A 57671-nucleotide genomic window follows, 5' to 3' on the forward strand; every position below is an offset into this window, starting at 1 on the left:
ACTGTTGTTTGTTCTTCAAAACTTAACTTCTTTCAATAATGTTTAAGGTTAAAGGCTGAAAGGTCGAAGGCTTAGGGTGAAAACCTTATACCTTTATACCCTCCACCCTATACCTTTATAAAATATTTAGGTGCCTATATCGGCGGTGTCCACCTCTTCCCATTCCGAACAGAGAAGTTAAGCCCGCCAGAGCCGATGGTACTGCAGTAACATGTGGGAGAGTAGGTCGGTGCCAAATCTTAAAACCCCAAAGAGGGATTTAACAAGAGACCCTTCAGTAAATACTGGAGGGTTTTCTTCGTTTATAACAGTTTTTTTGCCAAACGCCGGGCCAGACCCAAATGCCCGCGTGGCATGTTCGCGCACTGTTTGGCATAATGCCGAGACCTGAGTTTCCTCCCGCAGCATTACATTCATAAACCTGATGGAAACGTAAATCCTTTTTGGTCAAAAATAAATCTGGTTCCGAAACAAAATCCCAAAAAGAATGGAAGTTCACTATCTGTGGTCTCATCTTTTTATGTCTACCTCTTCCCTCCCGATATGCATCGGGACCGGACAGAGAAGTCAACCCCACCAGGGCCTGTGGCACTGTCCCGATCAATCGGGATGGGAAAGTAGGTCGGTGCCAAATCTTAAAACCCCAAAGAGGGATTTAACAAGAGACTCATCAGTAACACTGGAGGTTTTTCTTCGTTTATAACAGCTTTTCCAAAACGCCGGGGCAAACCCAAATGTCTGCTTTCCATGTTTGGCATACTGAACAACCTAAGTTTCCTCCCACAGCACTATATTCATAAACCTGATGGAAACGGAAATCCTTTTTTATAAAAAGAAACCCGATTTCAAAACAAAGTCCCAAAAAGATTGCAGTGGACAGCAGGAAGAAACCTTTATTTGAAAAACTGCAATTGCTTTTCTAATTTTTTAGTCTGATATCTACTATGCGAAAAGAAACTTATTCACTCTTGCTGACGTTATTGTAAAATAATTGCTCGCACAGTTGTTAAAAAGTCTTAAATTTTGTTCCGACAATCAATAAAACTGTATTATTGTAACAATACGTATATACTATTATGATGAATATGAGTCGCTTAAAAACCTCCTTAATAATTTGCTTTTTAATGTTATCTAGCCTTACTTATGCGCAAGATAAAAATGTAAAACTTCCACCAAATTGGTTTAATCTAGATTTGGTGACAAGTGGATTTTACGGCATTAGTACGCAGAAAGCTTACGATTTGCTTTTGAAGGATAAAAAACCAAAACAGAAAGTAATTGTAGCTGTGATTGATGGTGGTGTTGATCCGACGCATGAAGATTTGAAGTCTGTTTTGTGGACCAACAAAAAGGAAATTGCTGGAAACGGTATTGACGATGACGGTAATGGTTACGTTGATGACATCCACGGGTGGAATTTTATTGGCTCTAAAAAGGGGAATTTGCAGTATGATAATTTGGAATTAGTGAGACTATTGAGGATATATAAACCAAAATATCAATCTACCACCAACCTCACGCCTTTAGATAGTACACAAAAGGAAGAGTTTAGGCTTTATAAAAAGATGGTTGGCGATTTTGGGAAAAAATACGAAGATGCCAGCAACCAGTTCGCGGTAATTTTTGCAATAAAAAAGGTGTTAGATTCTGTAGCGACGATTCACAAGAAGCAAATCCCATCTTTAGAAGATGTTAACGGTTATAAGCCAGATGACGAACTTGAGGAGCAAGTAGTTTCTATTATTAGAAAAGGTTCTCGTGAGGATGGAAGCTTTGAGAAATTTTATAAAAATATTATGGACGGCTACGAGCAGTATAGCGATATGCTCAAGTATAATTTGAATCCAAAATATGATGAACGGGCGCAATTAGTGGGTGATGATTATGCGAATTCATATGAGAAAAATTATGGTAATAATGATGTAGCAGGGCCTGATGCAAAACACGGAACTCACGTATCGGGTATTATTGGTGCAGACAGAACAAATGGATTGGGGATTATGGGCGTTGCAAATAATGTTAGCATTATGGCCATCCGCGTTGTGCCAACGGGTGATGAGCGTGATAAAGATGTTGCGAACGGAATTAGGTATGCTGTGGATAATGGTGCTAAAGTGATTAATATGAGCTTTGGAAAAGGCTATAAGTGGGATAAAAAAGTTGTCGATGATGCTGTGAAGTACGCAGAGATTAAGGGCGTATTATTGGTGCATGCAGCCGGTAATGATAATAGTAATAACGACACTGGGGAGAACTATCCTAATAAATATTTTGATAGTCCGGAGGCTAAAGCCTACAATGCCGCACATAAAAAAATGGTTAAACCAGATTTTGAGCCGCCAAAACCAAATAGTCAGTACGGTGCGGGCATGCAACAAAGACCTGGAGGTTATTCAAAAACGCCTCTGGATAAGCCTGTAATTTTAGATTCTTTAAAATATAGACTTCCGCACGCAAGTAACTGGATTGAGGTTGGGGCTAGTGCATATAAAGATGATGAAACCTTAAAAGCTGATTTCTCGAACTACGGAAAGTATAATGTGGACGTTTTTGCACCTGGATTTTTAATAACATCTACTGTGCCTGGAGATAAATATGATGCTTTTGATGGAACGAGTATGGCCTCGCCTGTAGTGGCAGGCTTAGCTGCGTTAATTTTGACCTATCATCCCAATTTAAAACCTTTTCAGGTTAGAGAGATCATCATGAAATCAGTTTCAAAAGTGGAGCATAAAGTGAAATATAAGAACGAAAAAGGTGATAATGTGCGAGTACCTTTTTCGGATATTTGTGTGAGTGGTGGTATTGTAAACGCCTATAACGCACTTAAATTAGCAGAAAATTATAAGTAGTTGGCGGTTGCCACTTACTCTCCAAGCGATTAATTTAGCACTGTTTCAAGTTCTGAATAATAGTTGAGAAAACTTAATTGTTGATTGATTTAATGAAATCTTGAAAAGTTCCGAAAGGATAATTTTGAGATTTCATCCATTTTAAAAGATTGTCCATTCTATTAATCATCTGAGTACCCGAGTTTTTTGTTACATATTTAGGGAAACCGAATCTGTCGCGGTCGTCCAAATCTGTAAATTCCCATGGGTGGAAATAAATATTAAGGTAACCATCTTTGTTATAAGTCCATTTCGCCAGTCGCTTATACAGCCATAAAGGTAGGTTGTGGAAAGATAACCAAAAAAGAGGGAAGCGGATGATAGGAGAAACCGATGCTGGAATCTGCAACACTGTTGCTTTGGTAAAATAAGTTCTCGATATATTGAAGTTGTTGTAACGCCCCGGTAAATAAGTTGGGTTTATTGACGTGTTGTATTGGTAACCCGCCTTTCTTATTTCATTTTCATCAACAGGCATCATTCTCGCCATTCGGTAGCCTAATATTTTTTTGCCCGACAGTTCTTCTAATTTTAGTTTCGATTGTAGCAAGTGTTCTGGCTTAAAATCTGAGTGGTAATAGCCGTGCGAAGCCAATTCATGGCCTGTGTTGGTAATCCTTTTAATTAAATCAGGGATGTTTTCTGCAAAAGTTACCGTGCAAAAAAAGGTAGCTTTAACGTTATATTTATCCAATAAATCTAAAATTGAGATTGTACCATCCCGAGAAATGGAAATTTGATCTTTAAAATCAATTTCTTTACCATACTCAAATGGCATGTCAAATTCTTCAATATCAAAACTAAGCAGTACCATTAACTTTTAAATTTGTAGATCTAACGATATAATTTGGCCGATTTTTGCCCTGCATGAACATTTTGCCTACGTAAATACCAATTATACCTAGGATGATTAACTGCAAACCACCAAAAAATACAATTGTCATTATTGTAGATGCCCAGCCAGATACTTCTACGCCATAAATAAAAGCGTATAAAACATAGGGGATATATAAAATTGAGGCTATGGAAAAAATAAATCCTAAATAAACTGCTGTATATAAAGGTTTAATACTAAAAGAAGTAACGCCGTGTAAAGCCAAATGCATCATCTTCTTAACGGTGTACTTGCTCTTGCCAGAGAAGCGCTCTGCCGGCATATATTTGATGGCGTACTGATTAAATCCAAGCCATTTTACCAACCCTCTTAAAAATGGTTCGTTCTCTTGAAAATTCCTAAAAACGTTAACAACCTTTTGATCGAGCAAACGAAAATCTGCTGAACCAGGTTCTAAATCAATATCGGATAGCCAATTTAAGGTTTTATAAAATATATTTGAGGAGCTTCTTTTTGCTTTCGAAAGTGATTTATCTTCTGCTCTAATGGTGTAAACTACTTCAAACCCTTCTTCCCACTTCGCAAGCATTTCCGGAATAAGTTCTGGTGGATGTTGTAAATCGCAATCCATACTAATTACGCAATCGCCAAAAGCATGATCCATACCAGCTTTTACCGCCAACTGATGGCCAAAATTTTTAGAAAATTCTAAAAAGTATATGTTACTGGAGACTTCAACAACCTCTTTCACTCGCTTTAAAGTTGAATCTGAGCTTCCGTCATCCACTAAAATAACTTCAAAATCATAATCGATAGTTTTAAATACCGTTTTAATATTCTCTATAATGACAAAAATATTATCAGCCTCGTTGTAAGCAGGGATAACGATTGAAACTAATTTTCTCATTTTTCTGTCGGCAAATAGTAGCTAAAATCTTCTTTAAGCATTTGGTAGATAATAACAAACCAAATTATAACGCAAGGTAGGGCTTTAAGCGAATTTAGTCTAATAAATTCTTTTACCGAATGCGGAAATATATCTGTTGGTGATAAGCTTGTTAAAATAAGTGCAAAAATTAGTAAACCAATCTTCCAGTTATTTTTATTTGGTTGAACTGTAAACCAAATGGCTACACCAGCAAATGCAATAATGTAGGTTGGCGACTCTGATCCGCTACTGAAAATTACCGTAAATATTAAGGTAGAAGCGAGTAACATTAATTGAAAGCCCGCGTGTTTAAATTGTTTGACTCTTAAATAAGGCAATCCAAATAGTACCACTCCAAAAACCAAAAATGGCAAATTTGGGATGTTTACATCGCCAGAAATACGTCTGGCCATACCCATTATCGATATATCCTGAAAAGAGGTTAACGAAGCATTTGTAGTGTTTTTGTGGACTAAAGAGTTAAACCAATCTGAGTAGGATTGAATGATAAAACTTGGAGATGATATCGCCATCGGCAAAATAAAAAGGATCAGTAAACCAAATATCCCTGCAATGATAAATTTTAATTTCTTTTTGGTAAAAAAGAAAAATGCTAAACCTACAATACCATATAATTTAACGAGTGTGCCCAACGCGATAACGAATGCAGATTGAATTTCTTTCTTTTTAATTAGGCAAGAAAAACTCAAAATAATTAATCCTGTTAAGGCGATATTGAATTGAAAACTAAACAATGCGGTTAAGGTTTCGTGCGCACATAGCCAACCAATTATTGTTCTTTTATTTAACGATATCGGTAAGCTTAATATGCCCCAAAGTAAAATGCTTACGTTCGCAACGTTCCAGAGTACCATTCCCAACCCATCTGGCAATAATGCGAATGGTGCAATTAGTAAAGAAAAAACTGGGCCGTAGTGGTTACTATCTAGATATTCGGGATAATTGTTATAGAGGTTTTGTAAATCTACGGTGTGCCAAAAAGTATATTTAAAAATGAGATAGTTATTGAAACTATGGCTAAAATATTGCTTAGATGCTGTGAATACCGCTAGGAGTATATAGACAAAAATTAAGACTTCCTTTTTTAAGAAGAACGTACCGATTTTGCCCTCCTTAAATGTTTTTATGGAATTCATTTTTGATCTTTCTGCGAATATAGTTAAATAATTATTTAGCGTTGAGGAGTGCAGGATTAAATTTTGATAATTTGTTAGTTTATAGGTATAAGCATAGCATTTTTGAAGATCTTTGTTAAGTTGTTTTAGGTTTCTTTTGATTTCTAATTAATGTAAATCCAAGGATAGCTTCATTAAATTGTCAATAAATTTAACCTAATTGGTATATCGGGAATTATCGATGTATATTTGTGAGGTGGAAAAGATTGAACTATTTAAAGCCCTCTCGAATAAAACCAGGTTGCAGATTTTAACTTGGTTAAAGAATCCTGAAGCCCACTTTGCGGATTACGAATTAACTTCGAAACATATCATGAATGGTATTTGTGTGGGGCATATTCAAAAGAAGGCAGGATTAACACAATCTACCATTTCTGAGTATTTAGCCATTTTGCAAAGAGCGGGTTTGGTTACTGCAACACGAGTGGGGCAATGGACTTACTATAAAAGAAACGAAAGTACTTTTGAAGCGTTAGGAAATCTAATCACAAATGAATTGTAATTTATATGGAAAGAAAAGCATTATCGGCGTTGCCATTTTCGGTATTGGATTTGGCGGGTGTTATAGAAGGGAAAACGGTTGCAGATACATTTAATAACAGTGTTGATTTAGCACAGCATACCGAAAAGTTGGGCTACCTTAGATATTGGCTTGCCGAGCATCACAATATGATTAGCGTAGCAAGTGCCGCTACTTCAGTTTTAATTGGCCACATTGCGGGTAAAACGAAAACAATTAGAGTTGGTTCTGGTGGCATCATGTTGCCCAATCATTCGCCTTTAGTTATTGCCGAGCAGTTTGGAACTTTGGCAACTTTATACCCAAATAGGATAGATTTAGGATTGGGTAGAGCACCTGGTACAGATCAGTTAACAGCGATGGAAATAAGAGGCGAACGTTTTGCGTCGCCCCATAATTTTCCGCAAGATGTGTTAAAACTGCAAAGATTTTTATCGGCGAGTAATAGTGGAGCGCAAGTTCGGGCAATTCCTGGCGAAGGTACTGATGTGCCAATTTGGATTTTAGGATCTAGTACAGACAGCGCACATTTGGCTGCTTCTTATGGTTTACCTTATGCGTTTGCGAGCCATTTTGCTCCAGCTCAGTTTCTAGAGGCAATTAAAATCTATCGTCAGAATTTCAGGCCATCGAAAGTTTTAGCAAAACCTTATGTAATGGCCTGCATAAATGTAGTTGCAGCCGATACAGATGAAGAGGCGAACCGATTATCCACATCATTAAAAAGATTGTTTTTGGGAATTGTAACCGGTAAACGACAGTTGCTGCAACCACCGATAGACAGTATGGATAACGTATGGGATTTTAACGAAGAGGCAGCTGTAAACCAAATGTTGGCTGTCGCTTTCATAGGCGGTCCACAGCATTTGAGTGGTCAATTAAATTCATTTTTAGCACAAACGCAAGTAGATGAATTAATGGTTACTTCACATATTTACGATCATAAAGCAAGGCTTCATTCTTATGAATTATTTGGTGAGATTATGAAGAAGGGATAAATTCGTTTAAAGAAATCTTACAGCTCATGCTTTAAAAAGGAGTTCAATTTTATTTCAGAATTTTTAATGATCTTGTGCTAGAAGTGAAAGTTTTTTGATGATTATAAGATACAAAGTGCAAAACTAGTTGCACTTTGAATCTTTAAAATTTTACTTACTTTAACTTCCAATCTGGTCTTTCGAAATGGCAGGTGTAACCGTAAGGTATTCTTTGTAAATAATTTTGATGATCTTCTTCAGCATTCCAAAAATCGGTTGCAGGTACCACTTCGGTAACCACTTTACCTGGCCAAACTCCCGATTCATTCATTTCTGTAATCAACATTTCAGCAGTTTGTTTCTGCGTTTCATCTAAATAAAAGATTGCCGATCGGTATGAAGTACCGATATCATTTCCTTGTCTGTTTTTTGTTGTTGGATCGTGTATCTGAAAGAAATATTCTAACAGTTTACGATAAGAAAGTTGATCAGGGTTAAAGCTAATTTCAATTGCTTCAGCATGTGTGCCATGATTTTTGTAGGTTGCATTTGCTACGTCGCCTCCGGTGTAGCCAACAATGGTAGAAATTACACCATTTTGATGGCGAAATAGTTCTTCTACACCCCAGAAACAACCTCCAGCGAGAATGGCTTTTTCAGTATTCATAATTTAATTATATTTTTAAAGATACATTGATGAGTTGTAAACAACAAACAAACGGTTTGTTTTGTTCAGCAAAGATTGAAAATATGTCGCAATTTAGACCAAAATTGTTGTTGCCTTATTCCATTAAATAGGCGGAAAATTTACTTTTAATCTATCGAGAAAAAATATTTAACAATCTAATCTTTCTCCGTTTACGTTCATATCTTTGTAAAACTTAATCAGATAAATTTAAATCACTTAATGAACTTGGAGTTTCGGCCTAGAACATGGGTAATATATATGAATACATGAAAGTAATAACGAAGTTTCCTGCCCCTGCCAAAGAAAATTTTTATGCAGAATTGCGGAAGCGTGTAAATAACGATTTTCTAGAGCGTAAGCAAAGCATAAATGCCAATTCTTTAATGTGGGTTAAAACCATCATATTTTTAACGCTATTTACAATTGTGTATTTTACCATTCTTCTTGTTAAACTAAATGGCGTAACATTAGTATCACTTACCGTTTTACTAGGTATAATCTGTGCTTTTATTGGTTTTAATATTTGTCATGATGCCATTCACGGCTCATTTTCATCAAGTAAAAAAGTAAATAAAGCGTTGAGCATGTTATTTCATTTGGTTGGTGCAAATCCTTATGTTTGGAATATTACACACAATGTAGTTCACCATACTTACACCAACATTCCTGGGCATGATGAGGATATTGAAATTGCGCCAGGGTTGATTCGAATTTCGGAAGATGAGGAATTAAGACCGCACCAACGTTTTCAGCAATGGTATGCTTTTCCGATGTATGGCTTAGCGTCTTTATCTTGGGTGTTGAGGAAAGATTACAAAAAGTTTTTTCAAAAACATATTGGTGCTAGAGAAAATATACACCCAAAAATTGAGTATTTTAATCTCTTCTTTTATAAATTTTTGTACTATTTTCTTTTTATTGGTTTACCATTAATTTTTATCGATATACCTTGGTGGCAGGTTGCAATTGGCTTCGTTTTACTTCACTTGGCACAAGGAATTACAATGGGTTTGGTTTTTCAATTGGCACACGTTGTAGAAGGCACAATATTCCCTACGCCTAATGTAGAAGGTAACATGGAAGAAGCTTGGGCAGAACATCAAATGCGAACAACTGCAAATTTTGCCACACAATCTCCGTTGGCAGCATTTTTCTTAGGCGGATTAAATAGACAGATTGAGCATCATTTATTTCCTAAAATTTGTCACGTTCATTATGGCCGCGTTTCGGTAATTGTAAAGCAAACCGCTTTAGAGTTTGGATTGCCTTACCATGAAAATGAAACTTTTACGAAGGCATTAGTTTCACACTTCCGTACTTTGAAGAAAATGGGTCGGCCATTGGTTTTGGTAAACGAATCTATTAAAAATCAAGTAGTGGAAGCTTATTAAGTTTTACTTCAAAGTTTTCGGTCGATTTTTATTGTCGCCGTAAATAGACGTGAAGTTAAATTACTTTTCCATTTTATTCTTCAATCTATTCTCAAAAACCTTAGACTTGTATATCCGTATATATTAAGCTGTTGTTGTGAGAAATTATTATGCTGTATTCATCTTTATAAGTTTTTTTATTTGCACTTTTAATGCTATTGCGCAGGTAAAAACGGTTAATTATAAGGCTTTTTTTGATCAAAAGGTTTTAGCATTTAACAGCCTGCCCAAAAGTTGGGATGAAGCACCATATTTTGGAAATGGGTTTATTGGTTCGATGATTTATCGAGATACAACCGTAAACAATGTTTTAAAAATTCAGCTTTTTAGAACCGATGTACAAGACCATCGCAACGATTCATCGGGTTGGACAGCTTATTCGAGACCTCGATTATTAATCGGTTTTTTAAACATAACGTTTAAAGGTAAAATAATAAACGGCAATTTTAGGCAAAATTTGTACACGGCAGATTTGCGGGGCGAAATTAAAACCACTAAAGGAACTGCCATTTTACATCATTTTTTATCGGCCACAAAGGATTTGATACTGACTAAAATAACTTGTTATGGCAATGAAAATTATGCGATAAGCTTTATCCCAGCGGAGGCTAAAACGACGAGAAATATCAATTTTCCAAATAGTAAATCGAATATTAAAAAGTACGCACTAGCGTATGGAGATAAGTATTTAGAGATGCTAAAAATTTATCAACCCAACCCAAAGCCAATCATTTCGAAAGTTGGAACAATTAATTTAAGTACGCAAAACTTTACAGCCGGTGGGCAATTTACGGTGGGTTGGAAGCGCATGGATAAAACACAAAATAGTGGAGTTATAGGTGTTACAATTCAAAATTCTTTTCCCGAACGGCAGGCAGAGACGAAGGTATTAGAAATTTTAAACCGTTTTGCTTTTTCTATTTACGATGTAGAGTTTAAGGCGCATAAGCTTTGGTGGTATAAATTCTACCATAAAAGTTTTATGACAATTCCTGATAAAAACCTGGAGAAGATGTACTATTTGCAACTGTATAAAGTTGGGAGCGCAACCCGAGCAAATGGGCCAATAATGGATACTTCTGGTCCGTGGTTTCAATCTACACCGTGGCCATACATTACGTGGGATTTGAATGTTCAGCTTTGCTATTGGATGCTAAACACGTCCAATCATTTAGATATTGCCCAATCTTTGCCCAATACCTTATACAATAATCAACAACAATTGGTGGCAAATGTAAAGCCAATTGCTTGGCAAAAAGACGCCGCTTATTTGGCTTTAGCTACGGCTCAAGATTTAAAAGGCGCTGCTGATGACGATAAACGCTATCAAAATTTACACAGTAATTTGCCATGGGCAATGCATAATGTATGGTTAATGTATCGCTATAGCATGGATACATCGTTTTTGCGGACGAAATGTTATCCATTGTTAAAAAAAAGCATGAATTATTATTTGCATCTATTAGAAAAAGAGGCAGATGGTAATTATCATATTCCGTTAGGTTATTCGCCAGAATACCCAAAAGCTAATAAGGGATTGTTAGGCGAAACGAAAGATCCAAATATGGATTTGGCGCTTATTAATTGGGGTTTAAAATCATTAGTAGAAGCCTCCAAAATATTAAAAATTGATGAGCCAGAAAGGAATAAATGGAACGAGATTTTAGCACATTTAGTCGGGTATCAAATTAATGATACAGGTTTGAAAATTGGCGCTGATTTAGCTTATGAAGTTTCACACCGTCATTATTCACACTTATTGATGATTTATCCGCTTTATCTTTTAAATGTGGATGATGAAGAAAATAGGCCTTTAATATCAAAATCTTTAAATCACTGGATTGGCGATCAGAAAGGTTTGTTAGGCTATAGTTATACTGGTGCTTCGTCAATTTCATCCGCCGTTGGCGATGGAAATAATGCCTTAAAATATCTTGAAGATTTGAACAGATTTATTTTGCCAAATGGATTGTACAAAGAATCTGGGCCGGTTTTCGAAACACCTTTATCTGCAGCGCAAGCTTTACAAGATATGTTGCTACAGTCTTGGGGTAATAAGGTGCGCATTTTTCCCGCAATTCCAGATAAATGGAAAGATTTAGAATTTAAAAACTGGTTGGCGGAAGGTGCTTTTGAGGTGAGCGCGAAGTTAGAAAACAGCAAAATAACTCATATAGAGATTAAGAGTTTAGCTGGTACTCCGTTGGTTTTTAAGACTAAACTAAATACCACACAAGCAAGTATCAATAATAAAAAAGTGATACTGAAAAAGATAAGTGCCGATGTTTATAGCGTAAATTTGACTAAGAATGAGACACTCATTATCGAAAATTTTTAATTCACTTCAGTATATCAATACTTAACTATGAAAATTCTAATTGTAGAAGATGAACAATTATTATTGCATAGCATTTTAGATTATTTAAAGGGCGAGGGGAATGTTTGTGAGTCTGCATCCGACTTTAATTCGGCGTTGAATAAAATAAATTTATACAGTTACGATTGCATTCTGCTCGATTTAGGTTTGCCTGGTGGCGAAGGATTAGAAATTTTAACTAAAATTAAAGCATTAAAAAAAGGCGATGGTGTTTTAATCATTTCGGCAAGGCATGCGCTCGACGATAAACTTGCTGGCCTCGATTTAGGTGCCGATGATTATTTAGTAAAACCTTTTCATCTATCAGAATTAAAAGCGCGTTTAACAGCTATTGTTAGAAGAAAAAATTTTAACGGGAATAACATAGTTGTTTTCAATGAAATTAGCATACATCAATCCTCAATGTTCGTTTCTGTAAACGACAATAAACTAACACTTACTAAAAAGGAGTTTAATTTACTGATTTATTTCTTGGCTAACAAAAATAAAGTGGTATCAAAAAATGCCATTGCCGAGCATTTATGGGGTGATGAAATGGATATGAGCGATGATTTTGATTTTATTTACACGCACGTAAAAAACTTGAGAAAGAAACTGCTAGAAGCGGGTTCGAAAGACTATTTACACTCAGTTTACGGGGTGGGCTATAAATTTAGTCAGCAATGAGATTAACTAGCAATTATAACAAAGTAAATATTTTTACTTCATTTGTTATCTTAATTTTAACGGGTATTATCTACTATGTTTTTATACATGCCATATTAACGGATAAACTGGATCGGGATTTAGGTGTGGAAGAAAATGAAATTCGGCAATACACTGCAACTTACCAAAAACTCCCGTTGCCAGCTGGCTTTCTTGATCAGCAGGTTGCTTACAAAGAAATTGAGGGGGAAGACGTTGAACGTACTTTTGCCTATACAAACTATTTTAATTCAAAAGAAAGTGAAGAGGAGCCTGGTAGAAGTTTGGTGACTTCTGTAAAACTTGGGTCGAAAATTTTTCGTGTTACCATTACCAAATCGAGATTAGAATCGGAAGATTTAGTAAGAATAATTCTGTTAATTACGTTGGCCACAACGCTGGTTCTTCTGGCTTCGCTATTGCTGATAAATAGATTTTTTTTCAAACGGATTTGGAAGCCTTTTTATACTATTTTGGAGCAGATAAAATCGTTTGAAGTATCGAAAACTCAGAAAATTGAAATCGAACCAACGAGGATTGATGAATTTATCGAACTCAATACATCTGTAAATGCAATGGCAGAAAGAGTTAAGCAAGATTATCGTGAGCTGAAAAGCTTTACAGATAATGCATCGCACGAAATGATGACGCCATTGGCCGTAATTAATTCAAAGTTAGATTCGCTACTGCAAACCGAGAATTTTACGCAACAGCAAAGTGCATATATTGGAGATATATATTATGCAACAGGTAAACTTTCTCGTTTACATCGCTCGTTGTTGCTGTTGTCTAAAATCGAGAATAATTTGATTTCAGATCGTCAGCTTATCAATATGCAGGAACTCATAAATGGGAAGATTCGACAATTTGAAGAGCTTTTTAAGAAAAATAATTTAAAGGTAAATGCAAATATTGGATCACTCGAACTAAATATGAGCAAATTTTTAGCCGATATTTTACTCAATAATTTATTCAGCAATGCTGTTAGGCATAATATAGATGGTGGAGAAATAGATGTTTTTCTCGATCAGGAAAATCTGAGAATTTCTAATACCGGTAAGGATATTAACATTGATGGAATGTTGTTCGAGCGGTTTTCGAAGTCGGTCGAATCAGAAGGAATGGGACTTGGTTTAGCAATTACGAAACAAATTTGCAATTTGTATAATTTTAATATCAAGCATAATTACCTAAACGGAAGACATGTTTTTTCGATAAAATTTAACGGCGGTAGTTAACTACAGAATTCCTTCATAATTGAGTTTTAGATTTGACTAAAAAATCTATTATGAAAAAGTTATTTGTATTTTTAGTAATTTCAGCTGGTCTTGTAAACATAGCTCAAGCACAAAAATTAAAAGCAGAAAAAGTGCCAATGGCAGTTAGAAATGCTTTTACCAAACTTCACCCAACTGCAAAAGTAAAATGGGAATTAGAGAAAAAAGATTATGAAGCGGGTTTTATATTAGGCGGTAAAGAAACCACCGAAGTTTATTCAATAAACGGCGTTTTAAAAGAAACAGAAGTTACAATTAAGCTTTCGGAATTTCCGATGGCAGTGATGGCAAAGCTTAAAAATTTAAAAATTACCGAAGCTGCAAAAATTACCAGAGCAGATGGTTCAGTTGTTTATGAAGCCGAAGTAAAGGGTAAAGATCTGTTATTTGATAAAGATGGTAAATCCATTAAAAACTAAATTATGCGTATTTTTTTATCAATTTTTATTCTTGTTTTTAGCATTCAAACAAATCTGTTTTCTATGCAGATTGATTCACTTAAATATGCTTCTCCTGATACGTTAGGCAGATGGTATGCAGGTAAAGTTGTGCCAAAAAAGAAATTTAAATTGGTGCCATTTATTGCCCCGGTAGCTTTGGTAAGCTATGGATTTATTGCGGTTTACGATAAAGGCGCTTTAAACAAGTTAGATTTAAGTACAAGAGCCGAACTTCAAGAAGACCATCCGCTTTTTGCCGCGCACGTTGATGATTATTTGCAATTTGCACCTGCAGCAGCAGTGTATGCTTTAAATTTATCGGGAGTTAAGGGCAAGCATAATTTGTTTGATGCTTCTATGCTTTACCTTACATCGGCAGCGATTATGGGGGCTTCTACACATTTTATCAAAAAAGGTGTCGGCAGGTTAAGACCCGATGCCAGTGGTAATAATTCTTTTCCATCTGGCCATACCGCATCGGCTTTTATGGCAGCAGAATTTTTGCATCAAGAGTATAAAGACGTAAATCCATGGATTGGTTATGCGGGATATTTTGTGGCTACCGCTACCGGTACACTGCGCATGTACAACAACAAACACTGGTTTAGTGATGTGGTGGCGGGCGCCGGCTTTGGTATGGCATCAACAAAAATATCGTACCTAATATACCCGTACATTAAGCGCTTATTCATAAATAAAAAAGGTGGTAATTTTACTTTAATGCCTTATTACGGCCAAGGAACCAAGGGATTAGCGCTAGCCGGTAGGTTTTAATTACCAAAAGGAAAGAAAATCTTTTGGCTGAAGGAGAGTTTAAAAATCATTAAATTATAAATATTCATTTCATGAAATTTAACAGTAAGGTATTAAAAGAAGTAATTGGCGCAATACCCTTTTTACTCCTTTTTGGTATTTTAATCATCAGGTTAGCTTCTATTTGGTTAATGGGGCCTATGCCTCAAGACGCATATTATTTTTTCTATGCGCAACATCCAGCACTTTCTTATTTTGATCATCCGCCTGCAATTGCTGTTTTATTAAAAATTTTCACGTCCATTTTAGGCAAGCACGTTTATGCAATAAAATTAGCCGATTCATTACTCACGGTTGCAATTTCTATTTCTTTATATCAATTGGCCATTAAGTTTTTTCCAAATCAGGTATCCAAAAAAATTATTATTTTATTTTTAAGTACCTTAATGGTGAGTGTACTTTCTTTGGTATCTACACCAGATACGCCATTGCTTTTCTTTTGGGCATTAACATTAATCGCGCTTTTTGAAGCTATATTTAACAATAAAAAATCTTACTGGCTTATTGCTGGCGTGTTAATGGGGCTTGCTTTTGATAGCAAGTACACGGCTGTGTTTTTGCCTGCGGGGATGATTCTTTTTTTATTGCTTTCCACCTCCAAAAGAAAATATTTGTTGTCGGTATGGCCTTGGCTTGCTTGTATTATAATGGTTTTTGTAGCTGCGCCAGTTATCATTTGGAATGTGCAAAATCATTTTGCTTCTTTTGCTTTTCAAGGTGCACAGAGAATGCATGCTGCCGCTGCCTTTCAATTACAACCAAAATTTGTAGCAGGTTTAATTGGTCACCAGCTTTTTCTATTAATTCCTATAGGCTTAATTGCTATTTTTTATGCTTTAATACAGATTATAAAAAAGTATAAAAACAGTTGGAAGTTAATGCCCGCAGAAACCGTCTTTTTACTTTGCTTCTTCTTACCGTTATTTTCTGTTTTTTTAATACTTTCTCCAATATATTGGATCAAAATAAACTGGATGATGCCTGCGTACATTACAGGGATTATTTTGGCTGGCAATGTGATTAGCAAGAAGTGGCTAAATGTGCAAGTAGTTATTTCTTTTGTAGTGCATTTTGGTCTTTTAATAGAAGTGTTGTTTTATCCATTTCCAATTAAATCAGACGATACTTGGGTGGGTTGGAAAGAGGTTACTGAAAAAGCTAACGCCATTCAAACACAGCAACATGCAAATTTTATCTTCTCTGCCGATAATTATAAAACCACCGCAGAACTTAATCTTTTTAGCAATGAATTTGTTTATGGCCAGAACATTATTGGAGAACATGCCTTGCAGTTCGATTTTATTGGTACTGATCTTACTGCGCTAAACGGGAAGTCTGCAATATTTTTAGATTCTGATCCTCAGTTTAAAAATAATGACCAGCAAGTTGAAATAAACCCAAATCTTAAATCATATTTTAGGGATGTTAAACAGCTTCAACCCATTATAATTTCGTTTAATAATAAACCTGTTCGTAAATTTTACGTGTATTTATGCGAAGGTTACAAACCGAAATTAAATAATCAAACTACAGAATTACGCCATAATTGATCAATATCTTTAACTAAAATAAGTAAAATAACTTGTTGCATATTAAGTGTGTGGGTTATTGTAATATTAAAATGATCGCGATAAAGAAATTTTTTATAACCTTATTAATGTCTATCTCGCTGATGGTTTCCATGGCGCAGACTTCACCTAAAGATTTAAACTATTTTTTAAATAGTGCGCATTTTACAAGTCCTTTGTTAAAAGATCTGAACAATCAACGCAGATCTGCAAAAGTTGATAGTTTAATTATTAAAGCCACATCTGGCTTTCAAGTTAATGTAAATTCGGCTGGATTGTATGCCCCTGTGGTAAAGGGATATGGTTTTGATGAAGTGCTTACAAACGGGCAAGCTTTAGAAGGTTACCTAAATTTGAGTTACAATTTGTTAAATGGTAAAAGATTAAACAATCAGCTCGAAGGTGTTAAAATACAAATTGATTCTATTCAATATGCCTCAACATTATCGAATTTCGATTTAAATAGAACCATTACAGACCAATATTTAACTGCTTATTCTAGTCAATTACAAAATATTTTTAATATTGAAGTTGTTAACTTATTAGAAAAAGAAGATGGCTTGTTAAAGCAACTTACCCGGAGTAATATTTATAAGCAATCAGAATATCTTACCTTTTTGGTTACGTTACAACAACAGCAATTAATTTTAAGGCAATCGAATTTACAGTTTCAAAATGATTATGCAACCTTGGCTTACTTATCAGGGATTCAGGATACTTCAAAAGCCGTATTAATTGCGCCTAATCTTGATGGTATTAAAATGGCGTCAGAGCAAACATTTTTTCTTCAAAAATTTGCGATAGATAGTTTAAGGAATGCCAACTTAAAAAGGAATATCGATTTGAATTATTTACCAAAGCTTGGTGTTTATGCCAATGGTGGTTATAATTCATCATTCATTTTACAGCCTTATAAAAATTTTGGAGCAAGCGTTGGTTTTACTTTTTCTGTTCCAATTTATGATGGTAACCAACGGAAAATGCAGTACAATAAGTTGGCAATTGCTTCGGATACCCGATCTATTTACCGTAGCTTTTTTATCGATCAGCAAAAGCAACAATTAAACCTAATTCGCCAGCAGATTGCGCAAACAGATGCACTTTTTAGTAAAATAAATGATCAAATTCGCTTTAGCAAAAGCCTTATCGATGTGGATAGAAAACTGTTGCATACCGGCGATTTGCGAATGGCTGATTTTATTATGGCGATAAATAATTACATGACTGCGCAAAATTTGTACAGACAAACAACTATAAACAAATTGAAGCTTATTAACCAGTTTAACTATTGGAATAAATAATATGAAACCAATCTTAAATCAAAAAATCACTTTAATGCAATGGCTAGTTTGTATGGTTTTTTCTTACTTATTGATACAAGCATGCGGTAGTAAAGCGCCCGCAGCTAAAGAAGAAGTATCATTACCGACAACACCTGTGGAAGTGGTGGGCATTGGCGACACTACGCTTGCAGAATATATCGATATTTCGGCAGTTTCTGCTTACACCGAAAAAAGTATGGTTAAAGCCAACATAAACGGTTATATACAAAAAGCAAATATTAAGTTGGGCGATAAAGTTGGTAGAGGCGAATTAATGTTCTCGCTAATTACCAAAGAAGCCCGCTCAATCGGCAACGCTGTAAATAAGCTAGATCCGGGTTTTAAGTTTACGGGTATTTCATCAATAAAAGCAAATGTAGATGGAATTATTGTGCAGCTAAATCATCAAAAAGGAGATTATGTACAAGATGGAGAAGCGCTAGCAAGTATTGTAAACAGAAACAGTTTGGTCTTTTTACTTAACCTGCCTTATGCTTTAAATACAATTATTGGTACAAATAAAACGATAGCAGTTATTTTGCCCGATGGTGTTAAACTTGATGGAAAAGTGACCGGAACAATGCCCGCTGTTGATTCTTTGGCCCAAACGCAACGCTACATTATAAAAGTAAATACATCAAAAGATATTCCAGAGGGATTAATTGCTAAAGTTAGGCTAACAAAATTGGCACACCAAAATGCGCAAGTTTTACCTAAATCGGCAATACTTGCTAACGAAACTGAAGATGAGTTTTGGGTAATGAAACTGATTAACGATTCTACCGCAGTAAAAGTAAAAGTTGAAAAAGGAATTGAAAACGATCAAACAATTGAAGTGTTAAAACCGACGTTTTTAAAAACCGATAAAATTATTTCATCAGGAAATTATGGCCTTGCCGATACAGCAAAGGTTAAAATACAAAAATAGGAATGAATAGTTTTTTTATAAACCATAGAAAGTCAATTCTTGCCATGATGATACTCATTCTGGTAGGTGGCTTTTATGCATTTTTTCAATTAAAAACGGGGCTTTTTCCCGAAATTACGTTCCCAAAGATTAAAATTATTGCAGAAGCAGAATTGCAACCTGTAAATAAAATGGTGCTTACCGTTACCCAACCTTTAGAAAATGCGGTAAAGCAAGTTCCCGATCTTCAGTTGATAAAAAGTACCACAAGCCGTGGCAGTTGCGAAATTTCTGCTTTTATGAATTCGGGTGCCGATCTAGATTTAAGTCAGCAACGAATAGAATCTCAGATTGCTAAAATAAGTGCTTCACTTCCTCCTGGCGTAAATATCTCAGTCGAGAAAATGAATCCATCTATTCTTCCCGTTAGTGGTTATAGTTTAGAAAGCAATAAATTCTCGCCAGTTGAACTTAAAAAAATTGCAACTTTTACTGTTAAGCCGTTTCTTTCGCAGGTAGAAGGGGTTTCTGAAATTCGAGTAATTGGCGGAAAAAACAAAGAATTGTGGATGGAATTAAATCCACTGCAAATGCAGGCTTTAGGCATAACACCCGATTTAATAACGCAAGCACTTGCGCAAACTAATTTTATCAAATCCAACGGTTACTTAACGGATAATAATTTTTTATACCTCTCGGTTACTGATGCATCCGTTAAAACTAAAACAGATTTAGAAAATCTAGTAATCGCAAGAAAAGGAAATAGGATTGTTAAAATAAGCGATGTTGCCAAAGTAAGTTTTCAAGAAAGTGTAGAATATACCCGGATAAATGCAAATGGAAAAGATGGGGTACTCATTGCCGTAATTAAACAACCCAATGCAAACTTGGTTGATATTTCTAAAGAAATGACGGCAAAAGTTGCAAAATTAACCGCTATTTTGCCTGCTGGAGTAATTATTAAACCGTACTATGCACAAGCAGATTTTGTTAATGAATCGGTAATAAGTGTTAGAGATAGTTTGCTTATTGGTTTGGCTTTGGCCATTATCGTCGCAATTATTTTTTTACGCTCTTTAAAGGCCAGTGCAACAATTCTCATCACCATTCCCATTACTTTATGCTTAACTGTAATTTTTCTTTATGGGATTGGTTATACCTTAAATATTATGACTTTGGGAGCAATTGCAGCTGCCATCGGTCTTATAATTGATGATGCCATTGTAGTAGTAGAACAAATACATCGCACGCACGAAGAACATCCGCACGAAAAAACTAAAAAATTATTGGGCAAGGCGATAAAATACTTGTTTCCGGCCATGTTGGGTTCATCTATAAGCACAATTGTTATTTTCGTGCCTTTTGTTTTAATGACGGGTGTTGCGGGTTCTTACTTTCAGGTAATGACCAATACAATGATTATTACATTGGTGTGCTCGTTTTTTGTAACGTGGCTTGGTTTGCCAGTGGTTTATTTATTATTGAGTAAAAATTCTGGTAAGCTTAAGGATAAAAAGGTTGAGGTACATGAAGTTAAAACCCAAAAATGGGTTTATTATTTTATTTCGCGCCCATACATTTCTATTGTATTTATGTTGGTGCTTGTTGCTTCAATCGTGTTGATTTATCCACGATTACAAACAGGTTTTTTACCAGAAATGGATGAAGGAAGTATTGTTTTAGATTATTCTTCGCCTCCGGGAACATCGTTAGCGGAAACCGATAGGATGCTTAAAGCGGTGGAAAAAGAAATTGTAAAAATTCCTGATGTTGAAGCCTATTCTCGGCGAACAGGTACGCAAATGGGCTTTTTTATAACTGAACCAAATCGGGGCGATTATCTTATTCAACTGAAGAAAAACAGGACAAAAAGTACCGATGAGGTTATTGCTGAAATTAGAAAAAACATAGAAAGTACACAGCCGGCATTGGTTGTAGATTTTGGTCAGGTTATTGGCGATATGCTTGGCGATTTAATGAGCTCGACCCAACCCATTGAGGTTAAAATTTTTGGTAACGATCAGCAAAATCTTAAAATACTAGCTAAACAGGTGGCTGCGCTAATCGGTAAAATCCCCGGCACGGCCGATGTTTTTGATGGGATCGTTATTTCTGGCCCTACGGTAAATATACAGCCAAATTATGTGGCGCTTGCACAATATGGCATTACGCCAATGTCTTTTCAATCGCAAGTACAAACTGCAATGCAGGGTAATTTAGTGGGCGATTTTTACGATAAGCAACAAATTTCTCCCATTAGGATGATTTATCCCGGTAGTAGAAAATTCGGCACATCAGATATTTCGAATCTGAAAATATTTCTGCCAAATGGCGCCACCATACCCATTCAAGATTTAGCACAAGTGGAGTTAAAAACAGGAAGTGCAGAAGTTGAGCGAGAAAACTTACAATCAATAGGTACAATTACCGCAAGGCTAAACGAACGCGATTTGGGCAGTGTAATGAAAGATATTCAAAAGGCTGTAAAATCGAAAATTAATCTACCTTCTGGTTATCACATTGAGTATGGGGGCGCTTATAAAGAACAACAAAAATCTTTTTCGGAGTTGTTAACCATATTAATTGCGTCGAGTTTGCTCGTTTTTACCGTAATCTTATTTCTTTTTAAAGATTTTAGGGTCGCATTTATCATTTTTTTAGTTGCAGTTTTGGGTATTTCTGGTAGTTATATTGGGCTTTTAGTAACAGGCACACCCTTAAATGTTGGCAGTTATACAGGGTTGATTATGATTGTGGGAATTATTGGCGAAAATGCAATTTTTACTTTTTTACAGTTTAAAGAATCATTGCACGATAAGGAAATTGACGAAGCGATAACCTTTGCCATTTCTACACGTTTACGCCCAAAGTTAATGACTGCTTTAGGCGCCATCATAGCATTAATGCCTTTAGCATTGGGCATTGGTGCGGGTGCACAGCTTCACCAACCTTTGGCAATTGCTGTAATTGGTGGGTTTTTAATTGCACTGCCACTGCTATTGGTTGTTTTACCAACCCTTTTAAGAAAGTTTTATAAATTTCCAACTGATGATTATGAAACAGAATAAATACAACTTAGAAAACAATATTAGCCGGAGTAAATATGTGCCGTACATTTTGTTGCTGGCAAGTATTTGTTTCGTGCTTATTACCACTTTGGTTGTTATTTTCCCATCTAACGCCATCGATATTGGTTTTACGCTGATGATTCAACATTATCAAAGTGCTTTTTTAGATAAATTTATGACTGCCATAAGTGTATTTGGGCACATTAAAATATCGGTGCCGATGGTTTTAGCTACTGCGATTATTTTTTTACTTTTTAAGAAGAAAAAGGAGTCTCTTTTTATTGTATTTACGGCTGCTGCGGGTATTGTGAGTTCATTAGTTAAGTACTTTGTTAATCGTCCACGACCACCTAAAAGCATAGTTAGGTTAATTGAGGTTACGCATCAGCAAAGTTTCCCCAGTGGGCATGTGCTATTTTACACGGTATTTTTTGGGTTTATACTTTACTTAATGTTTAAGCTAAAAGATGCAAGTTTTTACCTGCGTTTGGTCGTTTCTTCAATCTGTGTGCTCATGATTGTGCTCGTTTTCTTTTCGAGGATTTATTTGGGTGCACATTGGTTAAGCGATGTTTTAGCGAGTTATTTTCTTGGCATTTTATGCCTCTATGTACTCATCTATTTTTACGAATTGAAAAATTATAAAATCTAATCTAAATCAAAAAATCTAATCATAATGAAAAAGCAACTATTAACTATAACTATGCTAATTGGGTTCGTAATTGTGGCAAATGGCCAAAAGAAAGGTACTTTCGGTATTTTGGCTAAGTACGAAATTAAGAGTGATGGCGGATGGGATTATTTGACTATCGACCAAAAAACAAATAATATTTTCGTTTCTCACGGTAACCAGGTTAATGTGTTATCAAAAAATGGCGATTCGATTGGGGTAATTAAAAACACGCTGGGTGTGCACGGTATTGCAATCGTTAATGCTGTTGGCAAAGGCTATACTTCTAATGGTAAATTGGGTACTTGTACTGTGTTCGACTTAAAAAACTTTGTTGTATTGGGGCAAATTAAAGTAGGAGAAAATCCTGATGCGATTTTTTATGATGATTATTCGAAAAAAGTAATCGTGTTTAATGGTAAAAGTAAGGATGCTAGTATTATAGATCCTCAAAACGATAAAGTTTTAGCTACTGTTCCCTTAGGTGGAAAACCTGAAGCCGGCGTTTCAGACGATAAGGGAAACATTTTTGTTAATATTGAAGATACTGGCGAAATAGTTTCTTTTGAAAGTAGAACCTTTAAAGTAACTGCTCGGTATAAGTTGAAAAACGGCGAAGAACCATCTGGTTTAGCGATTGATAGGGCAACATCACGTTTATTTACGGTTTGTGGCAACAAGTTGATGCTGGTTTTAGATTCAAAAACAGGTGCACAGGTTGCGAGTTTGCCAATTGGCGAGGGTTGTGATGGAGTTGTGTTTGATAAACAAGCAAAGCTGATTTACAGTTCGAATGGCGAGGGAACGGTAACGGTGGTAAAGGAGAAATCGGCAAATAAATTTAAGGTTGTAGAAACCGTTAAATCAGAAATGGGTGCAAGAACTATCGCATTGAATGAAAGTACTGGTCGCATTTTTTTACCAACGGCAAGTTTTGAAAAAAGTACTATTGCAGGCCAAAGACCAAAAAGAATTTCTGGTACGTTTAGGGTATTGGAAATAGGTAAGTAAAATCAATTATTATTTGATGGTATCTAAAAAATTAATGGCAATAAATCACTTTTAAGAGTATAAGAAAACCAATATTATGAACCCAGCTTCCAGTCATTCCACCAACCTTCAACTGCTATTTTTTGCGGTAATTATGGTGGCACTTTGGCATTCAGAAATGCTGTTTAACGAAATTCCCTTAAAGGAAAAATGGAAACATGCGGTACTCAATTTACAATTTCTTTTAACAGCAACGTTTATTCAATTGCCATTAAGTTTAGCGGTGATTAAAGTAAGCGCTTTAGCCGAAATCAACTCGTGGGGTATTTATAATCATTTGCCAAACATCCCTAGTTTTTGGATCAAATTTCTTATCGGTTTTTTAATGTTGGATTTTTGTGAGTACGCGTATCACTTTGTGATGCATAAAATTTCATTTTTATGGAAAATGCATTTGATCCACCATACCGATAAATTTGTAAATGTATCTACCACCGTGAGGGAGCATCCTGGAGAAACATTTATTCGTGTTAGCTTTATGATCGTTGTTGTTTTTGTAACAGGTATTCCGATTGAGATTTTACTTATTAGGCAGTTTATTCAAAGCTTTTCGAATGTTGTTTCGCACACTTCTATGTCGCTGCCTAAAAAGTTAGAGAAATGGTTAGGTTATATTTTAATTACCCCAAGTTTACACAAAGTTCACCATCATGATAAAATGCCATACACCGATTCAAATTATGGAGATATCCTGTGTATATGGGATCGTCTATTCGGTACTTATCGCGAGTTAGAATTATCGAAAATAAACTTTGGAGTAGATACTGTGAAGGATGAACATGTTGCTACTTTTTCGAAATTAGTTGCTTATCCCTTTTCTAAATTTTCAAAAAAAACGCCTGTTAATATGGTAGATCAAACTACAAAGGTAATTGTTGATTTACCCAAAGTCTTAATTGTCGATTTGTAAATAACAAATTTTTAATCTAATTCTATAGTATCTGTTAAATATTACATTATTCTAAATGGAATACCCTTGGTAATGCTATCGCAATTGGCGATTGATCGGCATTTGTTTCCATAATATCGCCCATAAAAGCCCACCATTTTTTCATTATCGCTTCTTGTGTTAAATCAGGAATTTCACCATTTAAATGTTGTACAGCAAATAAGGTATCGGTTTCTTCATCTAAAAAAATGCTGTAATTAAAAATTCCAGCTTGTTTCAGTAAATCTTCTAGCTCTGGCCAAATTTCATCATGTCTTTTTTGATATTCTACTTTAAAGCCTGGCTTTAATTTCATTTTAAAAGCAACTTGTTTTGTCATTTTTCGGAGTTTTTAAATAGCATAATCTGATTTGAAATTATGATATTTATGTTTTATTTGATTAGAATTAACCAAAGATAATCTCTAAGGTGAGCGATAAAATAATCTAATTGATATATTTAATGTACTTTATGATATCAAACTTACGCTGCATGCATAACTTCTACAAATATTTTCCATCGAGTGATAAGGGTTGTGATTGGGGCTTAAACGTTTTAAGCGTAGGTTGTAGTCGGGTTTTGCCAAATGAAATCTATCCAAATCCAAGCCATCCATCTCACCATAATTTTACTTGGGAAATGGGTCGAGTGTTACAAGAATATGCTTTGGTTTATATCGTAAATGGAACAGGAATATTAGAAACAGAAACACTAAAAGAAGAAATTACTGATGGGACGGTTTTCATGATTTTTCCTGATGAAAGACATCGATATAAACCAGATAACCAAAAAGGTTGGGACGAATATTGGATAAGTTTTAACGGAGATTATATTGAAAAACTTATTGAAGAACATTTATTTTCTAAAACTGATCCGATGTTTCAATTGGGTTTTAATGAGCAGATGCTTCAACTATTTGCAAGTGTTGTACATATCGCGAAAGACGAGAATAAAGGTTATCAAGCAGTTATATCTAGCGCTACGATCCATATTTTAGGAATTCTACATGGATTTAAGCAACAACAAAATCATGATAAAGATAGCATATCGGATCTAACCGTGAAAAAAGCTAAAATATTGTTTAGACATAAAGTTTTAGAGATTACCGATCCAAAAGCGATTGCCGATGAGTTAGAGGTTGGCTATTCTTGGTTCCGCAAGGTTTTTAAAGAAAATACTGGGATTTCTCCAGGTCAATATTTTATCCAGTTGAAAACACAGAAAGCTAAGGAGTTATTGGTTAACCAACAATATTCGATAAAAGAAATAGCCTATATCTTAAAATTTGAATCGCCATTTTACTTTTCTAAACTTTTTAAGCAAAAAACATTATTTACACCATTGCAGTTTAGAAAAAAGTTTGCGAAAAGTGATAAATGAGTTAATTATAAATGATCTTCGTTGCTATTAATAGCTTTTTTTTATACGTTATAAAGATTTTGCGTTAGGGATTGAAGTGAAAATCCTTTTTACTCTTCTTCAGAGTAAAAAGATTGTAACGAAAAGCCCGCCCGAACGCCCTAATTACTATTTTAATATTTTAAATATGATTAGTAAGTTCTGCACATTTATTCAATGTCAAAATGATTAGCTAAAATATCATAATGTATATTTTTAAGCTTTCCTGATACAATAGCTTTTCATTGTCCATAATTAGCAATACTGTTAAAAAACACGTAAATTTATGAAAAAAAAGTAGATGAATCTATTCAGTTTTATAGCAAATTTTGATGGTGAGGAGTTCTGCCGTTTACACTTTAAGTCAGAACGGGATAAGATAGGTGTTATGTGCAGTTGTGTTCAACTGAACATTTTTGGCATAGGAGCATCTGGAGCTATGAATACAAGAAATGTAAACATAGAACTTCTTTAATAACTGGTACTGTTATGCAGAACTCTAATCTATCTTTTCTAATCTGGTATAAACGATGTTTCTTTTGAGTGCGACCAAGAAAGGTTTTTCGAGCAAGGAAATACAGACACAAGCGCAAGGAGCACCAAGTGAGAGTTATAGCGGTTTGATTCATTCTGCTGGTTACTATTTTATATCGGTTACAGCAAGTGTTCATACTCATACCCCTGATAGATCAGATGGAACAAACGGAGTTTCTCATAATGTAGGTGCTGATGATATCCAATTTGCTTCAAATCATCCAGATTTAAAAAATTGGATAATTGGTTGTGGAGCTGTAGCACAGTACAACGCTACTAATTCAAGCTTTTTTAATATTAACTCAGGAGCGATTTCTTCTAATTGTTCTTTAATACAATAGTTATGAAATTTAGACTAACGACAATTTTTTTATTAACGATATTAGTAAACAATTCTTTTTCTCAAAAAAAAATCCAACTCAATGAAAATAATGTAAAGACAGCTATTCGAGAAATCGATATTACAAACAAGTTTCTGGTGGAGGAAGTGAAAAAAATTATAAAAAGCAAAAAAAATAAAGACTCTGTTTTTAAAACCAAAGGTTATATAAGAATTAATGTTAAAGGAGGAGGAGTTTATAACAATATTCCTATCTCATACAAATACTACATAAACAATGATTATCATAGCTTCGATGATATTAGTAATCAAGATATTTTTCCGGACTATTACACTTTTATTAATGGTAAACCTATTCTTATCTTTTCTGATGTTTATGATAAAATTTTTAAAAAAACCTTTTTAGATGAAAGTATTCTATCCTTTCAATCTATTATAGAGCCCTATCTTTTTGAAAAAAAAGAGATAGATAAAGTGCAATTTGAAAATAAAGAACTTGTTACTAACCACAGAAATAAATATCCATTTAGACCTAAAGAGTTGATACAAGTTCATGGTGGAATAACAATTTATTTTCCGGTAGATGGAGGTATAATGCCAATTGTTGTGAAAAATATTTATTAGTATTATTATAATTACAAAACCGTATTGAAAGAGATGACTACATTAATTTCTTAGATTTTTAAAAGAAAAGATGAATGTAAAAGGAATAGAGCTATATAAAATTAAAAATAATGGTTCAGGAGAGAGAAAACTTCTAGCTACAAATAGTAACGGAAAACCAATCATAAATTCAATCCCTTGTCCTCAATAGATTATTAAAAATGTTACAACAAACAAATATGAAAAAGATAATTATTTTATTTATTGCCTTAGCGCTAAGTACCATTAGTTATGCGCAAGTTACTATCTCACTTGAACAAGCAGAAAGTTATAAAGATTCACCTGATGGTATTCCGGAAGATGTTGTCTACGTAAAAGACATTAATAATAAGCTCCCTAAATTTGTAGGAGTATGGAAAGGTACCGCTAACGGTAAATCAATAGAGTTACATTTAAACCGCTTTTTACACCTACCTGAAAGTACAGATGGTTTCAAGATAGACCAGATTGCAGGCAGATTGCTGATCATAGATTCAGCTACAGGACAAATATTATATAATACCTTAAGCATAAGTAACGACGAAAACACAAGTTTACTTGGATTTTATTTTATAAACAATAGTTATGTAATGAATTTCGCAAATATAAATGAAAATTACTGCATGGATAGCGGAGATGTATACCTTTCTATTAGTAGTAATGATTTAACAGCAATGAAGTTAAACTTTCTTAGAACCCAAGAATGGCGGTCACCTTCAGATTGCCCTAACTTTAGCACTTATGTACCTATTTTACCCAAAAATGTTTTATTGACAAAGCAATAGTTATAACCATATCAAAAGTTTAGAGGGAAAAAAATAAGAAGAAGAAAATATTTGGCATTTTTTTCAGAAAATTATCAACAGTCGAAATTTTGATTTTTCACAATCTTTGTTAAATCTTATAATTTATAGAATTTAAATCTGAAATTACTGCTTTAATAATTGAAATCTGGTTAATAAATATCAGTCAGCACATTTATTCAATGTCAAAATGATTAGCTAAAATATCATAATGTATATTTTTAAGCTTTGCTGATGTAATAGCTTAGTATTTAATTAAATGCTAACCAATTTATAATTCTTGCAAAAAAATCATCAGATGAATAATCAAATTACACAAGCACAAATTGATGCTTACCAAGAAAACGGGTTTGTTGTTATTGAAGACTTTTTAAATACCGAAGAACTTGAGTATTGGAGAACCAGCGTTACCCAAGCTCTGGCAGATCGTAAAGGTTTAAAAATACCCGGTAAAAAAGGTAATATTGATGAAAGCGATGGTATAAATGAGGATTCTGATTACTACACAAAAGTTTTTGATCAATCTATTAATCTTTGGCAAACGAGCGAGACCATGAAAAAAATCATGTTTGACGAGCGGATTGGAAAAATGGTAAGTGATTTATCAGGATCGGATGGCGTTAGAATTTGGCACGACCAAGCCTTAATCAAACGTCCTTGGGCAAACCCAACATCGTGGCATTTAGATACGCCGTATTGGTCTTTCTCTGATAAACGAGCAATGTCTATCTGGGTTGCTTTGGATGACGTAACCTTAGAAAATGGTTGTCTGTTCTTTCTACCCGGAACACATAAATTAACCACTTTCGAAAATCCATCTATAGGAAAAAATATGGATGCCATCTTCAGTTTTTATCCAGAATTTAAAGAACGTAAATCGCAACCCGTGGTGATTAAAGCGGGCACTTGCTCTTGCCACAACGGTTTAACAGTTCACGGTGCACATGCAAACATGACCCCGGGTTTTAGGCGTGCCATGACCTGCGCATTTATGCCTGATGGAAGTACGTTTAATGGAATTCCGAATGTATTGCCAGATAGTTATTTGAAGACTTTAAAAGTTGGCGATGTGTTAAATAATAATGATCAGAATCCCTTAATCTATAAAAAATAAATGCCTAAAGTAAAGTTTTATTGTCCGAGATGGGGTGCTGAGGATTTGGATTGGGATGTGTTTTTAGAAAAAGTAATTTCTAGTGGATACGATGGTGTAGAGGTTTATCCATTACTTACGCCAGAAGAAAAACCAGCGATGTTGCAGGCTTTGGAAGAAACAAGTTTAGATTTTAGTTTGTTGCATACTGTACAGAATGAAGGTAAAGATTTTGCGAAATACTGCGAGGCTTTGGAACGAAATCTGAATGAATTAATAACCTACCAAACAGAAACGATTAAGCCAAAATTTATCACTTCGCAAACCGGAAGAGAATATTTTACCAAAGACCAAATGGAGATTTGCTTCGCCATTTGCGATAGAATTAGTGCAGAAAGTGGCATTCAAATTTTTCATGAATTGCATCGCAATAAATGGTCGTACGCAGCACATGTTGTAAAAAGCTATTTGGAGGATGAAAGGTTTGATGAAGTTAAATTAACGTTAGATTTTTCTCACTGGGTTTGTGTTTCAGAAAGTTATTTGGAAGATCAACAAGAGGCAATTGATTTGGCGATAAAACGGGCTGTTCATATCCATGCAAGGGTTGGTCACATAGAAGGCCCGCAAGTTACCGATCCGAGAACATTAGAAAATAAAGAGGCTTTAAATTTTCATTTATTATGGTGGGATAAATGGATGGAGCATTTAAAATCAAGCGGGATAAAAGAGTGCAGCATTACGCCAGAGTTTGGTTCGTATCCATATATGGCTCATCAAATTGGTACAACTACGCCAATAGCCAGCCAATGGGAAATTAATTGTTGGATGAAAGATTTGTTGAAGGAACGATACTGTTAATGTAATTACTAACACTTCCATGGAGTATGTTTAATAGCCTTCAAATGAATTAAAAAGAGATCAAACTTACCGTTTTTATTCTGTTGATTTTAAACGTGGCAATTGCGCAAGAACGAGAAATTAAAAGATATTATAACGTAGTAAACATATTTTAATTAGCTAAAACATTTATGAAATCAAATTACATCAAATCGTTATTAATTTTATTGTTTTCGGCATTTCAACTTCATGCTCAAAATCCGTCAGCTATTAAAATTGATTTAGACAAAAATACCGTTCAAGAAATCTCTCTAAATGGACAATGGGATTTTATCCCAGCAAAAGGTACAAGTAAACCAAATGGAACAACCGCTGATTTTATAGATCAAAAAGCATTTGAGATTTCTGAAAATTTGAATAAAATTGAATCGTTCCAAATTGGCGTACCGCAGTTTCTAAATCGAGTTTCGTGGTGGTTGCCAAATGTTTCTAATGAATTCGAAGCGCAGGAAACTGCGAGAGTTAACGCACTTCCGTTTAAAACCGATGACTTACAAGCGGGTTGGTATATTAAAACGATCGATTTAACTAATCTCAAAAAAAGCGATAACAGCGAGATTTATGCAAATTTTGAAGGTGTGGCAACTGTTTCTCGTGTGTACTTTAATGCGCAATATGTTGGTGGTCATTTAGGTATGTTCGGCTCTTTCGATTGTAGACTTACCCCATTTATAAAAATGGGACAAAAAAATAAACTCCTGGTTTATGTAGAGCGTGGCACTAAAGCTGATAAAGGAGACGAGGTGGTTTCTGTTGCGGTTACGATGCCAATTACCCGAGATTTGCTTACATCCTTGAATTCGGGAATGTTTGGTGGTTTTGGAAACGGCCCGAGAGCAAAGTTTATGGGTATTTGGCAACCTGTTAAATTGGTCGTATCTAAAGTTGGCGGTAAAATTGAAGATGTTTTTTTCAATCCATCCTTAACTGGCCACAAGTTAGAATTTACGTTAAAAAACGCTTCACTATCTACTGTAAACGGCAAACTGACTTATCTGTTAAAAGATGCAAAAACAGGAAAAGTTTTTACCACAGAAGAAATCAAAGTCACCTTAAATCGGGGAGAGTACGTAATTAAAGCCGAAAAAAGTGGAATTAATCCGAAACTATGGAGTCCAGATCATCCAAACTTGTATCAACTTGAAGTGACTTTAACCGATATTTCGGGTAATAAATTAGATTTTTGGGAAATGCCTGTCGGTTATAGAACCGTTAGTACTAAAGGAGAACAACTCTATTTAAACGGCCGTCCTTATTGGGTACGTGGAGCAGGAATGCCTCCTTATGGTTACAAACCGACAGATTCTGCAACCGCTAGAGGTTTTTTGCAGTTGATGCATGATGGTAACACGGTTTACACGCGTACGGGTTGCAATACTTGGAACTCACTTTGGTATGGGCTAGCCGATGAAATTGGAGTTGGCGTAACGCATGAAGGAATTCGTCCTTGGGCTTTAATGAGCAAGGCACCTGCGCCACCTGCTACTATTTTACAACATTGGAAAGAGGAGCAACTGGAGGTGATAAAAAAATACCGAAATCATCCAAGTGTGATGGTTTATTCCATTTCAAATGAAGGTTTGCAAGGTGATTACAGCAACCCAGTTAAATTGGCAATATTTAAGGATTTAATTGATGCGATAAGAAAAATGGATCCAAGTCGGCCGATCATTCAAACTTCTGGAGATCCTGATGTTGACCATAATGCGGATATAGAAGACGTGCATGCGTACTGGGGCTGGTACGAATCATCATCATTTTTAAATGATTACACAAAACCGCGCAGAGGATTAACTTTGAATGATGGACGCCCATTTTTAAATCATGAAAGTGCCGTTCCGTATTCAATGATTGATGACGGTTCTGTGCATCCGGCATATACTAAAAGGTTTTCTGCACAATCTTGGGTAGGCGACATCGGTACTTACGCAAAGGGAAAAGATGTTTCTTATTTTCAAGATCACATTTTAGCAGAGGCCAAACTGAAGTCAGAAAAATTGAGATACAGCAGAAAAGCGTTACCTACAGCAGGTGTTTTGCTATTTGCTAGTGTAACTTGGATACAAAATGCTTTGTCTAAACCATTTGATCAATGGAAACCTTTTCCTGTTTATTATGGCGTAAAAGAAGCTTTTGAGCCTGTTTTAGCTTCGATGGCGACCACACAAAGATATTTTTATGAAGGTGATCATGTGAAAACTAAAATCTATTTGGTAAATGATAATGTTGATTTTAAAGATTTAAACGGCATTACTGTAAATCTTTCTTTTTTAATTGACGGCAAAGAGGTCAGCTCATCGGTATTTCCGATTGGAAATGTTAATTATTTCGATGTTAAAGATGTTGATATATCTTTCTATATTCCAAAAATTGATAGTGCTAAGCAAAGGTCTACGATTCGTTTAACGGTAAAAGATGAAAATTCGAAGACGCTGTCGATTAATTCTTACCCAGTAACAATTGCCACCAAACAATGGATAAGTAAGAAGGCAACTGCACCACTGGAGATTGTGGCTTTGGGTGTGAATGAGGATGTTAAAAATCAAATTTCTAATATTGGAAATCTATTTGAAAAACCATTAAGCAAAATAAAATCCAAAGCAGATGTAATTATTTTGGGACCATCGGCCATTAATATTAGTAAAGTGGAAATACAAAAAGCATTAAAGCCTGGCGGTAGATTATTGGTGTTACAACAAGGTAAAGCTGCGCATCGTTTTATTTTAGATGTTGTTAAAGTTGCTGAAGAAAAGTCAGTTGCCTCTAAGCCCCATTTAGAAGATTTTATGTTCGATTCTGGTGTTGTTGATGGACAAGCTGTTGATTCGATTAAGGGTGAGTTTGTAGAGATGTTAAATTGGAAACAAAATCTACCCATTTTTGATGGTTTGGAAGCGATGGATTGGAAATGGTGGGGTAGAGGTGATAATCTTGCTTATGCCGCAAGTGCCAGCCATAGGATTGATATTAAAAACCCAAAAGTTTTGCCAATTGGCCGTTACTTAGCGCCACATTTTTATTGGAGTGGAGATTTGCAAAAAATGTATGATGCTAAAATTGGCTACCCAGTATTTGCGGTAAAAGAAGATTGGGGAAATGTTATTATTTGTGATCTTACCATTTCTAATGCCATAAAATACGATCCACGAGCTGCAAAAACTTTGGTAAATTTAATTACGGAACCATTTGGTAAGTAAGGGTTCGGTCGTCATTGTGAGGCACGAAGCAATCTTACTACACGATTAACACGCTTGAAGATCACTTTGCGCATGATATACACGACAATTGAAAATTTTAGTATAGAAAGTCTTGTTAAATTGCATAGTTTTCAACCAACGAATCTGACAATAAATTTTACCTTACTTACACTATTTAAGGTAGGTGTTCTAAAATATTTATCCGATTTGCCAAGAATTATTGATTTTAATTAGCTTTCCAACTTAAATCTTGTTTAAAATGCCAATCAAACTTTAAATGCAGGACAGACCATGTTGCCATTTCAATTTCTGTTGATTAATTTCGTTGTTCATCAATTTTAAAAACTGCCAATCAAATTACATTTGGTTTACAATTTTGGTGCAAAATGTTTATATTGTTTTAATTAGAAAAGAAACTGTATCTGCAATTAAATAACGTTAGTTGAGGTTGCACATTTAGTGGCCGACGAACAAAATTTATCGTGTGATAAACAAAAATACCCAAATATTATATTAAAATAACTTCACTAATGAGATTAAAAAAAACCGTACAGAGATGCTTATTTATCTTGTTAACTTTTAACGGATTAGCTACTATCGCGCAAAAAAAAGTTTCAATTAATGAAAATTGGGAATTTTCAAAAGTAGAACAATCTACAAATTGGGAGAAAATTAACTTGCCACACACCTGGAATGCTACCGATGTAATTGACGAAATACCAGGTTATTATAGAGGTATTGGCTGGTACAAGAAACAATTGAAGGTTAGCTTTTCTAAAAATGAGCGGGTGTATCTCAAATTTGAAGGCGCAAATAACAATACCGAAGTCTTTGTAAATGGTAAATCTGTAGGAACTCATGTTGGTGGTTATACGGCTTTTATTTTTGATGTTACGGCCTACCTAAATCCTGTCGGCGAAAATGAAATAAAGGTAAAAGTTGATAATGCAGTTAATTTGAATGATTTACCCGTTAGTGCCGATTTTACTTTTTATGGAGGTATTTATCGGGATGTTTTTTTAATTGTAAAAGATGAACTGCATTTCGACATGAAAAATAGCGGGTCTTCGGGCGTATTTATATCTACGCCATCTGTATCTGCTAAAAAAGGAACGGTAAAAGTTGTTGGTAAAATTGAAAACGAATCCAATAAACCAAAAAAAATTGCGTTGCTTACCACAATAAAAGATGCCTTTGGGAAGGTGGTTTACGAAAGTACTAAGACAAAAAATATTGCTAAAAATGCCATTTGGGATTTTAATTTTTCGGATGCGGAAATTTTAAATCCAAATTTGTGGTCGCCAGAGCAACCAAATCTTTATGCTGTCGAACTAAAAATTATCGATCAACGTACAAAAAAAATTATAGACTCATCTACACAGCCATTAGGTTTTAGGTGGTTTAGATTTGACGCCGATAAAGGGTTTTTTCTTAATGATAAGCACTTAAAGTTAATCGGCACAAATCGTCACCAAGATAGAGAGGGTTATGGAAATGCCCTAACTGGCGATATGCATGAGCAAGACATTCGGTTGATTAAAGATATGGGTGCAAATTTTATCAGAATTGCACACTATCCACAAGACCCACGAGTTTTAGAAATGTGCGATAAATTGGGCCTATTGGTTTGGGAAGAAATACCCGTAGTAAACGAAATAAATACGACCAAAGAATTTGCCGATCATGCAAAGCTTTCGCTTGTAGAAATGATTAGGCAACATTACAACCATCCATCAATAATTATTTGGGCTTATATGAACGAAATATTCGCTACCAATAAAATGCGGAAATTGGTCGAAAGAAAAGAATTATTAGCCAAAACCACAGCGCTTGCCAAAGAGTTGGAGAAAATTGTGAAAACCGAAGACAGTAGCCGTAAAACAGCAATGGCTTTGGAATATACTTATGCCGATGAATATTTAGAAACCGGAATAGGCAACGTTTGCGATATTGTTGGCTGGAACCTATATATTGGTTGGTACCAAGAAGATATGACAAAATTTGGGCCTTTTTTAGATGATTGGCATAAGAAATATCCAACAAAGAGTTTCATTATTTCGGAGTATGGCGCCGGGAGCGATACAAGAATACACTCCTTAACACCTACTAGATATGATTACAGTGTAGAATATCAGGAAGATAATTTGGAAAGCTATTACCAACAAATAATGGCTCGGCCTTTTGTATCTGGTGCCACCGTTTGGAATTCTTTCGATTTTAATTCCGAAGGAAGAATGGATGTAGTACCCAACATCAACAACAAGGGTTTGCTTACAGTTGATCGGAAACCGAAAGATTCTTATTACTTTTTTAAAGCGGCACTTTCGTCAACTCCTTTTATAAAAATTGCTTCAAGCGATTGGATGAATAGGGCAGGAAGAGCTGAAAGCGAACAGTTTGCTTTTTGCAAGCAGCCAGTAGTAATTTACAGCAATTTGCCCAATGTAGAGCTTTTTAATAATGGGGTTTCTTTAGGCGTTAAACCAACTCAAGGTTTTAAAGCAATTTGGGATGTACCGTTTAATAATGGGTTAAACCAATTGGTTGCTAAAGCAAATAATAAATTAGATCAAATAGCTATTAACTTCCATTTGCAACCGTACTTGCTAAGCGATCCATCTTTTACTTCAATTGCGGTAAACTTTGGTAGTAAAGAATATTTTTTGGAGCAATCAACAGGTTTGGTTTGGGAACCTGAAAGAGAATATACTGAGGGGTATTGGGGTTTTGTAAAAAATAATTATGTCTATACGCAACCAACAAGGTTCGATGTAAAAAGAACAACAAACGATCCTCTATTTTATGCTTATTTAAAAGATGCCAATAGCATTAAGTTTGATGTGGCCGATGGCAATTATGAAGTTGAATTACTTTTTGTAGATCAAATTGGGAATAATAGATTCAGTACGCTCATCAACGGAAATGCTGTTTTTGCCTATCCTTCGCAAAATCAAGAAAAAGCTGCCATAACGGTTAAGGCGTTTGTAGAGGTAACCACCGGAAAAGGCTTAATCGTTTCGTTTGATAAGATGCAAGGAAGCCCAATTATAAGTGGAATTAAAATTAGAAAACGATTTTAGCAAAAATAAAATGATGAAGATTAAAATTAGCATATTGCTGGGTGTAGCACTTTTTTTTCTTGTTTCGTGCGGTAAAACAGATTCGGGTATTGTACCCCAAAAACCCGAAGTAACAACTGGCAACAACAACCCAGTTGCAGATCCAGTTGATGCCTCGGGGGCTGATTATGTGCCTAGCAACAATATAAAAGTTTATATAGGGGGAGGAGATAACGCAACGGGTGCATTTTTAGGCTATTTAGGAGATACAAATGGATGGCCATTTGTGCAACAATATGCTGATGGTTACTATATTAATAATTTTGCGTTGAACACCGATCCATTAGACGCCACTCAAAATCAGCGGTTAACCGCAATGGCGGGGCTTTTTACTAATAAAAATCTTTTTTATGAAACAGATGAGCAACGAACTGATGATGCATCTGATGAAGCGAAACTTGCTATTTTAAAAGCAAACGGCTTTAAAGTAAACTATGCGATTATTAATAGAGGTGTTGTAGATTCTCGGCTGGTTGCATTAAAAACGAATGGCCCGATTACGATTTTAGGTATGGGCGCTCCGTGGCAAGTAAACGGCGACATTAGCTCTTCTACGGCTGGTGCAATTGCGTGGCGAGATGGTATTGCGAAAACAGATGGTTCGGGCATTGATGGACCTTTAGGGTTGTGGATTGCAAATACAACCAATTATCGTGAAGGGAGCATTTCGGGGGTAAAATATGCACATAAAGCGGGTAAAATAGCGATGGTTATGATTTCACCCTACCAATCAAATACGCCAGATGCCCTTTTATCGGGCTCGATAGATTGTGTGCAAAAGCACGAAGATGCAGGTGCGAGTCCTGATATTTGGGCGGTAGAATATTATGCTGCACAAATAAAACAGTACCCTGTTACGCCAGAAAAAACAACAGCTGGCGAGCCAGGGCAATCATTAACAGGAGTTGCCTATTATATTATCAGACACCTAAATGGAAAATCGAAAGTGGCTTTAAATACAACTTTACCAAATGCTAACATTATGGCTAACGGAAGTGCATTAACAGTAAAGTTGCCACAAAATAATGGAAACGTAGATTTCTCAATCCCGTTAACGATATCATCCAATGATGATGCATGGGTGGATGTGTGCCCGCTAATAATGGCTAGTGCAGATAATGATAATTATGCAATATCGTACGTTATGAATGGAGTAAACATTACAAAGGGTGTATTAGGTAAGGGCTTTCCATGTTTTAATAGCTTCAGATTAAAGGGTACAAGTACAAACAACTTGATAATAAGGGTAAAAAGTAAAGCTGGAGTTAGCGCTAATGGGTTAACAAATATTACATTAAACTTGATGAGCCATGCCGGATTGCCTACTAATAAAATGAGTTCGCTAACGATAAAATGCAGCACTTAATTTATTTAATAGTAAACAATATTTCTTTTTTAAGCTTTGGTTTACTAAATCGATTTAGCCACAATTAAATGTATTGATAAATTTTGTTATTCAGTGTTTTAAGGTACGTGGTTCCTAAAAGCCCAACGTGCTAATCCTAGATAATTTAAAATTTTTAGCGAGATTAAATTTTTTGTCTAAATTAAAAGTCTTACTTGTTTTTTTAGCCAAGCCATTACGCTTGGTTTTTTAAGAAAATATTCTATGGTACATTAGTTAGGTATAGTAAAAGCTAAATATATTTTACTTAAAATACTTATATACAGTTTGTTGAAAAATAAAACATGGATCAATTAGTTTTGTGAATTTTGTTGCAATTTAGTTTTTGTATCCGCATTGTAAGCAGTAAATTTAATAATACAACGTTGTCTAATCGGCAAAAAAAAATTGCCATTTTGAATTATATTCCAAAAAAGTTTAAGTTTTTTATAAAAGCAGGACGGTACAGGTTGCCAAACCCTACATATAACAATATCTTCGGTTTGGGAAAGTCAGAGTTCCCTCCTAACCAAATTAATAAAATTTAACTTTAACTGCGATGTCGGTTTTAGTTAATAACCAGAAAACCAAGTATGATGAAAAAAAAACTACTTAGAAATTTTTGTGCCGTGTTACTCACACTCCTATGTGTAACGCTCATTAATGAAAATTTAAGGGCACAAGACAAAATTATTACGGGTAAAGTAACCGATGCAGATGGCGGTGGTGTATTGCCAGGGGTTACCGTAAAAGTGAAAGGAACTACATTAGGCGCTATTACCGATGCAAATGGAAATTATTCTATTAAAGTAAACGAAAAGAGCAGGGTATTAGTTTTTAACTTCATAGGATATGAAGAAATCGAAAAATTTGTTCCCGATGATAATAGCATTGTAAATGTTAAATTAACGTCATCGTCACAAGGTTTAAATGAAGTTGTTGTGGTTGCTTACGGTGCCCAAAAGAAAGAAACCGTAACAGGTGCAATTTCATCTATTTCCACTAAGGAGATTAAACAAAGTCCTGCAGCTAATTTAGCCGTGTCATTAGCCGGTAGGTTGCCTGGCCTTAGCGCATTACAAAGAAGCGGTGAGCCGGGTAGAGATTTGACGCAAATTTTTGTTCGTGGCCAAGGAACCACAAATACACAATCTCCAATTGTTTTGGTAGATGGCGTTGAGCGCGAGTTAACGTTCATAGATCCAAATGAGGTTGAGTCTGTAACTGTTTTAAAAGATGCTTCATCTACAGCAATTTTTGGTGTTAGGGGCGCAAATGGTGTTATTTTAGTAACAACCAAAAGAGGAACAAGTGAAGTGCCAGAGATTAATTTTACTGCAGAAACAGGAGGGCAGGATTTTACCCGCCTTGCTCAACCAGTTAATTCATTTCAATACGCAACATTAAAAAACTTGGCAAGTGCCAACGACGGCCTACCACCTGTATATTCTGATGCAGCATTGGCAGCTTACCAGTCAGGTTCGGACCCGATTAGATACCCAAACACTGACTGGGTTAACACGCTTGTTCGAAAATTCTCTCCAGAATCGCGGTATAATTTAAACATTTCTGGAGCGGGTAAAGCTGTACGTTATTTTGTTAACGCCGGTGTACTTAATCAATCAGGTAGTTTTAAAACTGAAAAAGACCTAAATTATGATCCAAGTTTTAAACTTAACCGTTACAATTTTAGATCGAATATAGATTTACAAATTAATAAAAGCTTAAAAGCCTATTTAAATATTGCAGGTTATTTAGAAAAGCAGAATGGACCTTTCGGCGTAGCTATCGCCTCTACTGGTCAAGGTGGAGATTCACCTTCGCTGTATGTTTTAGCAAATCTATTCGATTTACCAGCCACTATTCCAGGGCCTCTTACGCCCGATGGATCGGTTTCTACCAACTCTACAATTATAAACGTGCCTTACGGCCTTTTGAATAGAAGTGGATATAGACAACAAACCAGAAGTAATGTTACGGCGACTTATGGTATGGAACAAAATTTAGATTTTGTTACTAAAGGTTTAACCGCAAAAGCATTAATTTCGTTTGATACAAAATCAACCAATAACTTAAATGCTTCAAGATCTTTTGTTAAACAAGTTCAGTTCATTGATCCGAATAATTTAGGTCCAGATGGTTTACCTGTAGTATCCTACAAGCCATTTAACGCAGACGTTAATACTCCTTTGGCTATATCAGGAAGCGGTAATTTTACAAGTTTAGCAAATTTTCAAGGTTTTTTAAATTACAATAGAATATTTGGCAAGCATACTGTTACTGGCTTGGTGCTATATCAACAACAACAAACAATTATCGATTCTCAATTGCCTTTCAATTTATTAGGTGTTTCTAACAGATTAACATACGGTTATGACAATCGTTATTTTGCAGAATTCAATGCAGGATATAATGGATCAGAGCAATTTGCTAAAGGAAAAAGATTTGGGTTTTTCCCTGCATTTTCTGGAGCTTGGGTAGTATCAAACGAAAAGTTTTGGAATGTAAAAGGCATTAACTCTTTAAAAATCAGGGGATCTTATGGTGAAGTTGGTAACGACAGGATAAATTCGAAAAGATTTATATATTCAGATGATATAACAGTCGTTGGTGGTGGTTATTCTTCTACTTTAGGTGGTGGGAATAGAGTAAATTACAACCAAATCGGAAATCCTGACTTACAATGGGAAGTAGCAAAGAAAGCCAACATCGGTTTAGAAATTGGATTTTTGAAATCATTCAACCTTGTTGCTGATATTTTCTCCGAAAACAGAGATAATGTATTAATTCCAAGAGGAACAATCCCGGTTTTAAATGGTCTTCCGGTAGGCATTTTGCCTCCGGTAAATATTGGTGTAGTTAATAATAAAGGGTATGAATTAGAGCTTAATTACAAGAAATATTTCGATAAAGATTTTTCTATTGTATCTAGAGTTAACGTTAGTTATGCTACCAATAAGTTAAAATTTGCTGATGAAGCGCAACTTTCAAGCGACTATGCATATCGCTATCGCAAAACGGGATACAGCATTGGTCAGAATTTTGGGTACATCGTTGATAAATATTTTGATAATCAAGCAGAGATAGATCAATCGCCTGTTCAAAGTATTGGTGCTAATGCATCTAAGCCCGGCGATTTTAAATATAAAGACCTGAATGGCGATGGAATTATCGACCCCAAAGATTTAGCGCCAATTGGCTATTCAAGTGTGCCAGAATATACCTTCGGAGCAGCGTTTAGCATTACTTATAAAGGGTTTGATTTAAGCTTGTTGTTTCAAGGTGTAACCAATGTGAGCAATTACTATCAAAGTAGAGGAACTTTTCCAGGTAGTAACTATTATGTTAACCACTTAGAGAGCTGGACAGCAGAGAGAGCTGCTGCAGGCGATCCAATTAACTACCCACGCTTAACTACAAAAACTTCTCCAAATGAAAACAGAAATTCATTCTTTATCCTTGATGCAAGTTATATTAGGTTGAAAAATGCTGAAATTGGCTACACGCTACCATTAAGTATATCGAAGAGAATTGGTTCTAAACGAGTTAGATTGTATGCAAATGGCTTAAATTTATATACTTGGGATAAATTACCAAGCAAACAATTCGACCCCGAATTAACAGGTGAGTTGTCATACCCAGTGCTTAGGATAATTAACTTCGGTGCAAATGTTGCTTTTTAATTCATAATTAAAACATAAAATAATGAAAAAGATAATAATCGGTATGCTCGCCATACTAACAATTAGCATAAGTTGTAAGAAAAGCCCTTTAGATATTTCTCCTGATGGTAGAATTACTTTAGATGCTATTTTTAGCGATGAGAAACAGACTGAAGCATTCCTTAGTACATGCTACGGCAATATTCCAGGATATTTTTATAAATACCGTTTTTGGGCATATTTAGAGGGCTCTACAGATAATTGTACAGATGCAGATATAGGTAACGAATCTGGCACGATGAACGTTTCTTGGATATCTGGGGCGCTAACGCCTTCTTTTAATCCCTTAGAATTTGGTAATGGTACAGCGAGTGGTATGGATGGGAAAGCGAACAAATACGCTCAGTTTTGGAATGGAATTTATAACGCCAATGTATTTTTATCAAGATTACCTACAGCAAATGTACCAATTGAAACCAATAGAAATAGGTTTAAAGGAGAAGCACAATTGTTGCGTGCATTTTACTATTTAGAATTGATTAAACAATACGGTGCTTTACCAATTATTGATAAGCCTGTATCAAATACTTTTGATTACACATCACTTACAAGACCTACTTTTCAACAATGTGTGGACTTCATTGTGAGTGAGTGTGATAATGTTATTGCTAATCCGCAAATGCCAATTCGTATTACATTAGAAGGCGAGCGTGGGCGTTTCAGTAAAGCAGTTGCATACGCAATTAAATCAGAAGCATTATTGTACAATGCGAGTCCTTTATGGAATCCTAGTAATGATAAAGCAAAATGGACTGCTGCTTCAACTGCTTCCCAACAAGCTTTAACTGCATTAACCGCAGGGAATCAATATCAGCTTTTCCCTAATTATGAGCAGTATTTTTTCAGTTCTGCAGACATGTCAACTACGCCTGTTGATAAAGAGACAATATTTGAAATTACCAGTACTAATGATGGAACCTTTACAATTATTAATGCAATTGCAGGACAAAAAGGCATCAATAAGACAGGTTCTACACCAACACAAGAGTTAGTTGATAGCTACGAAATGAAGGCTACTGGCTTACCTGCAATTACTGGTTATAGCGATGATAGTCATTTAAATCCAATCATCAACACGGCATCTGGTTATGATCCTAATAATCCATACGTGGGTAGAGATCCTAGGTTTTATGCTTCCGTGTGGTACAATGGTGCTGTGCATCCAAATTATAATGGCGCATCTTTAGCGCTACAAATTTATAAAGGTGGTGGTCAACAGTTGTTAAAAACACCACCTAACAGACAAAATACCCATAGTGGATATTACCTTAGAAAGTTTTTAAATCCAGCAATTGCGGTAGGTACGGGATCATCAGCGAGGTTCAAAAAATATCACTTATCAGAAATTTACTTGAATCTTGCCGAAGCAGAAAACGAAGCAAATGGTCCTACTCAAATAGCTTATGACGCTGTAAATACTGTACGAGCTAGGGCTGGAATGCCAAACTTAACTCCTGGTTTGAGTCAACTTGATTTTCAAACCCGTATTCGCAATGAAAGAAGAGTTGAGCTTTTTATGGAGGAACATCGTTTTTGGGATGTGAGAAGATGGAAAATTTTGGATAAAACCGATAAATTAGTTACCGGAACAGAAATTATAAAAACTGGTAGTACCTTGGCATACAATCGTTTCGTTGTAGAATCAAGAAATGCTTGGCAAGATAAATTCCGTATTTTTCCATTGCCTTTAGGAGAAGCCTCAATCATTCCAGATTTCTCTAAAAATCAAAATCCGGGTTGGTAGAATAAATTTTGTTGCAGAAAAATTGATTTAATTTTTTACAGTGGCTAAAAACTCCTCGCTATCTTTAGATTGTGGGGAGTTTTTTTTATTATATTAATAAGCTGTTTACCTAGGCTTCAAATTTGTTGGCAGGTAAAAATTAGCTTTAAGTTTAATAGATGCATATTTTAAAAATTAACTTTCAAATACCCTTAAAACTTTATATATATTGATGAAAGGTAGTTTAGGTAAATCAATTTTTTTTCATTCTAAAATTTAACCATACACTCCTCTCGGTAAAAAACATTAATATTTTACTTTCTATAGACAAACACAGTTAATAGGATTTGCTTTTTTTTATTGAGATAAAATTTACATCATATAAATAGCTGTTATGCAGTTATTTGTTTAAGTATTTGAAGTTATTTCTTTACCGACCTTAATACCATTTACTCTCCTCTGGCAATTTTTTTCCCCTTAATAAATTTAATCTCACACTTGCCAACCGGCAAAAAATACATGTCAATTTATTTAATATTCTAAATAAGTTTAAGTTTTTTTACAAGAGCAGGACGGTACAGGTTGCCAAATCCTATCTACAATAATACCTTCGATTTAGAGAAACCAATAATCTCTCCTAACCAAATTAATATAATTTAATTTTAACTGCGATGTCGGTTTTAGTTAATAACCAAAAAATCAAGTATGATGAAAAAAAAACTACTTAGAAATTTTTGTGCCGTGTTACTCACACTATTATGTGTAACGCTTATAAATGAAAATTTAAAGGCACAAGACAAAATCATTACGGGTAAAGTAACCGATGCAAGTGATGGTGGCATGTTGCCTGGCGTTACTGTAAGATTGAGAGGAACAACAGTAGGCACAGCAACGGATGCCAATGGAAATTATTCTATTAACGCACCAGCAAATGCTGTATTGGAGTTTGCACTAATCGGATACGGAGAAAATCTAGTTAAAACGGAAGCTGGCAAATCTATTTATAACATTAAACTTAATGCTATTTCTAAAGGCTTAGATGAAGTTGTTGTTGTGGGCTATGGTACTTCTACTAAAAGAGATTTAACAGGAGCGGTGGCAAAGATAGATAACACAAAATTAGAAGCATTGCCTAACGTAAATATTTTGCAAGCATTAAGGGGTGGTACGGCTGGTGTAAGTATAACAAGCACTGGTAGGGCGGGTTCCGGAAGCGCCGTGCAGATTAGAGGTGGTAGTCGTTCTATCGCTGCGAGTAATAATGCATTAATTGTTCTAGACGGGATTATTTATCGTGGTGGATTGTCGGATTTGAATTCAGATGATATTGAATCTTTTGAAATTTTAAAAGATGCAAGCGCTGCGGCTATTTATGGTTCGCAGGCAGCAAATGGAGTTGTTATAATTACAACTAAAAGAGGAAAAACAGATAAGCCTACCATTCATATCAACTCTTATGTAGGTGGTCAAGATTTTGTTAAAAACCAAAAGTTAGAAAACGCTGCGCAGTATCGTCAGAAATTATTCGATGTTGCGAACACTACTTTCTACAGACAATCTAACGGTCAGTTAGCGGGCACACCTGTTAAGCCTAATTTCGATGATGTTTCTACTTATTTTTTAAACCCTACTGAAATTAAGAATTTCAACTTAGGCAACAGCCAAGAAGCACTTGATGTGATTAGTCAATCAGCACCGATTCAAAATTATAACTTAAGTTTATCTGCCGCAAATGATAAAACCAATTATTTTGTTTCGGGTGAGTATGCCAATCAAAAAGGTGTGGTAAAAGGAGATCAGTTTAAAAGAGCATCTGGCAGGGTAAATTTGGAAACACATGTTACCGATTGGTTGAAATTTGGCGTTAACTCATTTTTTACTTTTAATGATAATTCCGGAACCCCTGCAGATTTACTGCAAGCATCGAGATTAAGTCCTTATGCATCATATTATCTTCCAGATAATCCAACGATACTTAAACCTAATCCGGTAGATGATGGTTTTATTAGTAATCCACTTTTTGGGACCCTAAATAGAAGTACGATAACGAGAAGCAGTTTATTTGCAGTTGCTTATGCTGATGTAAATATTCCATTTATAAAAGGTTTAAATTATAGATTCAATTATTCTAACAACAGTCAGTGGGATCAAAATTTCAACTTTACACCATCTTACAAAACGCCAGGTACCGGCTTAAATAGAGAGGCATCTGCAAATCAGACGAACTCTAATTCTACTGATGCTTACGTAGAAAATATTTTGAAATATAACAGAACATTTGGTGATCATAGTGTAGATGCAACTTTTTTATACAATTACAATTATTCAAAATCTAACAGCACTACGGCATCAGCAAATACGTTTCCAAATGATGCACTAACTTATTATAGTTTATCATTAGGTGCAACTCAAGCTACATCAGCAAGTTATAGCGCGTATGCGTCAATAGCAGCTATGGCTAGACTTACCTATAAATACAAAAATAGATACATCATTACCGGAACTTTTAGAAGAGATGGCGCATCTGTTTTTGGCGACAAAAATAAGTTTGCCAACTTTCCTTCAGTGGGCGTTTCATGGATAGTTTCTGATGAAAGTTTTTTAAAGGATGTTAAAGTAATAAATGTTTTAAAGTTAAGAGCTTCTTATGGAGGCAACGGAAATCAAATTGGAAGATATGCATCGCTTAGTCCGTTAGCTGTTAATGCAGGTTATAATTATATTTTCGGTGATGGAACAGTGCCAGCAGTCGGAATAGGAACTACTGGTTTAGGTAACCCTGATTTAAAATGGGAGCTTACCTATGCAAGTAATATAGGTGTTGATTTTGAACTTTTAAACAGACGTATTTCAGGCTCTTTAGATGTTTATAACTCAAATTCTAGCGATTTATTATTGCCAAGAACCATCCCAACTATTAATGGTTTTGGTAGTCAATTACAAAATATAGGAAAAGTTAACAATAAAGGAATCGAATTTACACTGAATACAATTAACATTAAAACACCAAATTTAACTTGGACAACAGGAATCAATCTTTCGGCTAACAAGAATAAAATTGTAGCACTTCAGGGTACTGATAATAATAAAGATGGCATTGAAGATGATGATATTGCAAGTTCTAGGTTTATTGGCAAGCCAATAAATGCAATTTATAACTATGAAGTTATAGGCGTTTGGCAACAAGACGAAGCTGTACTAGCGAAGACTTTTGCAGCAAGACCAGGGGATTTAAAATTAAGAGATATTGATGGAGATGGAAAAATTACCCCGGGTAACGATCGTACAATAATTGGTTATGATAATCCAGATGTTGTTTATGGTTTTAATACATCATTAACTTATAAAGGCTTCTCGTTTTATACGCTAATTACGGGTTCTGCCGGTGGTATGAGAAATAATAATGCAATACTAGATCCAGCATCTAATTTAATTACTAAAGCCAGAGGTGCTAGCGTAGCTTGGTGGACACCAGATAATCCAAGTACCACACATCCATCCATCGATTACGGAAACTCACTTGGTGTAGTTCAATTACAAAGCACGTCTTTTATTAGAGTTCAAGACATTTCCTTATCATATAACTTTGGCAAAAGAATTACAGATTTATTAAAAGTTGGCGCTCTAAAATTATATGTAAGTGCAAAAAATCCAATTCTAATTACAAAGTGGAGCGGATGGGATCCAGAAATTGCAGCAGGTTTAAACCAATTTCCTTTAACTAGATCAATAATTGGCGGTTTAAGTCTTTCATTATAATAAAATATTTTAAAGCAATAGTTATGAAATTAAAAACGAAAATAAAAACTGGAGTTATATTAATTTTAGCTTCGGTAGCAATCGTTTCTTGTAAGAGAAGTGTGTTAGATGAAGTTCCACAAAATTTTTACAGTCCAGAAAATTTAAAAGATGCTGCAACTTTTCAAACAGCAACAAACACTTTATACTCGGATTTGAGAAACTTCACAATGGGAGAAATCGCTAATTCTGGAATGTATATGAGGGATTATTTACGTATCGGAACTGATGTTGCTACGTCAGGACAAAGGTCACGTCCATACCAAATGGTAGATTTCTCACAATTTAACCCGCAACACGAGGCCGTAAATTACTATTGGGATGCTTCCTATACAGGGATTTTGCCACGCGCTAATTTGATTATCAGCAGGGCTTCAAAGCCTGGCGTGACTTGGGCGAGTGATGCAGAAAAAAATGGCATTATTGCACAAGCAAAATTTTTTAGAGCCTATTCTTACAATACGTTAATTGGCGTTTATGGAGATGTACCTTTAATTACCGAAGAAATTACAACACCTCGTTATGATTATGTACGTACGCCAACAAAAACTATTTTAGATACTATAAGAAAGGATTTAGAATTTGCATCGAAATGGTTGCCAAAAGACCCAGATGCTTTAGTAAGCGCCAGTTTAGATGGAAGGCTTACAAGTGCAGCAGCAGATCAACTTCTTACTGACGTTTACTTGCATTTAAATATGCCTGATAGTGCAATCAGTAGCTCTTCTAGAATTATTAAATCAGGAAAATACAATTTAATGACAACGCTATTTGGTGATGCAAATCCACAGGGAAGAGATGTTTATTCTAATCTTTTTTGGGAAGATAATCCTAATAGAAGAAAAGGAAATAGAGAAAGTCTTTTAGTTATACAATTTAAGAATAACGCAATAGGTGGCGCACCTAAAGCCGGGCATAACGGGTTATCGAGAGCTTGGGGTCCTGCTTATTTCAACATGGTTGCACCTAACGGTAAGGCAGGGATGACTTTGCAGGATTCTCTTTATAGACCAGCAGCTTTTTGCAGACCGACCAACTATTTTTTCTATGATGTTTGGAATGGAACAAATGCTAATGATATGAGAAACTCTAAGTTTAATATAAGGAGAACTTGGTATTATAACAATGCTGGAAACCCTACATATTTCGGTAAAAAAATAGATTATACAACACTTGCAGATACTATTGAGACCATGTGCTCAAAAGTGAGAAAAGTGGAAGGGATTATATCAAATTTGGGAGCAAGCATAACTCCAGACAAAGATTGGGCACTTTTTAGATTGGCAGAGACTTATCTATATAGAGCAGAAGCTTATTTGCAAAAGGGTGATTTAATAAATGCCGCCGCAGATATTAATGTTGTTAGAGCAAGATCAAATGCCAAATTAGTAGATCCTTCTGAAGTCAATATTAGTTATATACTTGATGAAAGAGCTAGAGAATTAATAGTTGAAGAGCCTAGGCGCTTAACATTAAATAGATTGGGTTTATGGTACACTAGAACTTTACAGTATTCTATTTTCGCAATTACAAAGCAAACAATTCAACCATATAATAACCTATTTCCAATACCACAAAAGGCTATTGATGCAAATTCTGGTGCTGTATTGGCGCAAAATCCTGGTTACCCAAAATAAATCCGGGTTGGTAGAATAATTAAACAATACAATTAAGCGCTGTTCAAATCTGGTGTTCTTTCGGATTTGAACAGCGCTTTTAAAGAAAACGAATAACCATTAATAACTTAATTGCCATTTTAACCTTTCAACAAACAAAATTGACTCGCTTTTCATATCGGCTAATTACATTTTTTAAATGCATTTAGTTAATATGAAATTTTTAGTTTTATCCATTTTTAATTCAATTAATCTTTAGAAAATGTTCAGAATTAATAGATTATTGTTGTTCGGTTTGATACTACTTTTATCACGCTGTGGTAAAAATGACACAGTGCAACCCACCGCGCCACCCGCTCCTATTAAACCGCCTGTAGTGGTTACTGATACTGTACGTTACGCTGCTTTATTTTACTTCGCTAATTTTGGCGACAGTATGTTTTCTAGCGGTAACATTTCAACTTCTGGCGACGTATTTATAAACAATCAACAAAGCCCAGCTTTTAGCCCTTATGCATACCTTAATTTTTGGGGCAAGCCAGCTTGGGCAGCTACCCATGGCGATGGAACCATAAAAAATAACTATCGGTTTTACTTTAATGGAGATCCAAATCAACCCAATGAGGCTCTTTTAAATTACCATGCAGATTTAATTTCAAAAGCAGGCGTAGATTTAATCATTTTAGATTTTACAAACGGTGCACAAGATTTTGCGAACGGACCTACTTATATATCATCAACTACAGCATTGCTAAATACTTGGCAAAAAAGAATGAGAGCAGGTTTACAAACGCCAAAGATTGCGTTTTTTGTAAAAAATGAAGGTGCGCTTTCAGTAGTAGAAACTGCATTTTTTGCAAAGTATGATAGTGCTTTGTTTTTTAATTATTTAGGTAAAAAGTTGTTATTAGTGGGGCAACCTGATGTAACTTTGGGCAACAGCGATGTTAATCAACCTGCGGTACCAACAAATGGAAAATTCGCGAACTATACCACTAGGCATTGTTGGGGATTGAATAATACTGGAAAGTGCTGGCAATTTAAAGTAAATGCTGACGTACCACCACCGCCTTTTATGTATAACGGTAAGGCAGAACAAATGTGTGCGCCAGTGGCCACTCAAGCATCCTACATGACTCAAGATGGAATAAACCCTACTGCAGGTGCAATTGGGAGATCGAACGGCGCTTATTTTCAAAAATATATGCAAGCAGCCACGCTTAACAAACCAAAATTTGTTTTTATACACAGTTGGAACGAATGGGCTGCGCAAAACCTAAATAAAACCGACCCTACCAAGCCCTACCTAACAGATTTGTGGGGAACAGAATACAGTGCCGATATTGAGCCGATGGCAGGCGGACATGGCGATTTTTATTACCAGTTAATGAAAACCGAAATCGCAAAGTTTAAAAAAAATTAAAAGTATAGGGCTTTAAATTTTGTAATTGGGGTAATTATGGATGATTAATTTTATTTGTAATTATCCCATTTTATTGTTGTTTAATCCGGCTCATAATCAAACTATAAAAAATTCATGAATAGACTGCATGATATAAAATTGTGTTCCAATTATTTTTTGGGTTTTGTAGGCTTAATCTTGCTCACTTCTAATTTGTACGCGCAAAGCGAAGATTACACAAAATACGTAAACCCGTTTATTGGCACTGCAGAAAATGGACATACTTTTCCAGGTGCTTCAGTCCCTTTTGGGTTTGTACAGGTGAGTCCAGAAACTAGTATTATGGGTTGGAATCATTGCTCGGGTTACAATTATAACGATAAACAGCTTATTGGTTTTGCCCAAAACCATTTAAATGGCACGGGTATTGGCGATTTAGGCGACATTTTACTCCTTCCGTTTTCTGGTGAAAAAGCGGAATATAAAACCACTTTCGATAAGAAAACCGAAAAAGCATCAGCAGGTATTTATAGCGTAGATTTAGCAGATGGCGTTAAGGTGAAATTAACTGCTACAGCACATACCGCTTTTCACAAATATAAATTTACTAAAAACGAAGTTGCTCATTTACTCATTGATTTGCAAAGCGGAATAGTGGGAAATGAAACGGCTTTGCAAGATCATGTTGCTACAGCCGAAATAAACATTGAAGACGATAAACAAACCTTTACCGGGCATCAACAAGTCAATCATTGGGTTGCTAGAGATTTTTATTATATTATTAAACTTAGTAAACCTTATACAAAAATTAATCAACTCGCACCAAAACTTGGAGAAAAAGCAAAGCGATTAGTATTGGATTTCGATTTAAAACAAAATGAAAGTCTTCAAGTAAAAATAGGCATATCTACAGTTAGCATTAGTGGCGCTAAACAAAATTTAGAAGCCGAAAATGCATATTGGGATTTTGATAAAATAGTTAAACAAGCAAAAAGCGATTGGAACAGCATCTTATCAAGAGTAGAAATTGAAGGCACAAAAGATCAAAAAACTAATTTTTATACAGCACTTTATCATTTGTGCCTGCAGCCAAATAACATTGCAGATGTAAATGGCGAATATCGCGGTGCAGATAATAAAGTTCATCACTCAGCCACAAAAACTTACTATTCTACTTTTTCTTTGTGGGATACCTACCGAGCAGCTCATCCGCTTTATACCATTTTAACGCCAGAAAGAGTCGATGGAATGGTTAATAGTTTAATCGATCATTATAAAACAGAAGGTATTCTTCCTATTTGGACTTTATGGGGAAAAGAAAATTTCTGTATGATTGGCAATCATGCCATTCCTGTAATCGCCGATGCGTATTTAAAAGGATTTAGAGGTTTTAATGTTGATGAAGCTTACCAAGCCGTAAAAAAGTCTTCCTTAAAAAACCACCAAAAATCCAATTGGGATATTTACAATAAGTTTGGATATTATCCTTTCGATTTGGTTAAAGAAGAATCTGTTTCTAGAACATTAGAGTCTGCTTATGATGATTATGCAGTTGCTGAAATGGCGAAAACTTTAGGTACCAAAGAAGACGAATTTTATTTTAACAAGCGCGCTGGTTTCTATAAGAATATCTTCGACAGCACCACAAATTTTATGCGTGGAAAAGATTCATTCGGTCATTGGCGTACACCTTTTGATCCATTTTCACTTTCTCATGCAGGCTCTTCGGGTGGTGATTATACCGAAGGCAATGCTTGGCAATATACGTGGCAGGTGCAACATGATGTTGAGGGTTTAACCAAAATTTTTGGGGGTAAAATAACTTTCGCAAATAAGTTAGATTCGCTTTTTAAATTAGATTCTACCAAAAAAGGGACGGGTTTTACTGGAGATGTAAGTGGTTTAATAGGTCAGTATGCGCATGGAAATGAACCAAGTCATCATATAGTTTATCTTTTTACATTTTTGGATCGGCCGTGGAGAACACAAGAATTAGCAAGAGAAATTAACGATCGGTTTTACTTAAATAAACCTGATGGATTAATTGGAAATGATGATTGCGGGCAGATGTCTGCATGGTTTATTTTTAATGCCATGGGTTTTTATCCAGTAAACCCGGTTGGTGGAGAATATGTTTTTGGCGCACCGCAATTTAAGAAAGTTAAACTTCATTTACCGAATAACAAAACCTTTACAATCGAGGCTAAAAACTATTCGGTAAAGAATAAGTATGTTAGTGAAATAACATTAAACAATCAGTTGATTACTCCGCATTCTATTCACCATCGCGATATTATTGAAGGTGGTAAATTGGTTTTTGAAATGACTGATTTACCTCAAAAACCAAGAAATTAACCTATGAAAAACCTCCTTGTTATTTTTCTGGTTTTATTTAGTTTAACTACTAATGCCCAATTTGTGAGTATGAACAGCGATGAAATTAACGGATTAAAGAAATTAATTAAAACTGATGTAGGTACAAAGCGACAGTACTTAAAACTTAAAGCACTTGCAGATTCATCCATAAATGATATGCCTGCTGCGGTTGACACTGTTTTCTCGGAAGGAAGATTGGCGAATGATCCAAAAAAGATTAAATCGCTAAAGGCTTTAAAAGATGTTGATAAAATGTACGCTTTGGCATTGGCCTATAAAATTGAGGGTGAAAAAGCCTACCTAAATAAAACTAAAGATTTGTTGTTGAATTGGGCAACAGTAAATAGACCAATGGAAAACCCCATTAACGATACCAAATTTGAACGTGCTTTTGAGGCATACGATTTGGTTAAAAACGAATTGACTAAAATCGATAATGAAACCATTAAAAGTTGGCTTAGTTTTATGGCTTACAAAGAGTTAAACCATCCGTTTTTTTCTAAAAAGAAACCCGGTAGCCCAACAAGCAATTGGAATTCTCACCGCATAAAAGTAATTGGTATGATTGCTTATGCGATTAATGACGATAGTTTAAAAAACTTTATAAATACTGCTTTGCCTTCGCAAATTGCAACCAATTTATATGCAGATGGATCGGGCATGGATTTTAAAGAACGTGATGCGCTCCATTATCAGGTTTATACTTTAGAGCCTTTGGTTAAACTTGCAATTGTAGTAAATCGAGCTACCAAAAAAGATTTTTATCATTACGTAAGTGTTGTAGGATCATCTCTACAGAAGTCGATGGAATTTTTAGTGCCTTACACAACGGGCGAAAAAAGACATGAAGAATTTGTGAACAGCAAAACAGAATTTGATAAGAAGAGGGCTCAAAATAAAGAAGCTAACTTCATTATCGGTGCACTATATAAACCTTCGCATGGCCTTAATTTGTTTGCTATGGCCACTTATTTTGAACCCAACTATTTAAAGATCGTAAAGGATTTGGAACATTCAGAAGAAAAGTATCCAAATTGGGATGTTGTATTAAACCATATTTACGGGAAAGTAAACTAAAATTATTTCCAACATGATAAAAAAAATATTTAGTCTCGTAATTTTTATACTAATAATAAACGTTGCTTCTGCTCAGAAAAAATCGATTATCTACCACAAAAATTGGATCGATTTAAATAAAAACGGTAGAATGGATGTTTACGAAAATCCAAATGCTAAAATTGAAGACCGGATACAGGATTTATTGTCGCAAATGACAGTGGATGAAAAAACAAATCAATTGGCTACTTTATATGGTTACAAACGGGTGTTAGAAGATTCTATACCCATGCCGGGGTGGAAGAATGAAATTTGGAAAGATGGAATTGCCAATATTGATGAGTTTAACAACGGCATAATTAGGAGCAGTAAAAGCTTCAGCAATTTTGCCACATTTCCGTTTAGTAAACATGCCGATGTAGTTAACATTACCCAAAAATGGTTTATCGAAGAAACACGTTTAGGCATTCCGGTCGATTTTACAAACGAAGGGATTCATGGACTTAACCATACAAAGGCTACACCTTTGCCGGCACCAATTGGTATCGGCAGTACGTGGAATAAAGCACTTGTTTTAAAAGCTGGCGAAATTGTTGGCAGAGAAGCAAAAGCTTTAGGCTACACAAATGTTTATGCGCCAATTTTGGATTTACCTAGAGACCCACGCTGGGGACGGGTGTTGGAATGCTACAGCGAAGATCCTTTTTTAACAACAGAGTTGGGCAAGCAAATGGTTTTAGGTATCCAAAGTCAGGGTGTCGCATCCACACTTAAACATTTTGCGGTGTATTCGGTGCCCAAAGGTGGCCGAGATGGTATGGCAAGAACAGATCCTCATGTTTCGCCACGAGAACTTCACGAATTGTTTTTGTATCCATTCAAAAGGATAATTAAAGAAGCTTATCCAATGGGTATTATGAGCAGTTATAACGATTACGATGGCGTGCCCGTAACTGGTAGCCATTACTTTTTAACTGAATTGTTAAGGGAAAAATTTGGGTTTACGGGTTACGTAGTTTCCGATAGCAGAGCAGTAGAATATTTGGAAACGAAACACCATGTATCGGCTACTTATAAGGATGCCATTAAACAGGTAATTGATGCAGGGTTAAACGTACGCACTAACTTTTCGCCGCCTAAAGATTTTATCTTACCGCTCCGTGAATTGGTAAATGAAGGAAGAATTTCACAAGAAATTTTGAACAGCAGGGTTGCAGATGTGCTTCGCGTAAAGTTTCAATTGGGTTTGTTTGATGTGCCTTATGTTGATGCTAACACAGCCGATAAAATTGTGGGTGCAGATAAGAACCAAGATTTTGTGTTGGATATTCAAAAACAATCGCTCGTTTTATTAAAGAATGCAGCCTTAACTAAAGATGGGAAAAAGTTGTTGCCAATTGATAAAAGTGCCATTAAAAATATTTTAGTAACTGGGCCATTGGCTATGGAAACTAATTATGCCAACAGTAGATATGGACCGAATCAGCTTATCAATACATCAGTGTTACAAGGTATTCAAAATTATTTAGGCAATAGTGTTAAAGTAAATTACGCAAAAGGCTGTGATGTGATTGATGCAACTTGGCCCGAAAGCGAAATTATTTATACGCCCTTAACGGAAAAGGAAAAGTCAGACATTGATAAGGCAGTAGAAGAGGCCAAAAAAAACGATATCATTATTGCCGTTTTGGGTGAGGATGATGATTTAACCGGAGAAAGTAAATCTCGAACCAGTTTAGAATTACCTGGAAGGCAACAACAATTACTGCAAGCGCTTTATGCAACTGGCAAGCCTGTAGTTTTGGTGCTTATTAACGGACAGCCACTTACGATAAATTGGGCAAATAGATATATCCCTTCAATTTTAGAAGCTTGGTTTCCGGCACAATTGGGGGGCAAGGCAATTGCAGAAACACTTTTCGGCGATTATAATCCAGGTGGAAAATTGTCGATTACTTTTCCAAAAACGACTGGCCAAATCGAGTTGAATTTTCCCTTTAAACCGGGTTCTCAAGCAAACCAACAAAGTTCTGGCGATAATGGATATGGTAATACTCGCGTAAATGGGGCGCTATATCCTTTTGGTTACGGCTTAAGCTATACCATATTTGAGTATTCAAACTTAACTGTAACTCCATTGGCGCAAAAAACGCAAGGAGAAATAATGATAACTGTTAATGTAAAAAACACTGGAAAAATTATGGGAGATGAAGTGGTGCAACTGTATATTAGTGATAAAGTAAGTAGTGTAACGGTATATGAAAGTCAGCTGAGGGGTTTTGAAAGGGTTAATTTGCAACCCGGTCAAACTAAAACGGTTACTTTTAAAATTGGGGCTAAGGATTTAGAAATGTTGGATAAAAATATGAATTGGACTGTAGAACCTGGCGATTTTGAAGTCCGAATTGGTGCTTCATCAGAAGATATTAAGTTAAAGCAAACATTTGCTGTAGTAGAATAATCAATTGTCAATTAAAATGCACGTTTTTATCATCAACTATTAAAATACGAATGTCCAAAAATGAATATGAAAGTTAGATTATTAGTGTTTAGCTTTTTTGCTTTTTTTCCAACGATGTTATTTGCCCAAAAGCGAAATATTATTTTCCCTAAAGAAATTTGGAAAGATAATCGAGGTGAACACATTCAGGCGCATGGTGGCGGAATTATTAAAGTGAAGAATATATTTTATTGGTTTGGGGAAGATCGATCTAAAGATAACGACCCTGCATTGAGATATGTTGGTTGCTATTCGTCGAAAGATTTGGTTAACTGGAAATTTTTAAAACAGCTGAAATTTACGCCTCCAAAAGGTTTTGGAGAACATTGGGTTTTAGAACGGCCAAAAGTTTTTTACAATGAAAAAACTAAGAAATTTGTAATGTATTATCACGTAGATGAGCATTACCGTTTAGCAAAAGTTGGCATCGCTGTGAGCGATAAAGTAGATGGCGATTATAAATTTGTAAAGGCTTTTAGTCCATTGGGGCATGAAAGTAGAGATATTGGCCAATTTATTGATGATGATGGATCTGCGTATTTGATATTCGAAGATAGGCCTTTTAAAGGTTTTAGAATTGCAAAATTAACCGACGATTATATGGATTTGACCGAAGTTTGCCTTATTCAAGCGCCTTTAGAAGGTGGTGCGATCGTTCATTACGAGGATTTATATTATGCAATTGGCTCTGGTTTAACCGCCTGGGATCCCAATCCAAATAAATATGCAACAGCAAAATCGTTGGCCGGTCCATGGTCTGATTTTAAAGATATTGCGCCACCAGAAACAAAAACCTATGGCTCGCAATCTACCATGATGATAAAAGTAGTTGGTACGAAAACAACCTCAGTCATTTTTATGGCCGATGTGTGGAAACCGGATTCTCAGTGGGATTCTAGATACCTTTGGATGCCTTTAAAAATTGGCGACGGAAAATTGTCGTTACCAGCTCCACAGCCATTCTCATTAAACATAAAAACGGGCATTACTAAAATAATTACGAACTAAATATTTAAATTACTAAGCATTAACGTTTCTCAAACAACTTAAAATCATACTATGGAAAAAAAATTAGTTAAGCATTTGTGCGCAAAATTGAGCATGTTGCTGGTCGCCCTTGTTTTCTTGATTAGCGGTTGCGCTACCAAAAAAATAACCCAAAATCAAACGGTACTGTCCACCATTAATCAAAATTTTGAGGATGGAAAATTACAGTACGAGCACATGATGACATTATTGCCAAAGCCCGATCGTTTTCCCCAATCTTACGCAAAAGGTAAAATGATTACCATTCCATCTGGAGATTGGGTGAGTGGCTTTTATCCCGGTTCTTTGTTGTTTTTATACAAAGAAACAGGCGAGCAAAAACTGCTTACCGAGGCGCGAAGAATTATGGTTCCGCTGTCAAAGGAGCAATTTAACAACACCAATCACGATGTGGGTTTTATGCTTTACGATAGTTTTGGCAATGCTTTAAAAATTGATCCAAAAGCTGGCGA

General features: G+C 35.4%; 39 protein-coding genes, 1 rRNA gene and 1 pseudogene (1 of these 41 running past the window's edge). 36 read left to right on the forward strand and 5 right to left on the reverse strand.

Annotated elements, in window-relative coordinates:
* Window positions 1-126: 126 nt before the first annotated feature.
* Together rrf and EZJ43_RS09060 are read left to right on the forward strand one after the other, a co-directional pair.
* Window positions 127-238 (forward strand): 5S ribosomal RNA (rrf, locus tag EZJ43_RS09055).
* 886 nt (window positions 239-1124) lie between these two features.
* Window positions 1125-2852, forward strand: a complete 1728-nt coding sequence (locus EZJ43_RS09060) for a S8 family peptidase (RefSeq protein ID WP_243718073.1) — start codon at window positions 1125-1127, stop codon at window positions 2850-2852.
* A 73-nt stretch (window positions 2853-2925) separates the two neighbouring features.
* On the opposite strand, the gene EZJ43_RS09065 is transcribed toward EZJ43_RS09060, so the two are convergent.
* Genes EZJ43_RS09065 through EZJ43_RS09075 form a run of 3 tightly spaced genes read right to left on the reverse strand, consistent with a single transcriptional unit; the run spans window position 2926 to window position 5811 of the window.
* Complete coding sequence (locus EZJ43_RS09065; protein WP_133262393.1) at window positions 2926-3705, reverse strand: polysaccharide deacetylase family protein; 780 nt, start codon at window positions 3703-3705, stop codon at window positions 2926-2928.
* Window positions 3692-4633 (reverse strand): glycosyltransferase family 2 protein, encoded by a 942-nt coding sequence (locus EZJ43_RS09070; protein WP_133262394.1) that lies wholly within the window; start codon window positions 4631-4633, stop codon window positions 3692-3694. Before EZJ43_RS09070 ends, EZJ43_RS09065 begins: the two co-directional genes overlap by 14 nt.
* Window positions 4630-5811, reverse strand: coding sequence for a glycosyltransferase family 87 protein (locus tag EZJ43_RS09075; RefSeq protein ID WP_133262395.1), 1182 nt, complete (start codon window positions 5809-5811; stop codon window positions 4630-4632). Before EZJ43_RS09075 ends, EZJ43_RS09070 begins: the two co-directional genes overlap by 4 nt.
* Before the next feature lie 235 nt (window positions 5812-6046).
* Between EZJ43_RS09075 and EZJ43_RS09080 the strand changes: the two genes are divergently transcribed.
* Together EZJ43_RS09080 and EZJ43_RS09085 are read left to right on the forward strand one after the other, a co-directional pair.
* On the forward strand, window positions 6047-6352 hold the full coding sequence (locus EZJ43_RS09080; protein WP_133262396.1) for an ArsR/SmtB family transcription factor: 306 nt from the start codon (window positions 6047-6049) through the stop codon (window positions 6350-6352).
* Between the two features lie 5 nt (window positions 6353-6357).
* Window positions 6358-7368 carry an LLM class flavin-dependent oxidoreductase gene (locus EZJ43_RS09085; RefSeq protein ID WP_133262397.1) on the forward strand — a complete coding sequence of 337 codons (1011 nt, stop codon included), beginning with the start codon at window positions 6358-6360 and terminating at the stop codon, window positions 7366-7368.
* Between the two features lie 154 nt (window positions 7369-7522).
* On the opposite strand, the gene msrA is transcribed toward EZJ43_RS09085, so the two are convergent.
* The gene (gene msrA, locus EZJ43_RS09090) at window positions 7523-8014 is read right to left on the reverse strand and encodes a peptide-methionine (S)-S-oxide reductase MsrA (RefSeq protein WP_207924601.1); all 492 of its coding nucleotides are present in this window, start codon (window positions 8012-8014) and stop codon (window positions 7523-7525) included.
* A 287-nt stretch (window positions 8015-8301) separates the two neighbouring features.
* On the opposite strand from msrA, the gene EZJ43_RS09095 reads away from it, so the two are divergent.
* From EZJ43_RS09095 to EZJ43_RS09155, 13 genes are all read left to right on the forward strand, one after another.
* On the forward strand, window positions 8302-9426 hold the full coding sequence (locus EZJ43_RS09095) for a fatty acid desaturase family protein (RefSeq protein WP_133262399.1): 1125 nt from the start codon (window positions 8302-8304) through the stop codon (window positions 9424-9426).
* Window positions 9427-9562: 136 nt separating this feature from the next.
* Entirely contained in the window at window positions 9563-11803 is a 2241-nt protein-coding gene (locus tag EZJ43_RS09100) for a glycosyl hydrolase family 95 catalytic domain-containing protein (RefSeq protein WP_133262400.1), read from the forward strand.
* 27 nt (window positions 11804-11830) lie between these two features.
* The gene (locus tag EZJ43_RS09105; RefSeq protein WP_133262401.1) at window positions 11831-12508 is read left to right on the forward strand and encodes a response regulator transcription factor; all 678 of its coding nucleotides are present in this window, start codon (window positions 11831-11833) and stop codon (window positions 12506-12508) included.
* A complete protein-coding gene (locus tag EZJ43_RS09110; protein ID WP_133262402.1) occupies window positions 12505-13764 on the forward strand; it encodes a sensor histidine kinase in 1260 nt (419 codons plus the stop codon). Before EZJ43_RS09105 ends, EZJ43_RS09110 begins: the two co-directional genes overlap by 4 nt.
* 50 nt (window positions 13765-13814) lie before the next feature.
* Window positions 13815-14222 carry a hypothetical protein gene (locus EZJ43_RS09115; RefSeq protein ID WP_133262403.1) on the forward strand — a complete coding sequence of 136 codons (408 nt, stop codon included), beginning with the start codon at window positions 13815-13817 and terminating at the stop codon, window positions 14220-14222.
* A 63-nt stretch (window positions 14223-14285) separates the two neighbouring features.
* Window positions 14286-15017 carry a phosphatase PAP2 family protein gene (locus EZJ43_RS09120; protein ID WP_133262536.1) on the forward strand — a complete coding sequence of 244 codons (732 nt, stop codon included), beginning with the start codon at window positions 14286-14288 and terminating at the stop codon, window positions 15015-15017.
* A 71-nt stretch (window positions 15018-15088) separates the two neighbouring features.
* Entirely contained in the window at window positions 15089-16606 is a 1518-nt protein-coding gene (locus tag EZJ43_RS09125) for an ArnT family glycosyltransferase (protein ID WP_133262404.1), read from the forward strand.
* A 107-nt stretch (window positions 16607-16713) separates the two neighbouring features.
* Complete coding sequence (locus EZJ43_RS09130) at window positions 16714-17925, forward strand: TolC family protein (protein ID WP_165953118.1); 1212 nt, start codon at window positions 16714-16716, stop codon at window positions 17923-17925.
* A 1-nt stretch (window position 17926) separates the two neighbouring features.
* On the forward strand, window positions 17927-18874 hold the full coding sequence (locus tag EZJ43_RS09135) for an HlyD family efflux transporter periplasmic adaptor subunit (protein WP_133262406.1): 948 nt from the start codon (window positions 17927-17929) through the stop codon (window positions 18872-18874).
* Between the two features lie 2 nt (window positions 18875-18876).
* Complete coding sequence (locus EZJ43_RS09140) at window positions 18877-21921, forward strand: efflux RND transporter permease subunit (protein ID WP_133262407.1); 3045 nt, start codon at window positions 18877-18879, stop codon at window positions 21919-21921.
* Entirely contained in the window at window positions 21908-22573 is a 666-nt protein-coding gene (locus tag EZJ43_RS09145; RefSeq protein ID WP_165953119.1) for a phosphatase PAP2 family protein, read from the forward strand. Before EZJ43_RS09140 ends, EZJ43_RS09145 begins: the two co-directional genes overlap by 14 nt.
* 24 nt (window positions 22574-22597) lie before the next feature.
* Window positions 22598-23602, forward strand: a complete 1005-nt coding sequence (locus tag EZJ43_RS09150) for a YncE family protein (RefSeq protein ID WP_133262409.1) — start codon at window positions 22598-22600, stop codon at window positions 23600-23602.
* Between the two features lie 76 nt (window positions 23603-23678).
* A complete protein-coding gene (locus tag EZJ43_RS09155) occupies window positions 23679-24551 on the forward strand; it encodes a sterol desaturase family protein (RefSeq protein WP_133262410.1) in 873 nt (290 codons plus the stop codon).
* A gap of 46 nt (window positions 24552-24597) precedes the next feature.
* Here EZJ43_RS09155 and rhaM read toward each other — a convergent pair whose 3' ends face one another.
* Entirely contained in the window at window positions 24598-24909 is a 312-nt protein-coding gene (gene rhaM, locus EZJ43_RS09160; protein ID WP_133262411.1) for an L-rhamnose mutarotase, read from the reverse strand.
* Window positions 24910-25061: 152 nt separating this feature from the next.
* Here rhaM and EZJ43_RS09165 point away from each other — a divergent pair, with 152 nt between their 5' ends.
* From EZJ43_RS09165 to EZJ43_RS09255, 19 genes and pseudogenes are all read left to right on the forward strand, one after another.
* Window positions 25062-25949, forward strand: coding sequence for an AraC family transcriptional regulator (locus EZJ43_RS09165; RefSeq protein WP_165953120.1), 888 nt, complete (start codon window positions 25062-25064; stop codon window positions 25947-25949).
* A gap of 319 nt (window positions 25950-26268) precedes the next feature.
* Window positions 26269-26596 (forward strand): annotated as a pseudogene (locus EZJ43_RS09170) (IS1595 family transposase); the annotation flags it as partial.
* A 248-nt stretch (window positions 26597-26844) separates the two neighbouring features.
* Entirely contained in the window at window positions 26845-27465 is a 621-nt protein-coding gene (locus EZJ43_RS09175) for a hypothetical protein (protein WP_133262413.1), read from the forward strand.
* A 200-nt stretch (window positions 27466-27665) separates the two neighbouring features.
* Entirely contained in the window at window positions 27666-28268 is a 603-nt protein-coding gene (locus tag EZJ43_RS09180) for a DUF6705 family protein (RefSeq protein WP_207924602.1), read from the forward strand.
* A 316-nt stretch (window positions 28269-28584) separates the two neighbouring features.
* Entirely contained in the window at window positions 28585-29400 is an 816-nt protein-coding gene (locus EZJ43_RS09185; protein WP_133262415.1) for a phytanoyl-CoA dioxygenase family protein, read from the forward strand.
* Complete coding sequence (locus EZJ43_RS09190) at window positions 29401-30240, forward strand: sugar phosphate isomerase/epimerase family protein (protein WP_133262416.1); 840 nt, start codon at window positions 29401-29403, stop codon at window positions 30238-30240. It abuts the gene before it with no gap.
* A gap of 170 nt (window positions 30241-30410) precedes the next feature.
* Window positions 30411-33476, forward strand: coding sequence for a glycoside hydrolase family 2 TIM barrel-domain containing protein (locus EZJ43_RS09195; protein WP_133262417.1), 3066 nt, complete (start codon window positions 30411-30413; stop codon window positions 33474-33476).
* A gap of 530 nt (window positions 33477-34006) precedes the next feature.
* Window positions 34007-36556 carry a glycoside hydrolase family 2 protein gene (locus EZJ43_RS09200; protein ID WP_133262418.1) on the forward strand — a complete coding sequence of 850 codons (2550 nt, stop codon included), beginning with the start codon at window positions 34007-34009 and terminating at the stop codon, window positions 36554-36556.
* Window positions 36557-36566: 10 nt separating this feature from the next.
* On the forward strand, window positions 36567-37961 hold the full coding sequence (locus tag EZJ43_RS09205) for a hypothetical protein (protein ID WP_133262419.1): 1395 nt from the start codon (window positions 36567-36569) through the stop codon (window positions 37959-37961).
* A 614-nt stretch (window positions 37962-38575) separates the two neighbouring features.
* Window positions 38576-41662: a SusC/RagA family TonB-linked outer membrane protein gene (locus EZJ43_RS09210; protein WP_133262537.1), complete on the forward strand. Its 3087-nt coding sequence runs from the start codon at window positions 38576-38578 to the stop codon at window positions 41660-41662.
* A gap of 22 nt (window positions 41663-41684) precedes the next feature.
* Window positions 41685-43445 (forward strand): RagB/SusD family nutrient uptake outer membrane protein, encoded by a 1761-nt coding sequence (locus EZJ43_RS09215; RefSeq protein ID WP_133262420.1) that lies wholly within the window; start codon window positions 41685-41687, stop codon window positions 43443-43445.
* Window positions 43446-44132: 687 nt separating this feature from the next.
* The gene (locus tag EZJ43_RS09220) at window positions 44133-47183 is read left to right on the forward strand and encodes a SusC/RagA family TonB-linked outer membrane protein (protein ID WP_165953121.1); all 3051 of its coding nucleotides are present in this window, start codon (window positions 44133-44135) and stop codon (window positions 47181-47183) included.
* Window positions 47184-47206: 23 nt separating this feature from the next.
* Complete coding sequence (locus EZJ43_RS09225; protein ID WP_133262422.1) at window positions 47207-48859, forward strand: RagB/SusD family nutrient uptake outer membrane protein; 1653 nt, start codon at window positions 47207-47209, stop codon at window positions 48857-48859.
* 241 nt (window positions 48860-49100) lie between these two features.
* A complete protein-coding gene (locus EZJ43_RS09230) occupies window positions 49101-50261 on the forward strand; it encodes a hypothetical protein (RefSeq protein ID WP_133262423.1) in 1161 nt (386 codons plus the stop codon).
* Window positions 50262-50375: 114 nt separating this feature from the next.
* A complete protein-coding gene (locus tag EZJ43_RS09235; RefSeq protein WP_133262424.1) occupies window positions 50376-52595 on the forward strand; it encodes a GH92 family glycosyl hydrolase in 2220 nt (739 codons plus the stop codon).
* A gap of 3 nt (window positions 52596-52598) precedes the next feature.
* The gene (locus tag EZJ43_RS09240) at window positions 52599-53693 is read left to right on the forward strand and encodes an alginate lyase family protein (RefSeq protein WP_133262425.1); all 1095 of its coding nucleotides are present in this window, start codon (window positions 52599-52601) and stop codon (window positions 53691-53693) included.
* Between the two features lie 13 nt (window positions 53694-53706).
* Entirely contained in the window at window positions 53707-56133 is a 2427-nt protein-coding gene (locus EZJ43_RS09245; protein WP_133262426.1) for a glycoside hydrolase family 3 N-terminal domain-containing protein, read from the forward strand.
* A gap of 66 nt (window positions 56134-56199) precedes the next feature.
* The gene (locus EZJ43_RS09250; RefSeq protein ID WP_133262427.1) at window positions 56200-57180 is read left to right on the forward strand and encodes a family 43 glycosylhydrolase; all 981 of its coding nucleotides are present in this window, start codon (window positions 56200-56202) and stop codon (window positions 57178-57180) included.
* Between the two features lie 51 nt (window positions 57181-57231).
* Window positions 57232-57671, forward strand: the 5' end (the start) of a protein-coding gene (locus tag EZJ43_RS09255; RefSeq protein WP_207924603.1) for a glycoside hydrolase family 88 protein. 772 nt of this gene lie beyond the right edge of the window; the window shows 440 of its 1212 coding nt (coding positions 1-440); it begins with the start codon at window positions 57232-57234; its stop codon lies off the right edge, out of view.

This window comes from Pedobacter changchengzhani, from assembly GCF_004354365.1.
GTDB classification, from domain to species: Bacteria; Bacteroidota; Bacteroidia; order Sphingobacteriales; family Sphingobacteriaceae; genus Pedobacter; species Pedobacter changchengzhani.

What these genes read in the sequence shown, in the direction of transcription:
- EZJ43_RS09070 (WP_133262394.1), bottom strand. Translation starts at nt 4,633, where the DNA reads ATGAGAAAATTAGTTTCAATCGTTATCCCTGCTTACAACGAGGCTGAT.
- EZJ43_RS09135 (WP_133262406.1), top strand. Translation starts at nt 17,927, where the DNA reads ATGAAACCAATCTTAAATCAAAAAATCACTTTAATGCAATGGCTAGTT.
- EZJ43_RS09250 (WP_133262427.1), top strand. Translation starts at nt 56,200, where the DNA reads ATGAAAGTTAGATTATTAGTGTTTAGCTTTTTTGCTTTTTTTCCAACG.
- EZJ43_RS09190 (WP_133262416.1), top strand. Translation starts at nt 29,401, where the DNA reads ATGCCTAAAGTAAAGTTTTATTGTCCGAGATGGGGTGCTGAGGATTTG.
- rhaM (WP_133262411.1), bottom strand. Translation starts at nt 24,909, where the DNA reads ATGACAAAACAAGTTGCTTTTAAAATGAAATTAAAGCCAGGCTTTAAA.
- EZJ43_RS09125 (WP_133262404.1), top strand. Translation starts at nt 15,089, where the DNA reads ATGAAATTTAACAGTAAGGTATTAAAAGAAGTAATTGGCGCAATACCC.
- EZJ43_RS09075 (WP_133262395.1), bottom strand. Translation starts at nt 5,811, where the DNA reads ATGAATTCCATAAAAACATTTAAGGAGGGCAAAATCGGTACGTTCTTC.
- EZJ43_RS09145 (WP_165953119.1), top strand. Translation starts at nt 21,908, where the DNA reads ATGAAACAGAATAAATACAACTTAGAAAACAATATTAGCCGGAGTAAA.
- EZJ43_RS09130 (WP_165953118.1), top strand. Translation starts at nt 16,714, where the DNA reads ATGTCTATCTCGCTGATGGTTTCCATGGCGCAGACTTCACCTAAAGAT.
- msrA (WP_207924601.1), bottom strand. Translation starts at nt 8,014, where the DNA reads ATGAATACTGAAAAAGCCATTCTCGCTGGAGGTTGTTTCTGGGGTGTA.
- EZJ43_RS09175 (WP_133262413.1), top strand. Translation starts at nt 26,845, where the DNA reads ATGAAATTTAGACTAACGACAATTTTTTTATTAACGATATTAGTAAAC.
- EZJ43_RS09115 (WP_133262403.1), top strand. Translation starts at nt 13,815, where the DNA reads ATGAAAAAGTTATTTGTATTTTTAGTAATTTCAGCTGGTCTTGTAAAC.
- EZJ43_RS09210 (WP_133262537.1), top strand. Translation starts at nt 38,576, where the DNA reads ATGAAAAAAAAACTACTTAGAAATTTTTGTGCCGTGTTACTCACACTC.
- EZJ43_RS09215 (WP_133262420.1), top strand. Translation starts at nt 41,685, where the DNA reads ATGAAAAAGATAATAATCGGTATGCTCGCCATACTAACAATTAGCATA.
- EZJ43_RS09240 (WP_133262425.1), top strand. Translation starts at nt 52,599, where the DNA reads ATGAAAAACCTCCTTGTTATTTTTCTGGTTTTATTTAGTTTAACTACT.
- EZJ43_RS09085 (WP_133262397.1), top strand. Translation starts at nt 6,358, where the DNA reads ATGGAAAGAAAAGCATTATCGGCGTTGCCATTTTCGGTATTGGATTTG.
- EZJ43_RS09060 (WP_243718073.1), top strand. Translation starts at nt 1,125, where the DNA reads ATGTTATCTAGCCTTACTTATGCGCAAGATAAAAATGTAAAACTTCCA.
- EZJ43_RS09110 (WP_133262402.1), top strand. Translation starts at nt 12,505, where the DNA reads ATGAGATTAACTAGCAATTATAACAAAGTAAATATTTTTACTTCATTT.
- EZJ43_RS09120 (WP_133262536.1), top strand. Translation starts at nt 14,286, where the DNA reads ATGCAGATTGATTCACTTAAATATGCTTCTCCTGATACGTTAGGCAGA.
- EZJ43_RS09235 (WP_133262424.1), top strand. Translation starts at nt 50,376, where the DNA reads ATGAATAGACTGCATGATATAAAATTGTGTTCCAATTATTTTTTGGGT.
- EZJ43_RS09095 (WP_133262399.1), top strand. Translation starts at nt 8,302, where the DNA reads ATGAAAGTAATAACGAAGTTTCCTGCCCCTGCCAAAGAAAATTTTTAT.
- EZJ43_RS09230 (WP_133262423.1), top strand. Translation starts at nt 49,101, where the DNA reads ATGTTCAGAATTAATAGATTATTGTTGTTCGGTTTGATACTACTTTTA.
- EZJ43_RS09165 (WP_165953120.1), top strand. Translation starts at nt 25,062, where the DNA reads ATGCATAACTTCTACAAATATTTTCCATCGAGTGATAAGGGTTGTGAT.
- EZJ43_RS09150 (WP_133262409.1), top strand. Translation starts at nt 22,598, where the DNA reads ATGAAAAAGCAACTATTAACTATAACTATGCTAATTGGGTTCGTAATT.
- EZJ43_RS09245 (WP_133262426.1), top strand. Translation starts at nt 53,707, where the DNA reads ATGATAAAAAAAATATTTAGTCTCGTAATTTTTATACTAATAATAAAC.
- EZJ43_RS09180 (WP_207924602.1), top strand. Translation starts at nt 27,666, where the DNA reads ATGTTACAACAAACAAATATGAAAAAGATAATTATTTTATTTATTGCC.
- EZJ43_RS09140 (WP_133262407.1), top strand. Translation starts at nt 18,877, where the DNA reads ATGAATAGTTTTTTTATAAACCATAGAAAGTCAATTCTTGCCATGATG.
- EZJ43_RS09220 (WP_165953121.1), top strand. Translation starts at nt 44,133, where the DNA reads ATGAAAAAAAAACTACTTAGAAATTTTTGTGCCGTGTTACTCACACTA.
- EZJ43_RS09065 (WP_133262393.1), bottom strand. Translation starts at nt 3,705, where the DNA reads ATGGTACTGCTTAGTTTTGATATTGAAGAATTTGACATGCCATTTGAG.
- EZJ43_RS09185 (WP_133262415.1), top strand. Translation starts at nt 28,585, where the DNA reads ATGAATAATCAAATTACACAAGCACAAATTGATGCTTACCAAGAAAAC.
- EZJ43_RS09195 (WP_133262417.1), top strand. Translation starts at nt 30,411, where the DNA reads ATGAAATCAAATTACATCAAATCGTTATTAATTTTATTGTTTTCGGCA.
- EZJ43_RS09200 (WP_133262418.1), top strand. Translation starts at nt 34,007, where the DNA reads ATGAGATTAAAAAAAACCGTACAGAGATGCTTATTTATCTTGTTAACT.
- EZJ43_RS09105 (WP_133262401.1), top strand. Translation starts at nt 11,831, where the DNA reads ATGAAAATTCTAATTGTAGAAGATGAACAATTATTATTGCATAGCATT.
- EZJ43_RS09155 (WP_133262410.1), top strand. Translation starts at nt 23,679, where the DNA reads ATGAACCCAGCTTCCAGTCATTCCACCAACCTTCAACTGCTATTTTTT.
- EZJ43_RS09205 (WP_133262419.1), top strand. Translation starts at nt 36,567, where the DNA reads ATGATGAAGATTAAAATTAGCATATTGCTGGGTGTAGCACTTTTTTTT.
- EZJ43_RS09225 (WP_133262422.1), top strand. Translation starts at nt 47,207, where the DNA reads ATGAAATTAAAAACGAAAATAAAAACTGGAGTTATATTAATTTTAGCT.